50 protein-coding genes, 1 tRNA gene and 6 pseudogenes are annotated in these 57,671 nt (G+C 58.2%); 31 read left to right on the forward strand and 26 right to left on the reverse strand.

Going from position 1 to position 57,671, the window contains the following annotated elements; translation table 11 throughout:
* The first annotated feature begins 78 nt into the window (after positions 1-78).
* From FHT76_RS32595 to FHT76_RS32605, 3 genes are read left to right on the forward strand one after another with little or no spacing between them, the layout of a single operon-like run.
* Complete coding sequence (locus tag FHT76_RS32595; RefSeq protein WP_183863845.1) at positions 79-525, forward strand: hypothetical protein; 447 nt, start codon at positions 79-81, stop codon at positions 523-525.
* Positions 526-535: 10 nt separating this feature from the next.
* Complete coding sequence (locus FHT76_RS32600; protein ID WP_183863844.1) at positions 536-1,819, forward strand: hypothetical protein; 1,284 nt, start codon at positions 536-538, stop codon at positions 1,817-1,819.
* A 2-nt stretch (positions 1,820-1,821) separates the two neighbouring features.
* Entirely contained in the window at positions 1,822-3,291 is a 1,470-nt protein-coding gene (locus FHT76_RS32605; RefSeq protein WP_183863843.1) for a Dyp-type peroxidase, read from the forward strand.
* Between the two features lie 38 nt (positions 3,292-3,329).
* On the opposite strand, the gene FHT76_RS32610 is transcribed toward FHT76_RS32605, so the two are convergent.
* Genes FHT76_RS32610 through FHT76_RS32620 form a run of 3 tightly spaced genes read right to left on the reverse strand, consistent with a single transcriptional unit; the run spans position 3,330 to position 8,840 of the window.
* Positions 3,330-4,508 carry a catalase family protein gene (locus FHT76_RS32610; RefSeq protein ID WP_183757558.1) on the reverse strand — a complete coding sequence of 393 codons (1,179 nt, stop codon included), beginning with the start codon at positions 4,506-4,508 and terminating at the stop codon, positions 3,330-3,332.
* On the reverse strand, positions 4,505-6,340 hold the full coding sequence (locus FHT76_RS32615) for a GMC family oxidoreductase (RefSeq protein WP_183757559.1): 1,836 nt from the start codon (positions 6,338-6,340) through the stop codon (positions 4,505-4,507). Before FHT76_RS32615 ends, FHT76_RS32610 begins: the two co-directional genes overlap by 4 nt.
* Before the next feature lie 10 nt (positions 6,341-6,350).
* On the reverse strand, positions 6,351-8,840 hold the full coding sequence (locus FHT76_RS32620) for a hypothetical protein (protein WP_183757560.1): 2,490 nt from the start codon (positions 8,838-8,840) through the stop codon (positions 6,351-6,353).
* 263 nt (positions 8,841-9,103) lie between these two features.
* On the opposite strand from FHT76_RS32620, the gene FHT76_RS32625 reads away from it, so the two are divergent.
* The 3 genes from FHT76_RS32625 to FHT76_RS32635 all read left to right on the forward strand — a co-directional run bounded on the left by FHT76_RS32625 (position 9,104) and on the right by FHT76_RS32635 (position 10,992).
* On the forward strand, positions 9,104-9,790 hold the full coding sequence (locus tag FHT76_RS32625; protein ID WP_183757561.1) for a dihydrofolate reductase family protein: 687 nt from the start codon (positions 9,104-9,106) through the stop codon (positions 9,788-9,790).
* Positions 9,791-9,911: 121 nt separating this feature from the next.
* Positions 9,912-10,067, forward strand: coding sequence for a hypothetical protein (locus FHT76_RS32630; RefSeq protein WP_183757562.1), 156 nt, complete (start codon positions 9,912-9,914; stop codon positions 10,065-10,067).
* Positions 10,068-10,158: 91 nt separating this feature from the next.
* The gene (locus FHT76_RS32635) at positions 10,159-10,992 is read left to right on the forward strand and encodes a cyclopropane-fatty-acyl-phospholipid synthase family protein (protein ID WP_183757563.1); all 834 of its coding nucleotides are present in this window, start codon (positions 10,159-10,161) and stop codon (positions 10,990-10,992) included.
* A 283-nt stretch (positions 10,993-11,275) separates the two neighbouring features.
* Here FHT76_RS32635 and doeB read toward each other — a convergent pair whose 3' ends face one another.
* From doeB to FHT76_RS32685, 10 genes are all read right to left on the reverse strand, one after another.
* Entirely contained in the window at positions 11,276-12,274 is a 999-nt protein-coding gene (doeB, locus tag FHT76_RS32640) for a N(2)-acetyl-L-2,4-diaminobutanoate deacetylase DoeB (RefSeq protein WP_183757564.1), read from the reverse strand.
* Between the two features lie 6 nt (positions 12,275-12,280).
* Complete coding sequence (doeA, locus tag FHT76_RS32645; protein WP_183757565.1) at positions 12,281-13,462, reverse strand: ectoine hydrolase DoeA; 1,182 nt, start codon at positions 13,460-13,462, stop codon at positions 12,281-12,283.
* Between the two features lie 32 nt (positions 13,463-13,494).
* A complete protein-coding gene (gene eutC, locus FHT76_RS32650; protein WP_183757566.1) occupies positions 13,495-14,487 on the reverse strand; it encodes an ectoine utilization protein EutC in 993 nt (330 codons plus the stop codon).
* Positions 14,484-15,485, reverse strand: a complete 1,002-nt coding sequence (gene eutB, locus FHT76_RS32655) for a hydroxyectoine utilization dehydratase EutB (protein ID WP_183757567.1) — start codon at positions 15,483-15,485, stop codon at positions 14,484-14,486. Before eutB ends, eutC begins: the two co-directional genes overlap by 4 nt.
* 4 nt (positions 15,486-15,489) lie before the next feature.
* Complete coding sequence (eutA, locus tag FHT76_RS32660) at positions 15,490-16,269, reverse strand: ectoine utilization protein EutA (RefSeq protein WP_183757568.1); 780 nt, start codon at positions 16,267-16,269, stop codon at positions 15,490-15,492.
* 1 nt (position 16,270) lies between these two features.
* Positions 16,271-16,930: an ectoine/hydroxyectoine ABC transporter permease subunit EhuD gene (ehuD, locus tag FHT76_RS32665; protein WP_183757569.1), complete on the reverse strand. Its 660-nt coding sequence runs from the start codon at positions 16,928-16,930 to the stop codon at positions 16,271-16,273.
* A gap of 2 nt (positions 16,931-16,932) precedes the next feature.
* Positions 16,933-17,592: an ectoine/hydroxyectoine ABC transporter permease subunit EhuC gene (gene ehuC, locus FHT76_RS32670; RefSeq protein ID WP_183757570.1), complete on the reverse strand. Its 660-nt coding sequence runs from the start codon at positions 17,590-17,592 to the stop codon at positions 16,933-16,935.
* Between the two features lie 66 nt (positions 17,593-17,658).
* The gene (gene ehuB / locus FHT76_RS32675; protein ID WP_183757571.1) at positions 17,659-18,498 is read right to left on the reverse strand and encodes an ectoine/hydroxyectoine ABC transporter substrate-binding protein EhuB; all 840 of its coding nucleotides are present in this window, start codon (positions 18,496-18,498) and stop codon (positions 17,659-17,661) included.
* Between the two features lie 45 nt (positions 18,499-18,543).
* Positions 18,544-19,329 carry an ectoine/hydroxyectoine ABC transporter ATP-binding protein EhuA gene (ehuA, locus tag FHT76_RS32680; RefSeq protein WP_183757572.1) on the reverse strand — a complete coding sequence of 262 codons (786 nt, stop codon included), beginning with the start codon at positions 19,327-19,329 and terminating at the stop codon, positions 18,544-18,546.
* Positions 19,330-19,439: 110 nt separating this feature from the next.
* Entirely contained in the window at positions 19,440-20,825 is a 1,386-nt protein-coding gene (locus FHT76_RS32685; RefSeq protein ID WP_183757573.1) for a PLP-dependent aminotransferase family protein, read from the reverse strand.
* Between the two features lie 100 nt (positions 20,826-20,925).
* Here FHT76_RS32685 and FHT76_RS32690 point away from each other — a divergent pair, with 100 nt between their 5' ends.
* From FHT76_RS32690 to FHT76_RS32760, 14 genes and pseudogenes are all read left to right on the forward strand, one after another.
* Positions 20,926-21,423, forward strand: a complete 498-nt coding sequence (locus tag FHT76_RS32690) for an Lrp/AsnC family transcriptional regulator (protein ID WP_183757574.1) — start codon at positions 20,926-20,928, stop codon at positions 21,421-21,423.
* A 120-nt stretch (positions 21,424-21,543) separates the two neighbouring features.
* The gene (locus FHT76_RS32695) at positions 21,544-23,040 is read left to right on the forward strand and encodes an NAD-dependent succinate-semialdehyde dehydrogenase (protein ID WP_183757575.1); all 1,497 of its coding nucleotides are present in this window, start codon (positions 21,544-21,546) and stop codon (positions 23,038-23,040) included.
* Positions 23,041-23,086: 46 nt separating this feature from the next.
* The gene (locus FHT76_RS32700) at positions 23,087-24,466 is read left to right on the forward strand and encodes an aspartate aminotransferase family protein (protein ID WP_183757576.1); all 1,380 of its coding nucleotides are present in this window, start codon (positions 23,087-23,089) and stop codon (positions 24,464-24,466) included.
* Positions 24,467-24,475: 9 nt separating this feature from the next.
* Complete coding sequence (locus tag FHT76_RS32705) at positions 24,476-25,573, forward strand: alcohol dehydrogenase family protein (RefSeq protein ID WP_183757577.1); 1,098 nt, start codon at positions 24,476-24,478, stop codon at positions 25,571-25,573.
* Positions 25,574-25,580: 7 nt separating this feature from the next.
* Positions 25,581-26,164, forward strand: a pseudogene (locus FHT76_RS41495) (STAS domain-containing protein); the annotation flags it as partial.
* Between the two features lie 181 nt (positions 26,165-26,345).
* A pseudogene (locus FHT76_RS32720) lies at positions 26,346-26,569 on the forward strand (hypothetical protein).
* A 183-nt stretch (positions 26,570-26,752) separates the two neighbouring features.
* Complete coding sequence (locus FHT76_RS32725) at positions 26,753-27,259, forward strand: hypothetical protein (protein ID WP_183757578.1); 507 nt, start codon at positions 26,753-26,755, stop codon at positions 27,257-27,259.
* Positions 27,260-27,358: 99 nt separating this feature from the next.
* Entirely contained in the window at positions 27,359-28,273 is a 915-nt protein-coding gene (locus FHT76_RS32730; RefSeq protein ID WP_183757579.1) for a DnaJ C-terminal domain-containing protein, read from the forward strand.
* A gap of 2 nt (positions 28,274-28,275) precedes the next feature.
* A complete protein-coding gene (locus FHT76_RS32735) occupies positions 28,276-28,608 on the forward strand; it encodes a chaperone modulator CbpM (protein ID WP_183757580.1) in 333 nt (110 codons plus the stop codon).
* Positions 28,609-29,463: 855 nt separating this feature from the next.
* Positions 29,464-29,796, forward strand: coding sequence for a helix-turn-helix transcriptional regulator (locus FHT76_RS32740; protein WP_183757582.1), 333 nt, complete (start codon positions 29,464-29,466; stop codon positions 29,794-29,796).
* A complete protein-coding gene (locus tag FHT76_RS32745) occupies positions 29,789-30,268 on the forward strand; it encodes an SRPBCC domain-containing protein (RefSeq protein ID WP_183757583.1) in 480 nt (159 codons plus the stop codon). The genes FHT76_RS32740 and FHT76_RS32745 overlap by 8 nt, the downstream gene beginning before the upstream one ends.
* A 15-nt stretch (positions 30,269-30,283) precedes the next feature.
* The gene (locus tag FHT76_RS32750; RefSeq protein WP_183757585.1) at positions 30,284-30,697 is read left to right on the forward strand and encodes a GFA family protein; all 414 of its coding nucleotides are present in this window, start codon (positions 30,284-30,286) and stop codon (positions 30,695-30,697) included.
* A 326-nt stretch (positions 30,698-31,023) separates the two neighbouring features.
* Positions 31,024-31,099: transfer RNA gene (locus FHT76_RS32755), tRNA-Val, on the forward strand.
* Between the two features lie 294 nt (positions 31,100-31,393).
* Positions 31,394-31,621, forward strand: coding sequence for a hypothetical protein (locus FHT76_RS32760; protein WP_028828150.1), 228 nt, complete (start codon positions 31,394-31,396; stop codon positions 31,619-31,621).
* A gap of 513 nt (positions 31,622-32,134) precedes the next feature.
* Here FHT76_RS32760 and tkt read toward each other — a convergent pair.
* Entirely contained in the window at positions 32,135-34,165 is a 2,031-nt protein-coding gene (tkt, locus tag FHT76_RS32765) for a transketolase (protein WP_183757587.1), read from the reverse strand.
* A 549-nt stretch (positions 34,166-34,714) separates the two neighbouring features.
* Between tkt and FHT76_RS32770 the strand changes: the two genes are divergently transcribed.
* Positions 34,715-34,915, forward strand: coding sequence for a hypothetical protein (locus FHT76_RS32770; protein WP_183757589.1), 201 nt, complete (start codon positions 34,715-34,717; stop codon positions 34,913-34,915).
* Between the two features lie 307 nt (positions 34,916-35,222).
* Here FHT76_RS32770 and FHT76_RS32775 read toward each other — a convergent pair whose 3' ends face one another.
* Positions 35,223-36,077, reverse strand: coding sequence for an LssY C-terminal domain-containing protein (locus FHT76_RS32775; protein ID WP_183757590.1), 855 nt, complete (start codon positions 36,075-36,077; stop codon positions 35,223-35,225).
* A 399-nt stretch (positions 36,078-36,476) separates the two neighbouring features.
* Between FHT76_RS32775 and FHT76_RS32780 the strand changes: the two genes are divergently transcribed.
* Positions 36,477-36,704 (forward strand): hypothetical protein, encoded by a 228-nt coding sequence (locus tag FHT76_RS32780; RefSeq protein ID WP_183757591.1) that lies wholly within the window; start codon positions 36,477-36,479, stop codon positions 36,702-36,704.
* A 99-nt stretch (positions 36,705-36,803) separates the two neighbouring features.
* Here FHT76_RS32780 and FHT76_RS32785 read toward each other — a convergent pair whose 3' ends face one another.
* Positions 36,804-37,649 carry a hypothetical protein gene (locus FHT76_RS32785; protein WP_246720173.1) on the reverse strand — a complete coding sequence of 282 codons (846 nt, stop codon included), beginning with the start codon at positions 37,647-37,649 and terminating at the stop codon, positions 36,804-36,806.
* A 92-nt stretch (positions 37,650-37,741) separates the two neighbouring features.
* On the opposite strand from FHT76_RS32785, the gene FHT76_RS32790 reads away from it, so the two are divergent.
* Positions 37,742-38,776 (forward strand): sigma-70 family RNA polymerase sigma factor, encoded by a 1,035-nt coding sequence (locus FHT76_RS32790; RefSeq protein WP_259186242.1) that lies wholly within the window; start codon positions 37,742-37,744, stop codon positions 38,774-38,776.
* 85 nt (positions 38,777-38,861) lie between these two features.
* Positions 38,862-39,366, forward strand: a pseudogene (folE, locus tag FHT76_RS32795) (GTP cyclohydrolase I).
* 818 nt (positions 39,367-40,184) lie between these two features.
* On the opposite strand, the gene FHT76_RS32800 reads toward folE, so the two are convergent.
* The 5 genes and pseudogenes from FHT76_RS32800 to FHT76_RS32820 all read right to left on the reverse strand — a co-directional run bounded on the left by FHT76_RS32800 (position 40,185) and on the right by FHT76_RS32820 (position 45,024).
* Positions 40,185-40,424, reverse strand: a complete 240-nt coding sequence (locus tag FHT76_RS32800) for a hypothetical protein (protein WP_183757593.1) — start codon at positions 40,422-40,424, stop codon at positions 40,185-40,187.
* 424 nt (positions 40,425-40,848) lie between these two features.
* Positions 40,849-41,343, reverse strand: a pseudogene (locus FHT76_RS32805) (ATP-binding protein); the annotation flags it as partial.
* A gap of 204 nt (positions 41,344-41,547) precedes the next feature.
* Positions 41,548-41,871 (reverse strand): annotated as a pseudogene (locus FHT76_RS32810) (helix-turn-helix domain-containing protein); the annotation flags it as partial.
* 373 nt (positions 41,872-42,244) lie between these two features.
* On the reverse strand, positions 42,245-44,233 hold the full coding sequence (locus FHT76_RS32815) for a peptidoglycan-binding domain-containing protein (RefSeq protein WP_183757594.1): 1,989 nt from the start codon (positions 44,231-44,233) through the stop codon (positions 42,245-42,247).
* A 299-nt stretch (positions 44,234-44,532) separates the two neighbouring features.
* Positions 44,533-45,024 (reverse strand): hypothetical protein, encoded by a 492-nt coding sequence (locus FHT76_RS32820; RefSeq protein ID WP_183757595.1) that lies wholly within the window; start codon positions 45,022-45,024, stop codon positions 44,533-44,535.
* A 205-nt stretch (positions 45,025-45,229) separates the two neighbouring features.
* On the opposite strand from FHT76_RS32820, the gene FHT76_RS32825 reads away from it, so the two are divergent.
* Positions 45,230-46,882 carry a hypothetical protein gene (locus FHT76_RS32825; RefSeq protein ID WP_183757596.1) on the forward strand — a complete coding sequence of 551 codons (1,653 nt, stop codon included), beginning with the start codon at positions 45,230-45,232 and terminating at the stop codon, positions 46,880-46,882.
* A gap of 840 nt (positions 46,883-47,722) precedes the next feature.
* Here the strand turns inward: FHT76_RS32825 and FHT76_RS32830 are convergent.
* On the reverse strand, positions 47,723-47,938 hold the full coding sequence (locus FHT76_RS32830) for a hypothetical protein (RefSeq protein ID WP_183757597.1): 216 nt from the start codon (positions 47,936-47,938) through the stop codon (positions 47,723-47,725).
* Between the two features lie 291 nt (positions 47,939-48,229).
* Between FHT76_RS32830 and FHT76_RS32835 the strand changes: the two genes are divergently transcribed.
* The 3 genes and pseudogenes from FHT76_RS32835 to FHT76_RS32850 all read left to right on the forward strand — a co-directional run bounded on the left by FHT76_RS32835 (position 48,230) and on the right by FHT76_RS32850 (position 53,617).
* Positions 48,230-49,411, forward strand: coding sequence for an alpha/beta hydrolase (locus FHT76_RS32835; RefSeq protein ID WP_183757598.1), 1,182 nt, complete (start codon positions 48,230-48,232; stop codon positions 49,409-49,411).
* 13 nt (positions 49,412-49,424) lie between these two features.
* On the forward strand, positions 49,425-51,368 hold the full coding sequence (locus FHT76_RS32840) for a mechanosensitive ion channel family protein (protein ID WP_183757600.1): 1,944 nt from the start codon (positions 49,425-49,427) through the stop codon (positions 51,366-51,368).
* A 1,093-nt stretch (positions 51,369-52,461) separates the two neighbouring features.
* A pseudogene (locus FHT76_RS32850) lies at positions 52,462-53,617 on the forward strand (DUF3422 domain-containing protein).
* A 186-nt stretch (positions 53,618-53,803) separates the two neighbouring features.
* On the opposite strand, the gene FHT76_RS32855 reads toward FHT76_RS32850, so the two are convergent.
* The 3 genes from FHT76_RS32855 to FHT76_RS32865 are packed head-to-tail and all read right to left on the reverse strand — an operon-like array spanning position 53,804 to position 55,293.
* Complete coding sequence (locus FHT76_RS32855) at positions 53,804-54,850, reverse strand: GlxA family transcriptional regulator (RefSeq protein WP_183757602.1); 1,047 nt, start codon at positions 54,848-54,850, stop codon at positions 53,804-53,806.
* 37 nt (positions 54,851-54,887) lie between these two features.
* Positions 54,888-55,052 (reverse strand): hypothetical protein, encoded by a 165-nt coding sequence (locus tag FHT76_RS32860; RefSeq protein ID WP_183757603.1) that lies wholly within the window; start codon positions 55,050-55,052, stop codon positions 54,888-54,890.
* The gene (locus FHT76_RS32865; protein ID WP_310503294.1) at positions 55,036-55,293 is read right to left on the reverse strand and encodes a hypothetical protein; all 258 of its coding nucleotides are present in this window, start codon (positions 55,291-55,293) and stop codon (positions 55,036-55,038) included. The genes FHT76_RS32860 and FHT76_RS32865 overlap by 17 nt, the downstream gene beginning before the upstream one ends.
* Before the next feature lie 232 nt (positions 55,294-55,525).
* On the opposite strand from FHT76_RS32865, the gene FHT76_RS32870 reads away from it, so the two are divergent.
* The 3 genes from FHT76_RS32870 to FHT76_RS32880 all read left to right on the forward strand — a co-directional run bounded on the left by FHT76_RS32870 (position 55,526) and on the right by FHT76_RS32880 (position 57,082).
* Positions 55,526-56,227 carry a GntR family transcriptional regulator gene (locus tag FHT76_RS32870; protein WP_183757605.1) on the forward strand — a complete coding sequence of 234 codons (702 nt, stop codon included), beginning with the start codon at positions 55,526-55,528 and terminating at the stop codon, positions 56,225-56,227.
* Positions 56,228-56,374: 147 nt separating this feature from the next.
* Complete coding sequence (locus FHT76_RS32875; protein ID WP_246712666.1) at positions 56,375-56,758, forward strand: flavin reductase family protein; 384 nt, start codon at positions 56,375-56,377, stop codon at positions 56,756-56,758.
* Between the two features lie 81 nt (positions 56,759-56,839).
* Positions 56,840-57,082 (forward strand): hypothetical protein, encoded by a 243-nt coding sequence (locus FHT76_RS32880; protein ID WP_183757607.1) that lies wholly within the window; start codon positions 56,840-56,842, stop codon positions 57,080-57,082.
* A 262-nt stretch (positions 57,083-57,344) separates the two neighbouring features.
* On the opposite strand, the gene FHT76_RS32885 is transcribed toward FHT76_RS32880, so the two are convergent.
* Positions 57,345-57,638, reverse strand: coding sequence for a hypothetical protein (locus FHT76_RS32885; RefSeq protein ID WP_183757609.1), 294 nt, complete (start codon positions 57,636-57,638; stop codon positions 57,345-57,347).
* Positions 57,639-57,671: the final 33 nt, after the last annotated feature.

Below are 57,671 nucleotides of genomic sequence, written 5' to 3' on the forward strand. Positions count from 1 at the left end.
TAGATTTACCTCCAGTCCTTCGCGATCTTTCCAGACTTTCATTCCGGGATAACAGGGGAAACAAGGAGCTTGTCGACCATGCCATCAGTTGCAGATGCCTACACAGTTCCTCGGCTGCTCGAGATGACACAGGCCGAACTCGACACTCTCTTCAGTGAAAGCGAGCCCGGGCCAATCCCGGACGGCGAAGGAGCCGGGACGGCGATCGTTGCTGCAGGCTCATCGTTTACGCCCGAGATCGCGAGTTTCATCAACCTGTTTGCCTGGCAGGGAAAGATTTTCGATGCCAAGTCGGGCTTGTTACGCAACCGGATTCTGCCCTTCGGACTAAGTGCGATCATTGCAAAGGTCTATGTGGCGCCGAGCTGGCTTGATGAGAAGGACTGCATCGTTCTCGACTATTCGGAGACATCGCTCCTTGCGCACTGGATTCGTGACGAGATTCGCTTGATCGGACCCAACCTCTATCTGGGAAAGGTTTATTGGGGAAAGGACCGCCTAATCGATTTCGCCTTGCAGTTTTGAGGTCGCCGAGATGCCTGTCTCGTCCACCTTCATGTTCGTTTCGCAGCTTGATCCACATCGCCGGGAGGCACTTGAGCTGCTTCTGGCGACGATGACGTCCGAGCCAGGACTAGCAGATCCGAACAATTCCGAGCTTCCGTTCGCGCGGCTGCCAGGCCTTCATTTCGCTCGGATCGTCATCCTTGACGACAATACGGCTGCCGACAACGCGTCCTACGGCGTTTCGACAAACCCGGCCGCTCCAAAGATCGCCTTTCTTGGCGACATCGACGGCAAGAGGGAAGACTTCGTCAAGGACCTCGTGGGGATTGCGGGACCGGGCCTTTCGAGGATCTTCGCCCATTGCCTAGACTTTAACCCGGCTGTTCCGCTTGACGCCTGGCTTACTGCGCACAATATCGAGCCTGTCGTCAACTACAGCAACTGGCCAGGCCGTACCGTCCGCCAGGTCCACGATGAAGCTGCGCTCCGGGCCGCCCTGATAAGCTACCTGCCGCAGGAACGCCCGCTGGCGGCATCTCCTTTGGATCTTCACCGGCGTCTGCGGGACAGGGTGATGAACGAGGGGCCGAAGCCGCCCGCCCCGCAGTCAATATCGCTCGAGGAACGATTACGCGACGCACTCGACCTCGTCACTAACATTGTCCTGCTTGTGCTGCTTTCGCCCCTCCTGCTGATCGTTGCGCCTTTCTTTCTGCTCATTTTGCGGCGTCGGGAAACAACGGATGCGAGCGTGCTGGCGCGACCATCCGACGAGCATCTGAAATCGCTCGTTGTCCGCGAGGACTTCGAGGTGACCAACCAGTTCAGTGCCTACGGTACGGTCAAGCCAGGCCGGTTTCGGTTGTGGACCCTGATCTTCGTGTTCTGGGTGCTTGGTGTCACGACACGCCATCTCTACACCAGGGGAAGGCTCGCGCGTGTCGGCTCCATCCACTTCGCGCGCTGGGTCTTTCTCGATGACCACAAGCACCTGTTTTTTGGCAGCAACTATGACGGCAGCCTGGAGGCCTACATGGACGACTTCGTCAACAAGGCTGCTTTTGGACTGAATCTCGTCTTCAGCAATGGGATTGGTTACCCGAGGACGCGCTACCTCATCCTCGATGGAGCCAAGGACGAGCAGGCGTTCAAGTATTACATTCGACGTCATCAGCTGCCGACCGCGATCTGGTACAAGGCATACCCCGGCCTGACGACCGCTGATATCGCCCGCAACGCCCGCGTCAGGCAGGGTCTTGACACCACAAGGATGAGCGACGCGCTCGCCCGGCAATGGCTGGCGGAGCTTTGACTATGGGACCCCGTTCGCCAGTCACCACCGGAAAGGTCGAACTCGAAGATGTTCAGGGGATCGTCCGGTCGGGATACGGCACGCTCCCCGAGGCGGTGTTCCTAATCCTGACGATTGCCGACCCGGCATCCGCCAAGGCATGGCTTGCCAGCGCGCCGGTTACGAATGCCGCGTTCCAAAAACAAATTCCAAGCGCGCTGCATGTCGCGTTGACGTCCGGTGGCCTTCGCCGCATCGGTCTTTCGGAAGAAGCGCTTGCATCGTTTCCAGCCGAGTTCAAATCGGGAATGAGTGGTGATGAAAGCCGGACCCGCAGGCTCGGCGATCTTGGGCCAAGCGCACCGCAAAGCTGGACCTGGGGCGGTCCGGAGAACGCCCCCGTCGACGTCGTGGCGATGCTTTACGCAGAAGCCGGCGCACTTGTCGATTGGCGTCGACTGGTCGAAACGCCGTCCTTTTTTGCAGGCTTTCACCTGGTGCGGGAGCTGCGGACCGGCCTCATGGATGGGCGCGAACCTTTCGGCTTTGCCGACGGATTGAGCCAGCCTTCCATCGACTGGATCCGTGATACGCGATCGCAGGAGAATGACGAGTATCATTATCGCGACCGGATCGCCGCGGGTGAAATGGTGCTGGGATACACCAACGAATACGGGCTGGTGACCGACCGGCCGTTCGTGCCGGAGCAAGCCGATCCACATGGCGTGCTCCGGGCGTTTGTCGGTGACGACAGGCGTGACCTGGGCGCAAACGGGTCCTACCTGGTGATCCGGCAGCTGGAACAGGACGTCACAGGTTTCTGGCAATTCCTGGAAAGCGTTGGCGGTTCGCGCCAGGCGGCCGAGCAGCTTGCCGAAAAAATGGTCGGGCGAGCAAGATCCGGTACGCCCCTTGCCGCCGTTGAAAGCAAGGCCTCGACCGTCCATGAACCATCCAACGACTTCGATTTCGATGGTGATCCGGATGGGATCACCTGTCCCCTCGGCGCACACATTCGTCGCGCCAATCCGCGCAACGCCGACATCCCCGGCGGTACGCAAAGTCGGCTGTCCGGCCTGCTTCGTCAGCTGGGGCTTCCCAGGCCGCTTCCACGAACAGACGTGATAGCATCAGCACGCTTCCACCGCATTCTCAGGCGGGGGCGCAAATATGACCCGTCGCAGGAGACCGGCGACATGTCGGGCGGCCTCTACTTCGTCTGCCTCAACGCCAATATTGCGCGGCAGTTCGAATTCATCCAGAATGCATGGCTGGAGAGTTCGAAGTTCGGTGGGCTTTCCAGCGAGTCCGATCCGATTGTCGGCAGCCGTGTGCCTCTGCTGGATGGATCGCGCACCGACAGTTTCACCTGCCAAACCAACGGCGCGCCGAACCGGATAGAGAGCCTCCCGAGTTTTGTCACCGTGCGCGGCGGAGCCTATTTCTTCCTGCCCGGACTGAGGGCGCTCCAATATCTGGCTGCATTGCCCTGAGAATACCTATTTGCATCGGTTGCCCGAGGTAGACACACTCAAATGAATGTCTCGGAGCCGGTCGGTTCGACATGCGGCACAGCATTCATCGTCTGACGCAGGGTCGACAGTTCCTGGTAGATGCGCTTGCGCGCACGATTCTGGTTTCCGAGCGGCCTGTGCTCGGCCAGCGCATGCCAGGGGTTGAACGAAAGTCGATCGGCAAAAGCAAGCTGGGCGGGACTGTCGAAAACCTGGCGCTCAAGGACAAGCGCTGCCGCCGGTATTGGCGGCGAAAGGCTTTGCGACCAGATGATCGAGGCGTCCTCGATCGGCATCGACGACGGATCCGTCTGCACCTGGATGCGGAATTCAAAACTGGCCGGCCCCTCATTCAGCGTCGCAGCCATGGCCTCGCGAAGGTAATTGTCAGGCGGTCGCCCAGGCAGGTTCGGAACGCGCGTCCGGCTGGTACGGACAGGGTGGATCGAGTAGCGCATTGCCTGACCGGCGCCCAGAAGATACGGAACACAGCTCCAGTATTCAGTCTCGAGAGGGCTCGTCTGCGTTCTCGCCCAAAGTCCCTGCATGACTGCGTCGAGAAGATGTGGATCGCCTGGATTGACAAAATAAAACAGCGGCAGACCGCGATTGATCCACGTCTGCAGCTTGGCATTTTCAACCACGTTCGGGGTGGTGAAGGTTGGCGTGCTGATGCCGGTAAAGTCCTGGGTGAATTGTTCGTCGTCAAGACATTTCGCTCCATCGACCCCCATCAGCTTGATGCCGAAGCTCAGCACACCGACATCGTCAATATCAGGAGGCAGGCCCGGACCGGGCCCGGCAAAACGGACCCAGGCCGGAAACTCCCGCGGCGCGCTGAAAACCCCCTGGCGCATCGCATCAGGCAGATCAGGCCGGACGATGAAGCGACCGCGAACGACACCGTGGGTCTTGGTGTTGCCTGCGCGCTGGTAACCGCCCGGGCGATAGTGCGTGGACATATATGCCGACATTTCCTTTATGATCTTCTCGACGCATTCGTCCTCCCCGGCAAGGGTCTTTTCCATCGCCGGCATTGACGGTGCGCGCCCGCGCGTAGCCCTCAACCAGGCCTGGGCCAGTCCTGCGATGGGTGGACGCAGCAGCCTGTCCACGGGTGGGCGAATGAAAGGATCAATTCTCCGTTCGAGGTTGAGAAGCCGTACCAGGCCATCGTGCAATTGCTTCCACGTCAATGCCTTGCCTCCATCCGGTGACTTGCATCCTCCCGGATCATTTCGGCTGCCTTCTCGCCCACCATGCACACGGCGCTCGCAATGAAGAAGCCAGGAATACGCGGAAATACCGATGCATCGGCCACATAAAGGCCCTTCGTGCCGTGCACGCCAAGTCGTCGATCGACAACACCGCCCTGTTCCCTCGTTCCAATCGGACATGTGCAGGACGCGTGGTGACCCCAGGCATTGGCGCGCACATGCTGGATGAGCTGCTCATCGCTCTGCAATTCCTCTCCTGGCGTCTCCTCGGCCACGACCAGCCCGAATGCCTTCAGCAGGCGTGAAAGCCTGCGGGCAAAGCGAATGCCGGCAACGACCGCCGTCAAGTCAGAGGCAGCGTTGCCGCTGCCCTCCTCGAAATAGCGGAAGTCTACAAGGGGCGTATCGCGGGGATCAGAGGATCGCAGTGTCACCAGACCGGCGCGGTTCTCCGTGTGAGCTTTCAGGACGGCCCAGGTCAGGACATTGTGCCTGCGCGCGACGAGTTCGGAATAGCCGGGAAAATAGCCTCGGAAATCGCCAAGAAGTGCCATCGCAAAGAGGTCCGGAAGCTTCCTGTCCGGAGTGGAGCGGCGCACGACCGCCATCGCGGCACCATTGGAGGTATACATGCCGCTACGCTTTTTGAGCCATTCGCCATACAAGGGATCGCCGCGCTTGAAGCGCGCTCGCTCGAGGGCCTTCCACGGCCACCGTATCCGATTGACGACGCCGATCTCGTAGCGATCCTGCAGGTTCCGTCCGACGCCTTGAAGGTCGACGCGCACGGGAATGCCGTGCTCCCTCAGATGCTCGGCCGGACCGACGCCAGACAGCATGAGCAGCTGCGGCGTGTTGAACGCTCCGCCGGCAAGGATCACGCCAAGACGGGCATGCGCCTCGTGATGGTCACCCGCATCAGTGCACGGCACCGGACCCGCGCGGTAGAGTCCACGTCCCTTGAGGAATGAAACGCCTGTAGCCCGATTGTCGACATCGAACAGAACCTGTGACACGAGGGCATTCGTTTCAATGCGCAAGCGGGATGGATGATCACTTGCCACCTTGAGCAAGCGCTCGCGTGTTCCGACCCGCCTGTGGCCGGCGGTCGAAAGCGGCGTATAGAAAAGCCCCTCAGTTCCGCGCCTCACCATGGATCGGTCGTTAGCATCCGCTCGCCCGCCCAACAGGGCGCGCAATGCTGCCAGGGGTCGCTTGCTGATGGCGATCGCGGCCACCGCCGACGTGAACAAAGTCACCCTGAGGAGGCCGTCCATCACAGCCTGCAAGGGCAGTGCCCGCTCCGTCTGCAGCCAACCGTCCCAGCCGTGACCGGTCTTTGCAATTCCGATTTGCGACAGGGCCCGCCAGATTGGCCGGTGACGGCAATTCTCGATCATCCCGAAGTAGCGCTGCATGGCGTTTGCCGACCAGGTCTCGTCCCCGGTCAAGGCTGCAATCCCGTCCCAGTCCGCGTCGTGCGGCTGAATGAAGATCATCGCGTTGTGAGCCGTACATCCGCCAATCGCGCTCGCGCGGGGATAGAGCACGTCTTCTGCATCCGAAGAGTGTCTGACCCGAAAATTCCAGGCGATCGCCGGGTTCTCAGAGGCGAACGGATGGAATGCGGGAACATCGTATTCATCCGCAAGCCTGTCGCCTCCGGCAGAGCGTGGATCCTCTCCAGCCTCAAGAACGAGAACGCGGCATCCGGCCTCCGCAAGGCGCGCGGCAACCGTTCCGCCGCCGGCACCCGCTCCGACGACAATATAGTCGAACTCCTCGCCACCCATGCTGCTCGCGGCTTCCATCTCAAACCCATCAAAAGGTCTTCAGGAATTCGATGAGGGCGCGCTTGTCGTCGTCGCTGAGCGGTGGCTCGCTACCAAACGCCTTCTCGTCATCACTGAGCCCGTCGACGTCGTTGAAGGCCGCTGTTCCGAAATAGTGGCCCCTGTTGACCTCGAAATCGGTACACTTGTCGAGCGCCAGCATCGCAGGCCCATGTTCGGCGAAATGACGACGCAGTTCCTCGTCACTGGCGTTGTCAGGCACCGAGGCAAGCGAGGCTTTGAGCCCGTGCAACAATCCGACAAGGCGCGCGGTATGGTCGACGGCCTGGACTGGATCGTGCGTCTCTGCCAACGGCCGAATATTGGCGATAAGATTGACAGGCACGCCCTGGGGAATGGGTCCGATGGTGATGTCTCCGCCTTGCGTCACCAGCCATGGCAGCCAACGATGGAGAGTGCCTTGGAGCGGTCGCAGGATCTCCGGCACAAAACCCTGCGGCAAAGTTATGAGACTGCGTGCGGTCGTACGGTCGATCCTGTAGACCCCGTCCTTTCCAAGCACAGTGTCCTTCACCCGTCTTTCAGGCCATAGCATCTGCTCGATCGAAGCCTGGAAAACCTTCATGCGGGCATCGACCGAAGGACTTTCATCGAATGGTCCGACGGTATTGTTGAGGAGATACGGACCGGTCGACCACAGGCTGACCAGCGAAGGAACACGGGTATAACCGCGTCCTCCGTCGGGCATTGCAAAGGGTCGGCGCTGACCTTGAAACGGATCTCGTACGGTGATTGTCCCGACCGATGGCAAGTGCTTGTAGGACTGTGACGAAAAGTTGTCCCATATATTGCCGGCAATCGCGTTTGTCGCCAGCGGGCTGCAGGCGTTGGTCCTTAGCAGCGTCACCGGGATGCGCAGTTCGTTCGACAGGAAATTGTCGTCGAGGAAGTCAGGCTGAAGCACAATCTGGGTCATCTGCTGCTTGTAATCCGCAGTCTTCGTCCAACCCCAATAGGACTTAAAGCAGTCGATGTAGCCTGGACCATTGCATTGAGCCAGATTGAGACCCGCGGGCAATGGCGGCATCTTGCTCGAATGGCAGCGGGCACACGTGGTCGCGAAAACCGACCTCCCGCGCATGAGGACAGCTTGGTCATTGCTGAGGTAGGCAGCGCCCCCGGGGGCATCCTTCAGAAGATCCGGCCGAGTTGCCTTCAGGAAGAAGAGCGCAGTGGCAGGTGTCATCATCTCCGTGGCCTGCCAGTAGCTCGACTGCTTCTGGGCATCTGCGATCTTGATTGGCGAAATAGGCTTGCCGCCGACCACTGCATTGAAGTGCAGAAGCCATTCCTCACTGAAGAGGCCGATGTTGAGATAAACGCGATTGAGTGCTCCAAGCGCTCCCACTGCGTCCGATCCATCCTTCAGCACACGCGGGGTGAACACTGTGTCGGGCGCGACAAAGGACTGTATCAAGGGTCCCTCATGCAGGTAGTCCTTGAACTGCTTGTTATCCTGTTCGCCCCCGGCAATCGTTTCCTTCCCGAGTTGCTGTGCCAGCGCCAGGCGGTTTGATACGTTGTAGATCGCATTCATGGTGCGTGGATTGTTGATATAGTCTGTGGACACTAGGGACGTATCCATCGCCCCGGGGCGGTAGGTATGGACCAGCTGGAACATGAAGTTCGACTTGTCGGCCGAGTAGATGAACAGCCTGTCGACCCACATGTACTGGGCACCAACCGTCGAGCTCAGGTCCGCCCATTGCGGATGTTCTGGATCTGCCGGAGGGTGAACCGGGCTTGGCCCGATATGGCAGAAGCCGCAGGACATGCCGACCCGATACGGACGCACGAGGTTCTTGTCGTTATAGTAGGTGGGGTCGTTGTAATAACGATTTCCGTCCCATCGCTCCGCTGCGGCCTTGTCGAATTCGGGATTGGGAAACAGTCGCAGGCCAACGATGCCGGACGGCTCTCCATAGAACGAACCAAGTGGGACGGTGTTTCCGCGCGCGCCGATCGCAACACCCGGATACTTCTCGGCGTTGGCGAACGGATCGGGCGGACAATCGGATCGGCGCACATCGAGCCGCAGCCCGTATTTCGGATCTGGCGCCGTGGCCTTGTCGAAACATGGTTCGTTCAGGAGGCCAAGAACCTTCCATCGCGTGTCGCGATCAGAGCTGACGATCTTGAGGAGATCGAAGCTTCCGAAGGTGGCCTTGGTCATGCCATCCCAGAAGCGGTCGTTGCCACCGGACCAGACGATCCAGGCATTACGCCCTTTGATCTCGTCTCCTGTCAGGGCAACGCCACGGTCCATGTCATGAAAATAATCCTCATCCGCAGCTGGGAACGAAGCCGCATTGCGACCGGCAGCCTTCGCCTCGTCGGCAACATTGCCGGAGCGAAACGGCGGATACCACCAGTCATGGATGACCGGATAGAAAATGAGCGCGACCGACAGGAGAACGATGACACCCACGCCAACAAGGATGCGAAAAAGCCACTTCACGTCACGCCCCCCGGTATCAGGCGCGTGGTGTAGGGTCTACCCCCTTAATGCGCCCGCGCTTTCATCTGCTTCATTCCGGTCCGCATTCGCATCGACTTCTCTCCAATGTAACGAAGTTCGCCATGAAGTAGAAGAAAATTTATCGCGACACTTGAAGAACCCCCCATGCCAGCGTGCGCCACCGCCCCAGGTCCCTCAGGCGACTGCCCTCGTCCCGCTCGTTCGACTGGCACTCGCTCCTGGCTTTCGCTCGTGCTTTGGGCATGTTGACCTCGCCGGACGGGAGCCTTCATCCAAGCCGCTGGACGAAGAGCCCCGATGGAAGCAAGGCTGATTGGTCGTCTCTCTATGAGAAGGTTCAGAAGGAACTCGGCGGAAACGCCTGGATGGTTGGGCGCGTAACGATGGCCGAAATCTCGAAAGCGACGGCTCATCCCCCAGCCGTCCCAGCAAGCGCCAGGCGGCCCACACATTTTGCCAGGCCGGATGCAGAAAGCTTCGCAATCGCGCTCGACCCTTCCGGAAAATTGCATTTTGCCGCCGGCGAACTCTACGGCGACCATGTCGTCGTGCTGCTCGGCTCCGACGTATCGGATAGTCACCTGGCGGAACTGGCCGCTTACGGTGTTTCCTATGTCGTTTCCGATGGACCTGATATTGATGTGGGCGAAATGCTCGATGTGCTCGGTGAAGAACTTGGTGTTGACCGCATCGTTCTTGAAGGCGGGGCGCGGATCAACGGTTCGCTGATGACGTCGGGTCTTGTCGATGAACTGAGCTTGATCGTCGCCCCGGCACTGGAATCAAGGCGGGGAAGCGACAGGGTCATCGAGTTTGGCGAGGAAGGTCTGGCGGGTAAGGTCGAGCTGTCGCTGATTGAATGCACTCCCCTCGGGAACGGTGCGCTTCATCTTCGCTATGCGGTTCTGAAGCAGAGCGGCGCAACCTAGTCGATCAGCGAGCCATTGGGTCAATTCAGGCAAGCGCCCCTGTTGCCTTGATAGAGGAAGCCTGACAATTGTCGGGCTCCCGTCGGTCCGGCATGATAGAGACAGCGAGATCCCCTCAACATTGGCAAGCCAGTTCCCGCATCGCGTCGCGCGCCACGTGAAAGCTGCCAGCAGCGTCAGCGATATCGTGAAGGCCTCCGTACCGGAAGAACTGGAATCCTACGGCGTGCGTGCAGCAACCGGTAGGGGACTGACCGCGACACGCGAACCGCGCTGAGGGACGCGACAATCGACCGGATTGACCTCACCCAGTCTGCCGGCTGTATATTAGCTGCATTGAATGTTGTCATGACGCATTCGGGGCTGCCATGAGCGAACAGGACGCCAGTCAGACAAGCGATGGAAGCGGATTCTATGGTCCGCAATATTCCCGTACAGACGGCCACCTTGCAGCGGAAATACGCCGGGAGGTCTTCGGCGACGACATCGGCCAGGAGAGTTGGCGGTCCAGCGCCGAGCAACACGAAATTGGCAATTTCCTGGCCCTTAATGGTGAAAGCCGTGTGCTCGATGTTGCATGTGGTGCCGGCGGTCCATCCTTGGCGCTTGTCGAGCATTTGACCTGCAGCCTGGTCGGACTCGACCTCGAAGCCGAAGGCGTCGCGCACGGCAACGCGCTTGCCCAGCAGCGTGGCCTCGCCGACCGGGTTACCTTTGCGGTATGTGATTGCAGCGCCAAGCTGCCGTTCGAAGACAGCAGCTTTGACGCTATTCTCTGCATCGACGCGCTCTGTCATCTGCCGAACCGTTTTGAGGCGATCTCCGATTGGGCCCGCCTGCTTTGCGCCGCCGGACGCCTTGTCTTTACCGACCCGTTCGTGGTTACCGGTGCGCTTTCCAAGGGTGATGTCGACGGGCGTTCGGCATTGGGGGCAAACCTTTTCTTCGTTCCGCCGGGGCTGAACGAGGAGGCGATAGCCGCAGCCGGATTAAACCTCCTCAACAGGCTCGATCGCGCCGATGCAGTCGCAGTGATCGGCTCCCGCTGGCATGACGCTCGACATCGCCGGGCCGATGTTCTCCGCCGCGAAGAAGGCGACGCGTTTTTCGAGCGACGCCAGTTGATGCTGGCGACAGCTGCAAGGCTCGCCAAGGACAAGCGCCTGTCGCGCTTCCTTTACGTCGCCGAAAAGCCGCTATGACGTTCCGGAAGGAACGCAAATTCCGGCGAATGACGACAGCAACAAAATGCACGCCGGCCGCCACCGATGCGCTAAAGCTTCATATTTGCGCCGGAGGCACCGCGCCAGCATATGGCTTGCAGTGCCAGGCAATGGCCTTCATGCGGTCGGCGATGCATGGCGCGTCTGCCGCCAGCATGTCATCATGGGCGCACTGGTCGTGTACCATTGCCAGATTGTCATCAGGCGTTCGCGGCCATTGCGACCGTGCCCGGTCAAGCCTCGCACGAGATCAGGCTCCGGCCTACTGCGCGATAACCGCCGCGCAGTCTCCCTGCTTGATCAAGCCTGGAAAATGGCGAGCGGCGAGAATGCCATCCATCTTTGCCACCAGCCCAACCGGCGGCTCGCCTGTCCTTCCGACAGGATGAATCTTGACGACGACGTCGCCTTTCCTGACGCGCTCACCGAGGTCAACGGAGAACTCGGCAAGGCCCGCGCTCTCGCTGAAAATGAAACAGTCGCTATCCGGCATATCGAGCCATTGTGTCGGTTTATGATCAATTTCGCCGCTCACGACGCCCGCCCGTTTGAGCACGTTCATGACGCCGCGCTTGGCGATCGCTGCGCTCAGCGCCGTTGCCGTACCGCCACCCCCGAGCTCGGTCGTAACGAAGATCTTGCCCATCTCCTCGGCCGCAGTGTCGTACATGCCGACCGCGTCGATCTCCAGCATCTTCATCGAGTATGGAGCGCCGAAAGCTTCCACGAATTCGAAGCCCTTCCTCTCCTGATCCTTGTCCTGAAGGATGTGGGCAGCGCAGAACGGCAGAAAGTCAAGCGTCTTCCCGCCGGAGTGAAAGTCAAGAACGATGTCGGCAAGCGGCAAGAGCGTGCGCTGGAAGTAATCGGCAATCTTTTGCGTAACCGTGCCGTCCGGTCTGCCCGGAAAGCTGCGGTTCATGTTGCCCTTGTCGATTGGAGATGTCCTCGTTTCGGCGGCAAACGCCGGATAGTTCATCGCCGGAACGATTATGACGCGACCGCTGACGACCTCAGCCTGCAAAGTCCTTGCGAGATCGAAGAGCGCAATCGGCCCTTCGTATTCATCACCGTGATTGCCGCCCGTCAGAAGAACCGTCGGCCCTTCCCCGTTCTTTATGACGGAAATCGGAATCATGACCGACCCCCATGCCGAGTCATCGCGACTGTAGGGCAGCCTGAGGAAGCCGTGCTGGATGCCCGCGGCATTGAAATCGACCGTCGCGCTGATCGACGACGGACGCAAATTCGTCTCACTCATCGCCGATCAATCCTTGACCATCAACTTGCGCGGAACATTGGCGAGGCACTCCACACCACTATCGGTGATCAGGATGCTTTCCGTCGTCTCGAAACCCATGTCCTCGAGCCACAGGCCGGTCATGAAATGGAACGTCATGCCGGGCTTCAGCTCGGTGCGGTCGCCGGGACGAAGGCTCATCGTGCGCTCGCCCCAATCCGGCGGATAGGACAGACCGATCGGGTAACCAGTGCGGTTATCCTTGACAATGCCGTACTTCTTCAGAACCGCGAAGAAAGCGTTGGCAATGTCCTCGCAGGTGTTACCAGGCCTGGCGACCGAAAGACCGGCTTCCATTCCCTCAAGCGTTGCCTTCTCGGCGTCGATGAAGGCCTGCGTTGGCTTGCCGAGGAAGACCGTGCGAGAGAGCGGCAGGTGGTAGCGATTGTAGCAGCCGGCAATCTCGAAGAAGGTGCCCTCGCCACTCTTCATGGGCCGGTCGTCCCAGGTGAGATGCGGGGCCGAGGCTTCGACGCCTGAGGGCAGCAGCGGCACGATCGCCGGATAGTCCCCGCCAATACCATCGACACCACGCGTGCCGGCATCGTAGATCTCGGCGACCAGATCGCACTTGCGCATCCCGACCTCGATCTTGTCGAAGATGCGCGCATGCATGGCTTCGACAATGCGGGCGGCATTGCGCATGTACTTGATCTCGGTCGGGCTCTTGACCGCTCGCTGCCAGTTGACGAGTGCCGTGGCATCCACAAAGCGGGCGTTTGGGAGATGCTTTTGCAATGAGGCAAATGCAGCTGCCGAGAACCAGTAGTTATCCATCTCGACGCCGATCGAAAGCTTTGCGAAGCCACGATCAGCGAGGATGCCCGAGAGGTAATCCATCGGATGTCGCTCGGTCGATTGCACGTAGTGGTCAGGATAACCGATGATGTTCTCATGGCTGAGATAGGCGGTCAGCTTGGCGCCGTTGGCATCTTGTCCGCGGCCGAACCAGATTGGCTCGCCTGACGGCGGAACAATCACGGCCTGATGGACGTAAAAGGACCACCCGTCGTAACCCGTCAGCCAGGCCATGTTCGAGGGGTCGCTGACAATCAGCAGCTCGACGCCCTTTGCTTCCATTGCCTTGCGGGTCTTTTCCAGCCGAAGGCTGTATTCGTCGCGCGAAAATTTAAGATTCGGTTCACTCATGCTCGTCCCTCCTTGTCCGGTGCAGCACCGGATCAGCTTTCGAATGTCATGCCGGCCCGGGCGGCTGCAGCCCGCGAAAAGGCGAGCGTGGCGATGGCGGTATCCTGGATCCCGGTCCCGGTCAGGTCTGCAATGGTGATGCCTGAAGCGTCGGTCCGACCGGCCACCCGACCGGCAATAATCTGTCCGAGCTCCGGGAATTCGGCATACTCGCCGACCAGACCGATCGAGATTGCGTGATGCAACTCTCCAAGCCGACGGGTCTGCTTCAGGCTGTCGGCAACATAGGGTGACGCCATCGCAATCGCCGCAGGTTCGACTTCGTTCTTATGTTCGGCATCCGACCCCATGGCCGTCAGATGCTGGCCCCGCTCTAGCCATTCAGACTGGATGATCGGCCGTTGCGCAGGAGTGGTCGTCACGATAATGTCGGCGCCGCGAACCGCGGTCCTCGCATCGACGATCGCCTCGACCCCAATTCCGAGCTTTGCCGAACACTCGGCCGCAACCGCCTGTGCCTTTTCGTGATCGCGCGCCCAGATGCGCGCATTGGTGATGGGGCGGACGAGCGTCAGCGCCTCGAGCTGCAGTTTTGCCTGCATGCCGGCACCAAAGATGGCCGCGACCGTTGAATCCTCGCGCGACAGATGTCGCGCCGCCACTGCGCCCGCAGCAGCCGTTCTCACATCCGTCAGATACCCATTATCGAGCAGCAGAGCTTGTACGAGCCCCGTCCGGCTCGAAAGCAACACCATCATTCCGTTCGTGCTCGCCAGGCCGATCTTTGGATTGTCAAAAAATCCCGGGCTGATCTTGATCGCGAAGCCGTCGACACCAGGGACATAAGCCGTCTTCACATCGACCTCGCCCCGATGCTCGGGAATATCGAGCCTCAGGATCGGTGGCATCGACACGGCCTTCGTGGCAAGCGCCCTGAACGCGTCCTCGACGCAACCGACGGCCTCCAGGTCCAGACTGATGATCTTTCTGAGATCAGCTTCGCTAAGAATCACCATCGAGCTCATGCGGCGCACCTCCCCGAAAGAGCCGTTGCACCGTTGATCACGCGGCGATGCAGGTCCATGTCAACGTTCCTGCCAGAGAGAATGACGACGATCGGCCCGGATGGAGTGATCTTGCCCGCCAGGAGAGCGGCGATCCCGACAGCGCCGGCGCCCTCCACTATCTCGCGCTCAGCATCGTAGGCGTGAAGCATGCCCTTTGCGATTTCGCTCTCGGACAGCAGAACGACATCGTCGAGCAGATCGCGGCACATGGCAAAGGTCAGCCGGTTCGTAAGGCCTATGCCGCCGCCAAGCGAGTCCGCAAAGCTCTCTTCCTCGATAACCTCGACGGGCCTGCCGGCATCGATGCTTGCCTTCATGGCAGCGCCGTGCTCCATCGAAATTCCGACAAGACGGATCGCCGAATTGATGGTCTTCAACGCAGCAGCCACTCCCGATGCAAGGCCGCCACCCGACAGCGGCACGAGAACGGTGTCCACATCCGGGCAGTCCTTGAAAATTTCCAGGCCGAGCGAGGCTTGACCGGCGATCACGCGCTCGTCGTCGAACGGAGGGATCCCGACGAGCCCCTCTTCGGCGACCAGTCGGTCGACCTCACATTGGGCGTCGTCCTGCGAGTTACCGACGATGCATATCGTCGCGCCGAGGCGGCGGATCTCCGTGATCTTGTTTTCCGGTACGAGCCGCGACATGCATATGGTCGTGGCAGTTCCTGCTGCTCTGGCGGCATGGGCAAGGGCTCGCCCGTGATTTCCCGTCGACGCGGCAACGATCCCACGCGCTCGTTCCTCTGCGGTCAGCGACAGGACGGCGTTGGTTGCCCCCCTGAGCTTGAAGCTACCGGTCGTCTGGTGGTGCTCGAGCTTCAACTTCACAGGGCAGCCGGTGATCTTGCTCAAGGCATTCGATGAGACGAGCGGCGTGTTGCGCACGTGCGGAGCGATACGTTCCGATGCGCGCATGATATCCTGAAAACTGACCGTGGACGCAGCGGGCATGGCATCAGTTTCCCGGAACCGGAAGCGTCATCAGACTGGCGAAGCCTCGATCGGCCCTCTTGTCGCCGCACAGACTGAGGCACGCCCATGCCGTTGCAAGATTACTGCTGACTACCGGCTTTCCGACTTTCTTCTCAATGCTGCCGGCGACCCCGGCGGCGCGAAGGGCCGTGCAGGAAATGAACAGGGCATCAGACCCCGGCGCCATCGCTTCAACAGCGAACGCTTCAATCTCGTCCGGTGCAATGCGTGCCATTTCCCTGTCGTCGGAGAAACCGAGGCACGTAAACCTGTCGATCTCGAAGCCGAGGCCTGTGAAATACTCCGCCATGGGAACGGCTGTCTCGGCGACGTAGGGCGTCAGGATCGAGATCCTTCGAGCACCGAATGCCTTCAACGCACGCACCGAGGCTGCCGTCGGCGTCACGACCGGAACGTCGGGCTTTGCGGCATTGATCGCCTTTTCGATCTCGCCGTCACCGATCACCACGGACGCGGACGTACAGGAATACATGATGGCGTCGAGCGGCTCTCCAGGCAGGATAAGGCCAGCACCTGCCGTCAGGGCCGGCTGCATCTTCAGGAGATTTTCTGGCGTCGTCGGATTGGCATAGTGGATACGGCTCACGTAAATGCCAATGCGATCACTGGCGACCATGCGCTGGAAGTCGACTTCCGTGGTATGGTCGGTTGCCAGGATGATGAGCCCGATCCGCTTTGCAAGCGGCCGATCGTCGAGACGCGGACGGCGGGTTGCCATGGTGATGTCGTTGTTCGTCGTCATATCAGTCGTCCATCCGGGCATAGCGTTCCTCGAGCCAGCGCAAGCCGATCACGGAAATGAGGCTGATCACGAGGAAGAAGACGCCGACGAGTGTCATCGGTTCGATATAGCGGTAGTTGCTATTGGCAATACTCTTTGCTTGGTTCATCAACTCGAGGACGGTAATGGCCGACAGCAACGGCGTTTCCTTGAACATTGCTATGAAATAGTTGGCGAGCGCCGGGATCATCGGAGGGATCGCCTGCGGCAGGATCACATGGATCCAGGTCTGGCGTTCGGTGAGATTGGCCGCCTTGGCAGCTTCCCACTGTCCCCGCGGCACATTCTCGATACCGGCGCGATAAACTTCCGCAGTATAGGTGGCATAGTGCAGCCCAATGCCGATCACGCCGGCAACCAGCGGCGCAAGGCGGATCCCTATGTCCGGAAGAACATAGAAGATGAAATAGAGCTGCACGAGCAGCGGTGTGCCCCGAATGAATTCCGAGAAGAAGCCCACACCGCGCGACAGAGCCGTGATCTTGGACCGGCGAGCAAGCGCGATTGCAAGGCCGAGGACCCCCGCCACGATTGCGCCGAGCACCGTCGCAAGAATTGTGATCCTGAAGCCTTCGAGGAGGGTCGGCATGATCTGCCAGACAAAGTCCCAATCCCATTCCATTGCTAGGCCCTCACGCCATCAAGACCGCGCGTCATGCGGTGTTCGAGCCACCGCATGACTGCTGAGATCGCGAGCGCCATGAGGAAGTAGAGAACCAGAATGGTTGCAAACGGGATCAGCGTGCTGCCGGTCTGGGCCCGTACGACCTGCGCCTGGAAGGTCATGTCGGTCAGCGAAATCAGCGAAACGACAGCAGTTCCCTTGAGAAGCTCGATGGCATTGTTACAAAATGTCGGTAGCATCAATGGCAGTGCCTGCGGCAGGATGATGTAGCGCATGCGCTGGAAACGGGAGAGGTTGAGCGCGATGCAGGCCTCTGTCTGCTCGCGTCCGATTGCCTTGACTGCACCGCGAACGACTTCGGCACCATATGCCCCGACATTGAGCCCAAGCGCCAGGACGCCCGCCTGCAGTGGCGTCAGTGTGACGCCGGCAAAGGGCAGGACGAAGTACACCCAGAAAAGCTGCACGAAGATCGACGTTCCACGGAAAAATTCGATGTAGGCCGTGGCTAGCGCCCGTACGGCAAAAAACCGTGACAGTCGCGCCAGTCCCGCGATGAACGCCACGACCAGGGCCAGCGCTGATCCCATGAAGGTGAGTTCGACCGTCACCACAGCGCCTTGAAGTATCAATGAGAGGTAGCCGGACCATACCGACATCAAGTCGCATTCCTTGTTGCTGTCCTTCGAAACCGGCTCCGCAATGCGGAGCCGGTGCGACCGAACTTACTTTGCTGCGCAGAGCTTATCGCGGGTCGTCGACATTGCGGCCGCAGCCGAGAAGCCATAGGGTTCGATGATCTTGGCGAACTCGCCGGATTCCTTCAGCTTCTTGAGCTCGACATCGTAGGCATCGCGTAAGGCGACATCCTGCTTGCGGAACGCGGCTCCGTCACAATAGACGGGAGCGCCGACAACAGGGGCAACCGTTTCGAGGTTCGCGTCATTGGCCTTGGCGATCAGATCATGGATCGACAATACCGGCAGCGAGTAGGCATCGATTCGACCGTCCTGCAACATCTTGATGCCGCTCTGGCCGTCCGGCACGACGATGACGCGATCGCGCGGAACACCTGCTTCGAGCGCCAGCTTTTCTTCGGTGCCACCACCTGGCGCGCCGATCTTCGCATCCGGATTGCTGGCAATGTCCTTGAAGCTCGAAAGCTTAAGCGGATTGCCTTTCTTCACCGCGAACGCCTCCGCGTCGCATAGCATCGGTTCGGAATAGGCAACTGCGGCACAGCGCTCGGGTTTCATGAAGAGACCCGCGGTGATGACATCGTGGCGGCCAGCCTGCAGGCCCGGGATCATCGCGCCATATTCCGAGATGGAGGCGACGACGTCCTTGACACCGAGACGCTCGAAGATAACCCGCGCGACATCGGGTGCAGCACCCGAAACCTTGCCGTCTGCGCCGACCGCCGTGAATGGCGGCTCGTTGGCGATGGCGATGCGGGCAAAGCCCTGTTCCTTGAGCGCCTCAAGGTCGGCCGCGTGGGCCGGTATTATGGCTGCACCAAACGCCGTGGAGAGCGCAACGGCACCTAGGATAATTGTTTTTCTCATGTTCCCTGCTCCTGGTTTCTTGAATTGTCGACCTTCGCATGGCGGTCAGATGCGGTGTCCGGCCGCTATGATCTTTCGCAGGAAGCTTTGCGTGCGCTCCTGCGTGGGATTTCGGAAGATGTCGTTGGGCTTACCCTCCTCGACGATCCTGCCTCGGTCGAAGAACAGGACCCGATCGGCAAAGTCGTGCGCAAAGCCCATCTCGTGGGTGACGAGCAGCATCGTCATGTCGGTTTCCGACGCAAGGCGCCTCATGACGTTCAAAACCTCCTCCACAAGCTCGGGGTCGAGTGCCGAGGTGATTTCGTCGAACAGCATGATCTTCGGAGAGAGGGCGAGCGCACGCGCAATCGCAACGCGTTGCTTCTGGCCGCCAGACAATTGGGCAGGAACGCTTCTGGCCTTGTCAGCCATTCCGACCATCTCGAGGAGTTCCATGGCGCGACGCTCCGCGTCTGTCCGCTTGATCCCCTTGGTAAGCATTGGAGCGAGCGTCACGTTGTCGAGGACGCATTTGTGGGGAAACAGGTTGAAGTGCTGAAAGACCATGCCGATACGTTCACGCATCTTGTGTAGGTGGCGTTCGTCGGCCGCCACCAGATCCTTGCCGCGCGGCATGTGATAAAGCTGTTCGCCGTCAACCTCGATATGACCGCCGCTGATCGATTCCAGTGTCATCAGGATACGCAGGATGGTTGTTTTTCCCGATCCTGAAGGACCGATCAGGGCCAATTTCTCCCCCGGCATGACCTCCATCGATAATCCGTCGAGCACGGTCAGCGGACCGTATCTCTTGACGATGTTGTCGATGCGAATGATCGGGGTCGGCATTCATGTCTCTCCCTGTTGAGACAGCAATGCGCTAACGATGGAGATGGTTCCAAATCATGTCAATTCGCAAAATAATATCATGACAATTGCCCATTCGGAGGGCAAATAACTCAAATTGCGAGCAGCAGGGCCTCAGGACTTCCTTGTGCAAGGGACGCGACGATGCCAAGCCCCGTTCGCAGTTCGCTTTCGTTGGTCGACCCGAGGGAAATGCGCACGGCCGGCGTCCATCCCTGTTCGGCTGTGCGGAATGAAGTGCCGGGTGCAATCGCAACGCCGTGGAGGCGCGCCTGGGAAACGAAGGTTTCCTCCACGTGGCCGCCGATAAGTGGCAGCCAGACGTGAAGGCTCTGCGGATGGTCGCGATAGGACAGGCCCGACAGCATCTCCGAAGCGATTCTGTGCCGGCTCTTAAGTGCCTGACGCTGCCAGTTGACCAGGTCGAGTGCGGTTCCGTCGCTGACCCAGCGCGTTGCGATCTCGGCAATCGCCGGCGTCGCCATCCAGTTCGAGACGAGATGACGATTCGCAACGGCAGCCACGTAACGATCCGGAGCTGCGAGGTATCCGATCCGCAGTCCCGGCACTGTTATCTTTGTGAAGCTCGTGACATAGAGCGTCCGCTCCGGTGCAAAGGCCGCAATGGGGGGCGCTCGATCTTCCACCATCGGACCGAGAATGTCATTTTCTATGATGGCAATGTCATGCCGGGCAGCGACTTCTGCGAGCTTCCGGCGGCGCGTTTCGCTCATCAGCGCCGCCATCGGATTGATCACCGAAGGCTGCAGAAACACGGCACGGATCGGCCCCTTGCGGCATGCCTCGTCAAGAGCATCGGGAATCATGCCCTCTTCATCGATCGCAAGACCTTCGAGATGAAGGCCGAGATAGCTTGAGAGTGGCACCAGTGTGTGGTGACTGATCGCTTCGGTTGCGATCGTCGATCCCGGAGGCGCGACGCTCATCAGGGCAACGGTCATGCCTGACGTGGCGCCGTTCGTCAGGCTGATGTTCAGGGGCGATACCTCAAGCCCGCATCGGGCAAGCCATTCGGCGGCGACGACACGGTGGCGCGGAAAGATCATGTTCGGACGGAACGAAAGGGCCGAGCTCGATGGCAGGTTTTCGGACAGCCAGCCGAAGGCCTGGCGCATCTTTTCGAGATGGATCTGTTCGCAAACCGGCTTAAGGATCGAGAGATCGATCACCTCTCCGAGGCGTTCCGGCAGATAGGGAGGCTCTGGCTCGCGTGGTCGCGTCTGCACGAAGCTCCCCCGACCGATCTCTCCGGAAAGCAGTCCGCGCCGGATCAGTTCGTCATAGGCACGGCTGACGGTTTGAACCGAGAGCTTCAGGTCGTCGGCCATCTTCCGATGAGGGGGAAGCCGCGCGCCGTCGACCAGTTTGCCGTCCGTAATGGCGCTGGCAATCTGCTCTGCAAGCGAAAGATAAGCCGGCCTTCGAAGCTGGGACGGGTCGGGGCGCCAGTTTGTCATGATTTAGACAGTGATAAAAATCAGTTCAATTGACAATGGCAAAATGCACACCCATTGTCTTTTCCTCACCTTTGGAATGATTTAAGCGGCATGGGACAACATGAAACTGGACGCCGTCGACCTGCGTATTCTCGATGCAATCCAGCGTGATGGGCGCATCACCAAGCTTGCACTCGCTGAAAAGGCAGGACTTTCGCCGACACCTTGCTGGATGCGGTTGCGCAAGCTCGAGAAGGCGGGGATCGTCACCGGCTACCACGCACGCATCGCGCTTCGCCGGATTGCACCCGTGGCAAGCGTCATGGTGGAGGTAACGCTTAGCAATCACCGCCAAAGCGATTTCGAGCGTTTCGAACGCGTTATCGCCGGTATCCCGGAAATCGTTGGCTGCTGGTCGGTCGGCGGCGGGATCGACTATTTCCTGAAGATTGTGGCGCCCGATATCGACGCCTACCAGCGCCTGATCGACGGTCTCCTGGACCGGGAAGTCGGGATCGAACGCTATTTCACCTATATCGTCACCAAAACCGTCAAGGACGAGTCGGTTTTGCCCATTGTAACCCTCGTTCATCCAGGAGACTCCAGAGACGGGACATAGACAGATCATGCCGTCAGCGGCCTGGTCATAGACAGTCTCTCTCTTTGAACACCCGTCAAAGGACAAAATCTCGCTTCTTCTCGTGAAAGACTCCGGGCATCGGCAACGAGGAGACAGGTCATGACCGCGGTGTTTGCCCGCCCAGAATTCCACACTGCGCTTTCCCGGATCAAGGACAAGCATCTGCTGCGCGATCTCGCCTATGTTGGTGGCCGATGGTCTGCTGGCATCGATGGTCGGAGCTTCGATGTGACGGATCCGGCTACCGGGATGACAGTTGCATGGGTGGCGAGCCTTGGCGCCGAGGAGACCTCACTCGCCATAGATGCCGCCACGCGGGCCATGCCGGCCTGGCGTGCCTTGCTGCCCCAGGAACGCGGACGCATTCTGCGGACCTGGTATGAGCTGATGCTCGCAGCGAAAGATGACCTCGCACTCATCATGACCCTGGAGCAGGGCAAGCCTCTTTCCGAATCCCTTGGCGAAATCGACTACGCCGGATCCTTCATCGAATGGTACGCTGAGGAGGGAAAGCGGCTGAATGTGGAATCGGTGACCAGCCACCTGCCCGGTGCCGAGATGATCGTGCGAAGGGAAGCGCTCGGCGTCGTGGGCATTGTGACACCCTGGAATTTTCCATCAGCAATGGTCACCCGAAAGGCGGCCGCAGCGCTTGCCGCCGGATGCACCGTCGTCGCGCACCCCTCCTCCGAAACGCCCCTCTCCGCCCTCTCCCTTGCGGAGCTTGGCGAGCGCGCGGGCATTCCGAAGGGCGTTTTCAATGTCATCACCGGCGAGGCAGCCACCATTGTCGGCCGCATGTGCGCCGACGACCGGGTGCGCGCAATCAGCTTCACCGGATCGACCGAAATCGGCCGGCTGATTGCCGCAAAATGCGCGCCGACGATGAAAAGGCTGGTCATGGAACTTGGCGGTCACGCACCTCTTATAATCTTCGAGGACGCCGAGATCGAGCAGGCCGCGAAGATCGCCGTGGATGCGAAATTTGCAACATCAGGCCAGGATTGCCTCGCGGCCAACCGTGTCTTCGTCCACCGTTCCATCGCCTCCCGTTTCGAGGCGGCCTTTGCGCGACGCATCAGCGAGCTGAAAGTCGGCGACGGTCTGTCCGCCGGCGCAGAAATTGGTCCTCTCATGCATGAGCGAGCCATTGCGAAGGTCGAGCAACACGTGGCGGACGCCCTGAAGCGTGGCGCCAAGCTCGTGACTGGCGGCAAGCGGCACACGACCGGCAGGCTGTTCTTCGAACCGACGCTCCTGACCAATGTGTCGGACGATGCTCTGATAATGCGTGAAGAGACCTTCGGACCCGTCGCCGGTATCACCGTGTTCGATACCGAGGAAGAGGTGGTCGCTCGGGCCAACCATACCGAGTACGGCCTCGTCGCTTACGTTGTCACCGCCAATGGCGCCAGACAGATGCGCCTCGGCCGCGCGCTCGAATACGGCATGGTCGCGATCAATCGCGTAAAGATCACGGGCGGGCCGATCCCGTTCGGCGGCTGGAAACAGTCCGGCCTTGGCCGCGAAGGATCGCGCCACGGCGTCGAGGCCTTCACCGAACTCAAATATCTCTGCATCGACACCGCCGCCTGATGGCGCCGGTAAAAAATCTCTGACGACCGACATCGAGGACACTGCCATGCTGAACAGAAACAACGAGCTCAACGCCTGGGATCGCGACCACTTCTTCCATCCCTCCACGCATATGGGCATGCATGCCCGCGGCGAAACACCGACGCGCGTGATCACATCGGGCGAAGGCGCCTATATTACCGACGCCAACGGGCGCACGAGCCTGGACGCCTTTGCCGGTCTCTATTGCGTCAACGTCGGCTATGGGCGCCAGAAAATCGCCGACGCCATTGCCAGCCAGGCAAGCGATCTTGCCTATTATCACGCCTATGTCGGCCACGGGACCGAAGCCTCGATCACGCTGTCGAAGATGATCATCGATCGCGCTCCCAAGAACATGAGTCGCGTCTATTTCGGCTTGTCCGGCTCGGATGCCAACGAAACCAACATCAAGCTGATCTGGTACTACAACAACATCCTCGGCCGGCCGGAGAAGAAGAAGATCATTTCACGCTGGCGCGGTTATCACGGCTCCGGCGTCATGACAGGCTCGCTGACGGGTTTGGAGCTGTTTCACAAGTCCTTTGACCTGCCGCGTGCACCGATCCTTCACACCGAAGCACCCTATTATTTTCGCCGTCCGGATCGCTCGATGGACGAGCAGCAGTTTTCGCAATACTGCGCAGACAAGCTCGAAGAGATGATCCTGGCGGAAGGACCCGACACCATAGCCGCCTTTATCGGGGAACCAATCCTGGGCACGGGCGGCATCGTGCCGCCGCCGTCGGGATACTGGCAGAAGATCCAGCAGGTGCTCGACAAATACGACATCCTTCTTGTCGCCGACGAGGTGGTCACAGGTTTTGGTCGTCTTGGCACTATGTTCGGGTCGGACCACTACGATATGAGGCCCGACCTCATCACCATCGCGAAGGGCTTGACGTCGGCCTACGCTCCACTGTCGGGCACAATCGTGTCCGACAAGATGTGGCACGTGTTGGTGCAGGGGTCGGATCAGATGGGCGCGATCGGGCATGGATGGACCTATTCAGCGCATCCGATCTGTGCTGCGGCCGGGATCGCCAATCTCGAGCTCATCGACGAGATGGACCTCGTGAAGAACGCCGGTGCAACGGGTGCCTACTTCCGCGAGGAGCTTGCAAAGGCTGTCGGCTCGCACAGACACGTCGGCGAGGTTCGTGGCGACGGGCTGATGGCGGCGGTGGAATTCGTGGAAGACAGGGACGAGCGAAGGTTCTTCGACGCTTCCCGCAAGATCGGACCGCAAATCGCAGCAGCACTTCTAGCACGCGGGGTGATTGGCCGCGCCATGCCGCAGGGAGACATTCTTGGCTTCGCGCCACCGCTCTGCCTGACCCGCGAGGAAGCAGACATCGTCGTCAGGGCTGCGGCTGAAGCAATCGAAACCACGTTCAAAACGCTCTGAGGACCTCCGATGACAATCCTGCCTAAAACCATGGCGGCGGTTCAGCTTGTGGGTCATGGCGACCTGGACAAGCTCGTCTATCGCACCGATGTGGCCGTTCCGCAGCCCTCTGCCGGGGAAGTTCTGATCAAGGTATCGGCCTGCGGAATGAACAATACCGACGTCTGGGTCCGCCAGGGAGCCTACGGGACCGAAGACGATCCCGCGGCTGTCTCCACCTGGCGGCGACAAGGCAACACGTTGAGTTTCCCGCGCATCCAGGGCACCGACACGGTTGGCCACATCGTTGCCACAGGTAAAGGTGTCGCTGCAGCACGCATCGGCGAACGGGTAATGGTCGATTTCTCGATCTATAACCGGGAAGACGACAGCCTTGCCGATATCGACTACATCGGACATGGCAGAGATGGCGGCTATGCCGAGTACATGGTGCTGCCTGCCGAAAACGCCCATCTGATTGCGACGGATCTCAGCGACATCGAGCTTGCCACATTCTGCTGTGCCTATCTGACAGGCGAACGCATGCTGGAGCGGGCGCGGCTGGCGGCTGGAGAGCGGGTCCTCGTGACAGGTGCATCCGGTGGTGTTGGCTCAGCCATCATCCAGCTTGCGCGCGCCCGCGGTGCAATCCCGATTGCATTGACCGCAGCGGGCAAGGAACAGGCCCTGCTCGATGTCGGCGCCGAGGCAGTCGTCACGCGCGGCGGTGACCTGGTTGCCGACGTTCAGAGTGCAGCAGGAGGCAAGCCTATCGATGTTGTCGCGGACCTGGTTGGCGGCTCAATCTTCAATGACCTCCTCAAGCTTCTGAAGCCCGAGGGACGATACAGCACCGCGGGTGCCATTGCAGGGCCCGTCGTTCAACTCGACCTGCGCACCATGTATCTCAAGCAACTCGAACTGCATGGCTCGAGCCAGGGAAGTCGCGCCGATTTCCGGCGGCTGGTAGGCTATATCGAGGACAAGAAGATCCGGCCTATTGTCGCCGGCACCTATCCACTGTCGGAATTCCATCGGGCTCAGCGCGACTTCATGGCGAAGAACTTTGTGGGCAAATTGGTCGTTGTCCCTGACCGGAACGACACGAAGACCGTAGGGCCGTCATGATCCACTCGTTCAGCGGGGCGGGCATCTGCGCCGCGCGACATTGTTTGCGGGAGCCTTGCTGCTCGTCTTGATGGTCCTGCTCAAACCATGGGTTTCCCAGGTTGCTGTTGCGGCGCTCGTGGCCATCATGGTGATGGTCTCTATCGACACGTTTGACTGGTCTTCATTGAGGACGTTACTGGTTCACCCGAAACTTTCGAGCGTCGTCATGGTCGCGACCGTGCTCGTTACCGTGCTCCGTTCGAATCTGCCTCTGGGCGTGACGGTCGGCGTCCTCCTCAGCGGTGTGTTCTTCACGCTTAGGGGCCCGACTACTTGATGTCGAAGTCTAGAGGAATGTGGCCGGTGTCGTTTGACCACCGGGTCTCGGGCCAAGTATTCTTCGCCTCGGCAGCCATATTCGTGGACGCTTTCGATATTGAGGAGGCAGAAGGCATGGCCGTTCTGATTGACGTCTCACACGCTCACTTCTGGGACGTTACCGCTGTCGCTGCTCTCGACAAGGTCGTCGACCGGGTCAAGTCTCATTCGATTGCCGCCAAAGTCCTGGGCATGAATGAAGGAAGTGCAACGCTGATCAACGACCTCAATGGTTCGAGCGGTCCTGCAGGAAGCATAAGTCGTCAACCAGATCCGGGCGACGGGCGGAAAACTCGATCGCCTGGCGGCACCAGATCGACCGGCTTTCTCCCGCGCGCCTCGATCGGACCAAGGTCCGTTCTGCCGATGAGCATCCGTAGCTGACTGTTCAAATTTCAATGGTGCTGGGTGAATGGGTACGACGTACTGGCCGAAGATCCCTTGTTCGGGGACGACATGAATGTGCTGACCTCAATCTTGCGGCGGTGGTGTGGCAAACATCAGCGCGACTTCAGCGGCGAGGAAAGCCGGGCGAAGGCCCGCGAACTCGTGGAATGGTTTGGGTTTGGGGTGAAAGATCCTGTTGAGATTGCCGAACTGATCGAAGGCAGGCATTGGCAGCTCGAACGAATTTGACCCAGAAGCCTATCTCGGGCAATTCGTCGGCAAGCACGCGCTGATCTCCCGCATTTTCCCATGAGACGACCGCCGGCCCTTGCCGGGCCAGCATCGACGGACCTCCATACTCCCGGATCTGGTCGAACCCGGAACTTTGAGGCATCGTGGCGCATTCTTTGTTATCCCGAGGGAGAGAACGCCATGAAGTGCTGCCTCTACGCCATCGTCGCTTTGATTTATTACGGGATCACTGCAGCGGCATTCGCCGACGAAACACCCTTCCTCCAATCTCTAGCTGGAGATTGGATTGGTGGAGGGATGATGAAGCGATCTACGTCATCGTCGCCCATCAACCTGGACTGCAATTTCAAGACTCAGGCTAGTGGAGTTGCGCTTTCGATGAAAGGGACATGCCGGGGCATGATCGTCGTCACGCGCGCGGTCTCAGCAAACATCAAGGCCAATGGTACGCAATACGCCGGGACTTACATCGGGCCGTCCGGCGGCGTATCAGGTTTACAAGGCAGGCGAAACGGTGACGCGATCAACCTCGCCGTGCACTGGTCCCGCATAATCAACGGCGATCGAAGCGCAACCATGACCATCCAACGCGTTGACGACAACGCCATAAGAATCCGAACCGTCGATAAGGACCCGGCGTCCGGCCAGCAGGTGGTTACAAGCGAAATCAACCTTCGGCGCAACTGATGCAACTACAAGAATGTAACCACTCGTCGGAGCAGCAAAGCCAACCTATATATTGACGCAAAGCCCGACGATTTCCGCCGGCATAAACCGGAGATATAGATGAGCCGTGATCCATACGAGCTTCTCGGCGTAAAGAAGGACGCCTCGCAGAAAGAGATTCAGAGTGCATTTCGCAAGCTCGCAAAGAAGCTTCATCCCGATCTCAACCCGGGCGACAGGAAGTCGGAGGAACGGTTCAAGGAAATCTCGACCGCCTACGAGTTGCTCAGCGACGAAGAAAAGCGCGGTCGCTTTGACCGCGGTGAAATTGACATAACAGGTACCGAGCAGGCACCGCGCAACTACTACCGGGATTACGCCTCCCAGCCAGGTACGGGAAATCCCTACCAGAACAGCGCGGGTTTTGCCGATTTCGGCGACCACGACGATATCTTCTCCAGTTTCTTCTCCAACCGTGCCCGGTCCGGCGAATTCCGTGCGCATGGCCAGGACCGCAACTACTCGATGGAGGTCGATTTCCTCGACGCGATCAACGGAACGAAGACCCAGATCAGGCTCCCTGACGGGCCTGCGCTTGATCTTCGGATTCCCCCAGGCACGCGCGACGGTCAGACCCTTCGATTAAAGGGCAAGGGGGAGCCCGGGATCGGTGGCGGCCCCTCCGGCGACGCCTATGTGGAAATCAGGGTGCGGCCGCATCCATTCTACGTTCGAGATGGAGACGACATCCGTTTCGAACTGCCGATTTCGCTTCGGGAATCCGTGCTCGGTGGCAAGGTCCGGGCGCCTACTCCAACCGGGGCGGTCAACCTCACCTTGCCTCCGCATTCGAACACGGGGAAAGTTTTGCGCCTTAAAGGAAAGGGCGTTCCGAAAAAAGGCGGAGGTGCCGGTGACATCTATATCTCATTGAAGATCATGCTGCCGGATTCACCCGACCAGCAACTGACCGATTTCATGAAAAGCTGGACGGCGGGTGAAGCGCAGGATCCGAGAAAAGGCATGGGAGAATAGCCATGGATGATCTTGAATTCCGACGTTTCCTGAAGATCGACCTGACGGTACTTGAGGTCTGGGTCGAACAGGGATGGCTGCTGCCGCAGACCCGGGATGGTGCACGCAACTTTCGTGACACGGATGTCGCTCGTGGGCGCCTTATCCTCGACCTTACGCGGGATATGGGTGTCAACGAGGCGGGCGTCGACCTGATCATGGATCTCATCGACCAAATTCACGGACTGCGCGGGACACTGCGAGATGTGCTGGCTGTCATGGACGAACAAGACGAGGACGTAAAGCGGAGATTGCGCGGAAAGCTGGATGAGCTTTCCGGCACTGTCGGCCTTTGACAAGGCCCTCAAAACCCACCTGTCCAACCGAATAAAGGTGTTTATTCACATCTTTGCGCTGGTTATCTCATTTGCCTGATTAATACATCGCCCTCACCACAGGTTGGTTGTTGGCGGCAGTTCCTTTCCGTGAAAAGCACGTCGCTAGGCTGCAAAGAGACACAAGGTTGGCCGGGACACCCTGCCAAGAGCCATCGCCGTGCTCCTGGGGTGCCAGACCCACTCTTCTGATCGCAATCGACGCTTTTCCCTCAACGACTGCACCCTCGCGGCGGCAGTCGGTTCACGGACAACAGCAAATGACAGCACAGCAGAGCAAGCAGTAGGGTGAGCAGAACGGTGCGCGTTTCTTTCCCCACGGGCCGCGCCGCACGCACCGATTCAAGCCCGCAGCCCTAACGTTGGAGGCTTTTGTTGCCAGAAAGAGTTATCTCTGGAGGCGGTTCCTTCGCTCCATTAGAAGCTCATGCTCGACCAGTTGCTTACCTGCTGGGCTGAGACTAACGCCATCAACCACGTCCTCAGTGACATTCACTTCTTTGAATCTGCGGATCTGGTCGTTCGGGATGTCAGCGGTTTCGTGCCGATAGAGATGCAAGAGCCAGCTCCATTCTTCGTACGTGAAGTCCCTCCGAGCGATCATGCCAGTGTCCTCCGACCAGTGTTGACGAGACAGGAGCCGAAGCTCCCGACAAGCAAGCACTGTGCGCCGTCTTGGTCCCTCGCGTCAAATGGCATGCTAAGACCTGACCTGCGTCGATTGTCGTCCGTCCGTTTCCGTAGACGTTATCCTTCGCGGAAAAAACAAACTCAATAGCGTTGACTAATCAATTAGTATGAACTAATTGCTATGGAATGTCTGAACCTGAAAACATCACCGTTGTTCTGCGCGCCCTCGCCGACCCGACCAGGCGCGCCGTGTTCGAACGGATCGCCAACTCAGACGAGATCACCGTCGTCGAGTTGACCCGGGGAAGTAACGTTACACAAGGCGCCATCTCACAGCATCTCAAGTCCCTGAAGCAGGCCGGCCTCGTCAGTGAGCGACCGGAGGGACGTAACGTCTACTACCGTGCCCAGCGAGGTGGCCTTGAGCCACTGGCCGACTGGATGGACCATTACCGCGTTTTCTGGCGTGAACGTTTCACCGGCCTCAGAGATCTCCTAAAGGAAATTGACCATGAATGAAAAGCTGAGACCGCGAGCTCAAGCCATTGTTCTCGATGAGGTTTTCCCGCACGCCCCGGAGGTTATCTGGAAAGCTCTGACAACCGGGGACTTGATCGCCCGATGGCTAATGCCGCCAAAAGGCTTCGATCCTGTTATCGGCAACCGTTTCACGTTCCAAACGAACCCGTCCGGTGAATGGGACGGTGTCATCCGTTGCGAGGTTCTGGAAGTCCTGCCAAATGAACGGTTCTCCTTCGCCTGGAAGGGTGGCCACGAGAGTAATGAAGGCTATGGATCGACATTGGAGACGGTTGTCACTTTCAGTCTTTCCAAGGCTGGGGACGGCACTCGCCTCCACCTTGTTCATTCAGGTTTCATGCTTCCCAAGAACGACACAGCCTATCGCAACATGAGCGACGGCTGGAGGAAGGTGGTCACAAGGCTCGACACTGTGGTCGCCGAAGAGACGTCTTCGCAAACACTGCATTAGAACGAGGAAATCGGTATGAGCAAATCCTACACCGGTGGCTGCGCCTGTGGCGCGATCCGCTATGACGTCGCCGGCGAGCCGGCGATCATGGTTGACTGCCAGTGCCGTCAATGCCAGCGGGACAGCGGAACGGGCCACCAATCTCACCTGACATTCGTCGCCGCAGAGGTGAAACTCGAGGGAAATGCGTCGCACTGGCAGACAGTGGGTGACGGCGGCACCGTAAAAAGGCGTGGCTTCTGCCCGACGTGCGGTTCGCCTGTCTACCTTGCATTTCCTGACATGCCGGAAGTGTTCATCGTCACGCCGGCGAGCCTGGACGATCCAAGTCGCTTCAATCCACAATTTGTGTCTTGGACCAAAGCTGGACAAGCATGGGACTATCTCAATCCGGCCCTACCGAAATTCGACAGGATGCCGACGACATGACGTAAGCGGCCTTTTGCAAGGTATGACCGGACAACATCGGGGCATCCATCGGTTTTCCTCTCGTTAGGCTGCGACCGGTGAAGGTAATCCGTGATTGGTTCACATGGAGGTTGTCGATCACCTTTCTTGGGGCGCCGGGTGATTTCTCGCCCAGATCCGCACAAAGTGGTTTCCCAAGACGGTGCGGAGAAGAGCCGTTTAGTCGTGCTTCCTGTTAGCATCTCAGAAAAAATCGAAAATTCTTCACAAGCACCCTTCCGTTCCGTCCCCGATCCGCATAGATCACGGTCACAGACGTGGCGGACCGAACCGGACCGATCTCGCGAGGGCGATTAGCTCAGTTGGTAGAGCGCCTCGTTTACACCGAGGATGTCGGGAGTTCGAGTCTCTCATCGCCCACCATTCTTCTCGCAACCCTTTGCTTACAAACGGTTTTGCCATTAACCGCGCCATGCATTTCGTGCACCCGCGACGCTTAATGTGTCATGATCAGCTTTTTAATGCCCTTGGGGACGCGACCTTACACCGAACACACCTTTGACTGAGCGGCCGAACCCATCTGTCGAGCAATGTCTCAGGCTCCGCTCGAAGGATCCCAAATACGCGGGGTAACCAGATCAAGGGAATTTGGAGGAGTTGGCCATTGAAGATCGCCAATCCGGCCCTACTTCACTGTGTCGCGAAGGGAGGCGGCAAATGCAAGACACCGATCTTCTTATTCTCTCGAGGGCCGTGCAACAGTGGTACCGGTATTACGACGTAGATCCGGACGAGCAGGCCTCGACCTTTCTCAACCACGCAGCAATCAAGTTTTTCGATCAAGGCTATCGCTCGGTTGAGGGCATCGCCACGATGTTGATCGATAACTACGTCGGCGAATGGCCGATGAAAAGTAACGCGCCGGGCACGAATACGCTTCAGTAGCCCGTTCTCGAGCGGAAAATCCTATCGCTTCGGTCTCGGCCTCGCGCCGAACTGTGTCCCGGGGTCAGTCTGACCCCGGGACCATTCGCGGTGACATATATTGGACGACGAAGGCAGTTCGACATGGGCGACGCGCCGGCCAATGGCGCGGCGAAGGCTTCGATGGCAACGAACGCGTGCTTTCCGCGACCGCCGAACCCGTTGTGACTGATCTGGCGGTATGCCGCTCGCAACAGTCGCGATCTCGAGAAATCGACGCCGCGGGTTCGGTCGTGCCGCCACGAAGCGCCTGTCCTACAGGGGTCGACCGTTTTCGCCACTATTTTGGCGTTCACGAGACGACCGGCACGCGGTTCTGTTTCCGAACGGCTGGAACATTCCCGGTGACCTGAAGTTCGATGATCGCAGCATTAGCCCTCAACGCTGCGATGGCTGTTGCCCAATGGACAGCCGTGATGGCCCGGCCCTGTCCGACACAGTACCGGGCTTTCTCTTCCGAGCGAAGACATGCCATCAACGTGCATTGGCAGTCATGGCCTCCCTCGCAGCCCGCACAACGGCATCGGTTGTGATGCCGAACTTTTTGTAGACGTCGCCAATCTTGCCTGATGCACCAAAGCTGTGCATGCCGACGAACCTGCCTTGAAGTCCTAAATAGCGGTCCCAGCTGTCCTGAACGGCCGCCTCCACTGCGACACGCGCAGTGCCCTCCCTCAACACGTCGCGTTTGTATTCCTGCGACTGGGCCTCGAACAGTAGCCTGCATGGCATCGAAACGACCGCGGCCCGGACCCCCTCCGTTTGGAGTCTCTCCCGGGCCTCCACGGCAATATGCAATTCCGAACCCGTCGCCATAATGGTGAGCTGCCTATCCCCGCCCTCCGCCTCAATCAGGACATAACCACCCCTCGCCGAAAGGTTTGCCTGTCCGGGGATCCGACGTAACAACGGCATCGGCTGGCGAGACAATGCAATTAGAGCAGCCTGTTTGGGAGCAGCGAGGATGGCTTCCCAGCACTCTGCTGTTTCGATCGGATCGCCGGGGCGAAAGACAGCAAGGCCTGGAATGGCACGCAGCGCTGTCAAATGCTCCACTGGCTGGTGGGTTGGGCCATCCTCACCCAGCCCGATAGAGTCGTGGGTCATGACGAAGATGGATCTTACCTGCATCATCGCTGCAAGCCGAATGGCTGGCCGTGCATAGTCGGAAAATGTAAGGAATGTCCCACCATAAGGTATGAGGCCGCCATGGAGTGCGATGCCATTCATTGCCGCAGCCATTCCATGTTCGCGAACGCCATAATGAATATATGACCCATCGAACTTGCCCGGTGTGATTTCGATTTGTGATTTTGCCTTGGTATTGTTCGACGGGGTGAGATCAGCCGAGCCCCCAAGCAGCTCCGGCATCGCCAACGCCAAGTGGTTCAGGACGACGCCACTGGCTTGCCTTGTCGCCAGATCCTTCTCGCTGGCGAGCAGCTCAACCTTCGCTGCCTCGATCGCCTTCTTCCAGTCAGTCGGCAACTGCCCTTTCATCCGTCGTTCGAAATCGCCCCCAAGGTCGTCCTTTGCGGTTTGGACGCGGACAGCCCAGGCCATGCGTTCGTTGCGTCCGCGCGCGCCAATGTGGCGCCAGCTATCGAGCAGTTCTGAAGGGATCTCGAACGGTGGCGCCGTCCACTCGAGCAGCTTTCGAGCTCCCGCGATTTCCTCTTCCCCGGGAGCGTCACTATGAGCCTTCTGGGTTCCTGCCTTGGTCGGAAAGCCAAAACCGATGATTGTCTTGCAAGCTATCATCGAGGGGCGGTCGGTGGCCTTCTGCGCTTCAATGATGGCCGCCCTTATCGCGTCGGTGTCATGGCCATCAATTTCCTGAACATGCCAGTTGGCTGCGCGGAACCGGGCGGGCTGATCGTCGGATTCCGCAAGGCTCGTTGCACCGTCTATCGAGATGGAATTGTTGTCCCAGAACGCGATCAGCTTTCCGAGCTTCAAGTGACCGGCAAGCGTTATGGCCTCCTGGCTGATACCCTCCATGAGGCATCCGTCGCCGTTGAAGACATACGTGTAATGGCTCGACAAATTATCTCCGAACCTTGCATTCATGATGCGCTCAGCAAGAGCAAGACCCACCGCGTTGGCGAGACCCTGCCCGAGCGGGCCGGTCGTGGTCTCGATGCCGGTCGCGTGGCGGTACTCCGGGTGTCCGGCGGTTCTGCTGTCGATCTGGCGGAAGTTCTTGATCTCTTCGATTGTCATGTCCTTATAGCCGGTCAGATACAACAGGCTGTAAAGCAACATCGATCCATGGCCGTTCGAGATCACAAAGCGGTCGCGATCGAACCAATATGGATCGTCGGCGTCAAACTTCAGGAATTCGGAAAACAGAACGACGGCAATGTCGGCCATGCCCATTGGCATCCCGGGATGCCCACTATTGGCTTTCTGAACCGCATCCATGGACAAGAAGCGAATGCAGTTGGCTAGCTTTCGTAGATGCTCGTCCTTCGCGGCTGAAACTGGTACCTGGGAGTTTGTCATCTGTATCTCCGAAAAAATCGCTGAACGGCAAGGCCGTCAGCTGTGCTGGCAGGCACGAAAGCCCTTTCCAAATGAAGCTCCTGCTTCACCGGCCTGATAGCGCGCGAAAGGTCCCATCTTTTCTCGGTCTTCAAGCCATCGACGGGGCGCCGTTGGTTCCCATCGCACCTGCCAATAGGCCCGACAAAAGGTGACGGGCGTCACCGCTGCGCCGGTCTGCCTCGGGGAAGGGTTGCCTTTCTGAAACATCTCGAATCAGTCGGAAGGTAGCGCTGGCCCTCGAAAAGCAAGCCATAAACTCTACGAGGCATCGACGGTCCGACGACCTACGGACATTTCTCCTTTTAAATAAGCGTTTCCCAATATCCTGCTGTTAATCCATCCATTTTCCTGCGTGGTGCGGATTCTGCACTATTGCCGATCTGCAACGGTCGGGTTCTATATGTCAGCAAATAAGCATTTTCTCATATTCTCACGATTGCCAGTCCGATGTCGGATTTCATAGGCTCCGGCCTCGAAACGAGGGGCCTATGAAATGGATATTTGTCTATGACTGGTCTTAAATCGACGATTACAGAGCTAATTGATCGCATCCTCGGAGATTGGTGTGCCGAACACGGGCACAAGAGAGGAAGCATTGAGGCAAGCCGAAGGGCGAAAAGCCTGACGCAGTGGATCGAATTCGGCGTGACCGATGAAACCGAGCTTTCAGACCTCATTCGCGACGATATCGTGATCAGCGTTAGTTAGGTGCGGTCAGTCGACCGGACAGGGCGTCTTCAAGCGCCCGCCCAATGGTGCGGGTCACACATGCATCATTCTTGTTCGAGCATCGCTTCTTTTCACCCCAATCCTGCGGCGTGCCTGTCGCAACCTACGATACAAACGACCTGTCAGATTCAGCACCGAACCAATTTTGCATGTCGCCCGACAGGAGCAGGTTTCAGAACTCACGCCGCTAACGTTCTGAATTTATACTTACTGCCGTAAGCGTAAGTATTCTCCGCTCGATCCACGGTCGTCCTTATCGCGCGGCCCGTTCGGACCGACATTCCCTTCATCCGGCAATCGGAACGCTCGTGGTTGCGCCACTGGTTGTCAGGTTGGCAAATGCGATCTCACCGTCCGTAATGTAGTGGTTGACCTTTCCGGTCACCAAGCGCGAGCCTGACTGGTGCAATGCGACCTCCCCGATAACGCACCTTTCCTTCAACTCGTTGACGATGTAGTCGCGCTCGGCATTCGTATCGGAATCGGTTGCGTGCGTGATCTGGAAGGTTAGCCGGGTCAGAGAAAGCCCGGTGTCCCTCGTACCCGCCCCAACCCACAGGACTCGTTCGTCTGGCGATGGCCTGTCCGTGTTCAACCAAAAGCTCGGTTCGCCCATGTCGTCCTCGGAGTGAGTGAGACTGAGCGCCCAGAAACGGATGTGATGGCGCTTGCGCGGGCTACCGCCTATCGGCTCCTGAAATCCGATGTCCTGCCGCCTTCCAAACAGATAGAAAGTACTGAACGGAGCCGTCGGATAGGCAGAGTTCAACAGAAACGCTCGCGTCATTCGCAGGGAGCTTGCCATCCCCAAGCTGTCCGCCTCGTACCAACCCGCTGCTGCAAAGGCGTCCTTTAGTTGTTGGATGGTACCGATGAGGACGAAATTGATAGGGTCGCCGGGAAGCCCGTCAGCCGTTATCGTGTATCGCGGGATCAATCCACGATGAAGCACCTTCAGACCCACGCGGACGACGTTCGGCAAAATGACATAGGCTGCCAAACCATAGGTGAGGCAAACCGCGAAAAGCCAAGGGAGCCTGTGATCGGCGGTGTCGAAAACAACAAAGACGATCAGCCAAATGCTGAGCGCGCCCAAGCAGAAAACGAGAAATCTCTGGAAAAGGCGCGTCAGCAATCTCACAACACTCTCCCTCATCGAGCGTCAGATGAACTCGCCGTTCGTTCTCGCTATTTTTACACCGAAAAGCTCCAATTGGTAGCGCCGTCGCGCTTTCCGTTGATTTAACTTTTGCCGTGCCAACAGCGTGCCTGGCGCCACGCGTCGGCGACCTTTGCCAGAAGCTCCGGTTATACCCACGGCCTCCAAGGCGACGACATCTCCCTCTGCGACAGCTCGGTCTTGTCCTTTGCTGGCTTCGAACTGCAGTGCCCCTGTCGGATCAGGTGGTCACGCGTCCAAAGCGCGTTTCCACTCTCGATCCGGCGGCTCGAAAACGTCCGGTATCGTACGCATCGTCTGAGGTATATTCATTTTTAGGATTTCTGCTATCTTCCACGCCTGTTGTGGGAAGGAGACGTCATGTTTGTATCGAGTTTGGTGCCGGGCGCGTTTTATTGGGCAAGATCCACCGGAAACGCCGAGGGCAAACCGACTGTCGTGCAGGTCTCCACAGTGTTCGGCGAAGATCCGGAGTATTGGACTTTCGCGGTGGTCGGCTCCGAACAGCACCACATGATCGGCGATTTCGAGATAATTTCCCTCGTGGAACCTCCAAGCATGCATCAACTGCGCCAGGCGGCCGAGTAGTGACTCGCGGGCACACCACCCGTCGGTGGCAATTTCAAGGTGGAATCCAACCATCGGGCATGCCCGTCTGGGGCGCTCCGACTTGGCAACGAGAAGAACCTATGGTTTCATCCTATAAAGGGTGAACACAACTCGCCCACCGGCAGGTACCGACTTCAAAGGCTCCCCGGCCGCACTGCCCTTCAGGGAATAAATGCCCAGTTTCGAGTTGATGGCGACATATCCGTCGTATCGCCTGATGGTGTCTCCAGGGGCGAGACGAAATTCCGCTACTGATCCCAATTTGCCGTCGTTTGACAACATGATCCAGACCGTCGCCCCGTTCTCGTCACCAGCCAGTTGCCGGTGCCCGCCATCAGGCCCTGTGCACAAAAGGCCATAGCCGTTCGCGACCCAATCCTCGTCGCGGTCCCCGTCAAGATCCGCCCCTGTCACGAACCTGTTCGAAAGATCAACTTCAGAACCGTCGTTTCGGGCATTGCACGTGTCCTGCAGCCGGGCAAGAGTTTCGAGCATCCGCGCGGGGAACAGTCCTTCCCATTTTCGAACGTATTCCTGAGAGTTGATCCTTCTCGGCTTCCCCCCCTTCACCACCCTCGGCGCCGTCGAGGTCGGCCGGTTCTCATTGGTCTTTGTCAGGAAAGCCTGAAGCCTCGAGCGCAGTTCAACCTCGTCGCCCTCGGTGGGCTGCCTGAAAAAGAGGAGAAGCGAACGGGAAACAGCTTCAGGAAGGTAGATGGGACTGACCCTTTCGGGCTTTCTTTGGATCGCCACACAGCTGTCGCCGTCCTCGAGAAGATAGAGGACCTGAACTTCCAGTCGGTTTTCAGCATTTGTCTTGGTCCCGAACGCGGCCCATCCCCTACCGTCCCGGATCGTTTGCTCAACCAGGCCCCTCGCCACTTCCGGAACCCCGGCGAAAACTCCCTGCGTGTCGTCAGCCATCTGTCCGGCGAATACCGACCCATCAGAAGACATATGGAGTTGCGACGTAACCAGGTTCTCGAATGCCTCCGATCCCATTTGGAGACATTTTGGTGACGGTCGTTCCATCGAATGGGCGTCACCCGCCGCCACGAAGCAAATCGCAGCCACGCAGCACTGGTAGCGCGCTAGAGTCACGCGATCTCCCCTTCGCCTACAAACGGCTCTATCACCGCCAGACATCCTTGCAGAAGGTTTCACCGAACCAGATAGTTGCAATAAGATTATTGCAGAGATGGCCCATTGCAAAACCATGCATCGCATTCACCGAGCGATTGTCAAGTAGCGCTCATTTTGAAGGTACCTTCCCGCGCCGTTTGACGGCGCTCAAATTGGGCGCTGCAGCCGTTCCAACCGAAAAACATATAGCAGACGTTTCGCGTCGAATTGGTTTGGTGTCTTTCACCGGAACTTTTTCGCAGGACATCAAATGCGTATGGAGGAGCCGATGCCGGAACACAAGGAAGGACATAACCGCGCCTGAACTGACCCAATCCGTTCCGGAGCTTCTTGCATTGGCTCGCGCAGGACAGCCGGTTGCATTTCGCCTGATCATGCGTCGGTGTAACCGTCGGCTCTATCGTATTGCCCGCGGTATCGTCCGTGGCGATACGCTGGCGGAAGATGTGGTTCAGGAAGCCTATCTGCAGGCGTTTCGTCATCAAGACGACTTCAATGGAAGGAGTGCCTTCTCAACCTGGCTCACACGCATCCTCATGAACGAAGCGCTTGGACGTTTGCGCAAAGCAAGCCGGACACCCGAAGTCCATCTTGGCGCCAGCGTCTTGCCAGGGCACGTCCTCGACTTTCCAAGCGGTGCTGCTCTCGACAATCCGGAAATTACGATGGCCCAGAAGCAGATTTTGAAACTGGTGGAAGCTGCAACCGATGGCTTCCGGAGGAATTTCGCATGGTCTTCATTGCCTGTGTCATCGAGAAAATTTGTCGAGGAGACTGGAGAATTTCTCTCATTAAAACCCGAGACGGTTCGTGGTCGCCTCCATCGTGCACGCGCTTTGGCCAGGGGGAAGCTGGATCGGATAATCGGTCCGATTGCCGTCGACGCATTTCCCTTTGCCGGTTGGTAATGGGAACAGCTTGCCGAACGGGTCATGGAGCGGCTCTTCCCCCGTTAACTGCCCCCTTCCCTTCACCAGCTATGGATCGAAGAATTTGAACCAGATCTTCCGCAACCTCGACGCCACTCCCGTCGATCAGGCTGAAACATTGCCTGTGACACGCGAACAGGCTGAACAAGCCGTTCGCGTGTTCTTGCGGTGGGGAGGCGATAATCCCGACAGGGAGGGCCTTCGCGACACACCTGCTCGTGCGGCGCGAGCCTATAAGGAGATCTTCTCGGGATACCATATCGATCCCGCCACGGAGCTCGCGCGGACGTTCCGCGAGGTCAGCGGGTATCCCGAGATGGTCTTGATCAAGGCGATCCCGTTTCACTCTCATTGCGAGCACCATCTTGTTCCGATCATTGGCCAGGCATTCCATCATGGGCAGTCTCGCTCCGAAAGGAGCGGCCGTCCTTGTCGAAGCGGAGCATCTCTGCATGGCGATGAGAGGAATTCAGAAGCAAAGTGCGTTGGCGATCACCAATGCGTTCGAAGGCGATTTCAAGCTCGATGCGGGCAAGCACGCGCAATTCATGATGGTGGTACGGGCATAGTGCCAAAGCCGCGGTTGCTTCAGGTGCTTACCAGGGTGGGAAGACCAGGTGTTCCAGCACAACTGCCGACGGCAGTCTGGAACCGTGATCTTGCCGGACGAGATTTCAGGTGCGCGAGCAAGGTCGGATCATCATGAGTAGCCCGACCACCTCGAATTGCGGAATGAAAGAGACTCAAGACATCGAGCTTCAATCGGCAGCAATTGCCATTAGCCGGGCAACCGGGCTCTTTTGTACGGTATCGCACGGGACCTTAGTCCGGCTATCCCGGCATATGGCACAGGAGTTATCTTGAGAATGCCCAAGCGTTAACGGACAGTGGAGGCCCCGGGGGGAGATAGCGCCAATCAAGCCCCTCGGGACCTTCTACCTATCCATCAACCCTCGGCCAGACAGACAATCGACGCCCTCGGCGTTGGCTGGCTCTTCGATAACCCGTCTATCCGGCTATTCATGGCTTCCAATGCAACGCTATGAGATTCATGAAATTGAGAATGGCATGTGGGCCGTCGTCGATCACGATACCGGCAAACCGCTCGTGGACAGGAATGGCTTGAGCGAGAGAACCAGGCTGGAGGCTCAGGCGTTGGCTGATTTCCGTAACGGAAGGTGGCATCCGCCTCGGGAACGGGTTACATCGCCGCTTCACTGGATACGCGCAGCCTGGATGCTGCTCAGCGAATTAAGCCGGGGCGGCGGCAGGTCAGGCGGCTAGTGGTTCGCGCTTGACCACTTGGGCGAAACCGTAAGAAGCGATGTTGTGCTAAGCGCACGCGCGCGGAAACACTCAGCTCAGACCCGACGATTATTCATTATCACTATGGAAATTCCTGAACGGCAAGTGGATGCGCTTTCAGCAGCGCCTGTTTGGCCATTTCATCCAACTCTTCCTCCCGTTTGTTCAGAGCTTCCTTTTGATCCTTCCGTTCGCTATGAACCTGGTCGACTATTGGGGGCGGTTGCTCGACAGGCTGGCTGCTCACCATTTGTGCCAGTGAACAAGTGAATGCAATGGTGCAAAGCATCGTCTTCAGAGCAAGCTTCTTGCAGTCCGACATGCGCTCCCTCCATCGCCGTCGTTTTGTTAGTGCTATCACAGTATCAAATTTAAGTCGTCGCTAAAAAGGCTTCCCCTGTTTTTGAAGCATTCGTTGCCAACGCCGAAGCCAATCGCCAGGTTGAATGGAAGCGCATTAGGCCGCGAGGCGGGTGTTGACAAACGCCACCATAAGTCAATGGCTTGGCCACTCGGGGCTGAACGTAACGATGCGCTACGCGCGGGCGATATCGATATGATGCGCCAAGCGCTCGAACAAATCTTTCCCGACGTGATGTCATCGGCAGATCATCGCTTATGATGGCGGGATATTGGGCTGGCTGCGCCGCTTATAGACGCTCAGTTATGTGGAGTGGTATCACGGGAAGATTGCGAGTTGCAGGCTCTTGCGGTGCTGGCTTCACATCTCTTCGCAGTGCACATTAATCAAGGATCAGCAGATTGAGGCGAACCAGCGTCTCAGCGATCTGGCCTGCCTTCCCTTTGGCCTTCTCCTGCTCGAGGACGTTGGCCAATTCGATGGTCGAGAAGAAGCGGATCTTTCGGCGATGATGCTCGATCGCCTGAACGCCGAGGGCGGCGGCACGCGTTTTGCCTGTGCCCGGCCCGCCGATGAGGACAATGTTCTGTGCTCCCTCCACGAATTCGCATGGGGCAGTTGGCGCACCGTCGCCTCGTTGATCTCGCTAGCTCGAAGTCGTATCCGGAGATGTCCTTGTAGGCCGGGAAGCGGCCGCCTTCATGTATTAGGCAATCGAACGGGCCTCACACTCAGCCATCTCGGCTTTCAGCAACTGAAACAGGATCGGCACGGCCGCATCGAACGCTGGGGCTCCTTGCTCGATCAGGTCCGTGGCCGTTTGGGCCATGCCGCTACGCAGCATGATGACGACGGCGGCGCTGGCCGGATCATGACGCATGGCGACCTCCTACGATCCGGACCCGCAGACCGTCATAGCGTTCGACGTTGGCCCTGGGTTCACGCAGCAAGGTCAGCGCCTGTGGCGTGTCGATATCTCGGACCGTCGGTGGTCTTGCCGTGTCTCATCTTGGTTGTCGCGCTGCAGAACACCATAAAGTCCTCTCGCAGACGGGCGGGCCAAACGTTTTTAAACTCCATCCGCGCCTCGCAGCCAGGCACCAAGTGCACTCCGACTAGTGCTCACCTGCCGCTCCGCACACAGACGCTCGACCATTTCATCGAGCGGTCACGTCCTTGCGATAATCGATCATCTCGACGATGAAATCCTCTCGTGTGCATCCAAGCTTGAGGACCTTCGCCAACCCTGCGGCCGTGATGTCGGTTCACTACCGCTGGCTCTTGCGATCCAGCGGATTGCCGTCGAAATCCTAATCCCAAACCGGGCGGCAGGCTGGCGTGCCGACATGCCTGCCGCAGACGCCTTCAATACGCGTAACCGAAGATCATCGCTCAGTGCTCGTGCTATCATCCACCTTTTCGTTGTCGATGTTGAATAAGCTTCGCCGCGCCACGTCACCTCACACAATCGATTCATCGATCACAGGACCTGCTGTAGTCGACTTCCCGACCCTCGGATCGCAATCCTCTGTCATCTGCCAGGGACCCTTGCCAGGCGCAGGAGCCTCCCCGATTGTCCCGCTCATAAAGCGAACAACGTCTGAATGAGGGCTGCCGGAGAGTCTCGGCCGTCATCGATTGTGTTCCAGTGGCACCGTCTCAATCGAGGTGGGTGGGTTTCAGGATGGCACTATGTTTCGGCGCTGACGCCCGACCGGTGTTCACCTTTCACAAAAGCCGCATTGCAGTAGATCCTCCTGCCAATGACGGAGCGTATCGTGCTATCCCAACACTTCGTCGCCAGGCATGACGGCTGTAACGAACCGATAGGAGTGATTCGCAAGGTAACGAGGATCGGCCTTTATCATCTGCACGAATTTCCGGTGGCCATCCTTTGTACGCCCAACCAAGCAACCTGCGCTCGTCCGACCAAGGTCGTCTTTCGGAGCGTCGTAGCCCCAGTGCTGGTTGATGGCGAACAGTCCGGTATCCAGCTGATCTCCCGTTCGCTTGAAATCCTTGTTCAGGTCGCGACACACGGTAACCGGCTCAACCTGAACTAGGGCCTCGTGCGCAGAAGCCGAATTGGGACGATGCGTACCGACCACCCACGCCTTATATTGGTTGAAGGCAATCCGAGCGGCACCCATAGGGTTCATTGGGTTCACCGTCCAAAATTTGCCAGGCTCCGTGGTCCCGTCCCATATCGCATTCTGGAGGTTTAGCCGTCCGTCCTCTCCTACCGAGAAAACGATACGGATATCGTTGAATTTGTTGGGGGCGTCGTCGTTCAACGTACCGTCCGGGTTTACGCCTTCCAGATACACAATGTTCTTGCAGTCGGGATGCCGACATATGAAATATTTCTTGCCCCGCATATAGCCGATAACCTTGTCGAACCAGGTCCCGCTCGTAGCAATCTCGGGAAGCATATTTGATGGAGAGACCAGGCGATCCGCCACCGCTCGCGTGAACCCGTCCCTCAGTGACACATTGTTGCTTTGGCAGAACTCGGACAAAGCCCACGTTGATACCGGGCCGAAACTTCCGTCTGCGGGAGGATCGAGGTAGCCTAGCTCAGATAGCCGCCATTGGACCGCCTTTGCCAACGGGGTATAACGGCTCATCTCAGAAAGATCGATGGGCGTGCCATCGAATTGGGCGAGCGCCTTCGAGGCGTCACTTCCTATTAGAGGCGCCGCCGCAACGTCAGCTGGCTTCCTGTAGCGCTCCGGTTGGATGTGCTCCTGGATGTAACTGTTGAGCCAGTTCCGGTAAGCTTGAGTTGCGTTTCCCCCGGCCGCGTCGATAAACCGCTGCGCCTTGGCCGCCCCTACTTGCGTCGCTAGGTCGCTAAATGTGTACCCCGTGCTTCCGCGCAAAAATGAACAAGCACCTCCCAACCCTTCGTGGTGAGCAAGATATATGAACTGAGCTTTCTCGTCGTCACCTGTTTCCTCGTCGACAAGTCCGTTTGCAATTAGTGACTTCAGGTTCGCAGCGCCGTACTCCGCTGCAGCGACTATCGACATCTCGGGATCAAACCGTAGTCTCAGGAGATTGTCTTCATCGCCCGGGGAGACTGCGTTTCCGTTTGTGATAAGACCTTTGGCTCTCGCGCGTTCGTTCAAATAGGTCCCGTTCTTTTTGGCCTCGCCAAGCCATGTCGCGGCAAGGAATTGGGTCAACCCGGCTGCCGAGCTTGTCGACGCTTTGCTATTTCGGTCCCATTCACCATTTGACAGTTTGGCAGCCTCAGCGTTGATCACTGCCGCGAGGGCAGCTGCATCAATTTCGGTGCGTTCTTCTGCAAGAAGCAAGTGTGGCCGGTAAACGTCGTTCACTCCCAAGACAAGTTCCCCAACGGCTTCTGGCTTGGCTGGCGCTTCGATCTTGGGCCCCGTTGGCGCGACCACGGTACTGGTGTCCACCCAGCCCGATTGCACCGTTCCGTCGTCGACCAGAACGTCCACTTTTTGCCACGGTGTTAAGGTCAGCTTTACCCTTGAGATGGACCCATTGACAGTTTTCGATTGGCCCTCCGGCTCATCGAAAAGTACAATTGGTATCCCTTCCGACTTTTTCAGAATGTCGGAGTGAACCCATCCGAGAACCTGCCTTCCGTCACGAAGAAGAGCGATCTTCATCCACGGTCCTATTTCCCGGAGGCCTGAGACTTTCTCACCTTCGAGGAGCGAAGCGACATTAATCGACGCATCATCAGGATCTGGTCGCAAATTTGTTGCTTGGGAAAGTGTATAGTCAACCATAACCATCCCCCCGGGCGCCCATAAGGGGACCCAAGTCGTGTCTATTCACACTCGATATGGTACTTTTTACAACTTACTCGCACCGGTTATTATTGTCATCCAGAATTAGTTTCGATTACTTCATTATGTGCTTGCACAACCATGCGAAAAAGTAGGTTCTCGGCAGATCCGTTAATCGACAAGCTTATGATGATTTGCGCTAGTCGCTTAACCCCACTGTAAAGGCGGAATTGATACCAGGATCCGCGGCCTGGCATTCGTCGGATTAGGCCACGGACGAAACCAGCATTGCGTTGGCTTCACAATGTCAGTGTCAACTGCTGCATGGTACCTGCGGTCCAGGGCTCCAGCGAAGACATGGTCAGTCCTAGCAGTCGAACTCCTTTACGTGTCGGAAATGCGCTTTCCAGGAGCGCGGCAATAGTTTCTTCGATCGCCGCTGGCGATTGGAAGCCCTGTGCTATGCTCTTGGAGCGCGTGATCTGGTTGAAATCTGAATACTTCACCTTCAGTGTCAGGGTCTTTCCCGAGATGCTGTTCGCCTCGCAATAGCGCCAGACCTTGGCGATCAATGGCTTCACGCCTTCCAGTGCAAGCTCGTAGGAGTGGCTGGTCGCGTTATTCTTTTGGTTTTGAACGTGATAGTTGAAGACTTGCCAGGGAAAAATTCCGGGTGAGTAAGGACCTGAATTATGACCTGCCCTTTGCGAATGACGGATTGGGCTCTTGACGCAATTCGCGGCTGCAACCGAGCTCACGATTGAGCAAAGATAGGTCGTGATTGAGTTCATCGCACCAATCGGGCTCGGTCGAGAGCTGGCTCAGGAAACTTGGACAGCATGGATAAGTGGAATTTCTGACTGACTTCGGCTTAGATGCGGGAACAGGAGATACCATGACGAGACGACCGCGCCGCAACATAGCCCGGCCTTCAAGGTGGCGCTTGCGCCATCAGGGGTGAATAGACGCTGGTGGAATTATCTCTAGTAGTTCGACGTGCACGCCAATCAAATCAAGCAGTGGAAGGAGGAGCTCCTTGAGGGGCGACAGGCATTTTCGGCGATTCCCTTGCGAGAGCGAAATGTCTGCTGTCTTGCAGAATTCGGCGGGCGTAAGACTGAGATTGATAGCGAGGATGAAACTAGGGGCGGTCCAAAGATGCGTTGGCCATATCATTCGCCTACCAAAGGTTTTCCGCTAAGTAAGCCAAACGTTGAAATCGAAAAAAACGAAGATAAATGCTTAATTGGTGCCGATTTTCACAGGGTGAAGGCAATGCACCGCTCGCTGCTGTACCTAATTCTCATAAGTAAAATCCCTTTTGTCACCCTCCTGCCGGGACAAGTTGTCGCGGAGGATTCGTCTTCGAGCGTTTCCGATAAAATACTTTCGAATGAAACGCCGGTAGAAGAAATATCGGGCTTTCCCGACTACATCGAATTGCCAGAACTATGGGCGACACGTATGCGGGAATTGTTTGCGCTGACAAAAAGTGAAGGCCGGGAGTTTTCTTCCTGTATGGGTTTCGACGCGGCCAATGGCGTGTGGACAGCTGGTCCTGCGCTGGCGGGCTCCAAAACAACAAGCTCGTTCATTCAGGATTCCGTCAATTGTACCGGCAAACAAATCGCTGATGTCCATACTCACCCTGTTTCCAGCGCGCTACCATCGGAGATGGATTTTCGGCACGCACTTGGCTACGAGAGCTTAGTCTCAAGCTTTTCGGTATATCTGAACGAAACTTGTGGACTCATTAAATCCACGTCGGCAATTGGTATCCCCCCTGTTCAGGGCGTGATCGAGTATGGGATTGGCGAAGCCGCTTGGTCTATGGCGAATCCGCCCAAACGGGACGTTTCGGCTTCGGTAATTGCTGCCGCAGCTTCCAAAGTCGAGATGGCACTATATTGCGGGGATATAGGTGGTCGACTTAACCGGGTTGAGGCGATGCCGGGTCTCAAATTCGCGGACCCGTTATTTGTCATCCTGGCAAAGGGGGTTGTGCTATCGATGGGATACCATCTCAACCTTGAACAAACGCTCGACTACTCAACTGAGTTGGACGAAGGATTTAGGAAAAGCCTTTTCGATGCTAAATGGCTAAGTGCTTCCCAAGCCGAGGTAGCTTTACGAGCTTCTCCGAAAGTGATGTATGGGAATTTGCTGACAGCGGCCATGTACAGCGACGTGAAAATTGGGATTGGCGCGGGTACGACCATTCCAGATATTCGAGATGACACACCGAAAACCTCATACTTGTCGTCGTGCTATGTCGGCAAGCGTGGAAAGGAGTGCAGAGTTGTCGAGCTGTTTGGGACAGCACTAAAGTCCAAGTTACTTCGCAACTTGGCCTTTTACGATCCCGACACGGGCAATCACTTAACAGTGCTGAAGTCAGGTAGCGGCTGGATTCTTCGAAAGACAAGGGTGGGGGAGTTCACCTACCTGGGTGAGTGTAAATTTGTCGGTCGAGACTGCGAAATTGACGGCAAAGGTGTAATGGCTACAGACGAAGGCGTGCAGTTTGAGGGTGTTTTTGAAAATGGGCACGCGACTGGGATTGGTACAGCAACATACAGAGCGAGCGGCGAAGTTTGGAAAGTCAAAGCCAGCGAGAGCGGGTACTCGAAGCTGGAGCGCATTCACTGACCTGACGGACGACAGGCCTGCCACACGGGCATCACTTGGCGGTATTCTCGTTGACACGTCGTAGGGGGATCCATCTACAGGAGCGCGATGCCCCTCTCTCGGTCAAGCGGACAGAGAAACTAAAAGATGCAGAACGAAGCTGCTTTCGCGAAACTCGAGTAATGCCCGAGACCGCCGGGGTGAGGGTGATTTGCCGGACATCGACGTCGGAAGCATTTCCTTTACCCCTGTTGTCACATCGCTGAGCTGGTGTTTTCTCCCTATGCTTTGACTTGTGCTGGTCGATGTCGAGGGGACCTAATAATGACAAGTGCAAAGACAGGCGAGATGGTCGTTCCGACTCCATCTGGAAGTGCTGAACCAGTTGGACCGCATTCCCGAGGGCGCCTGGCGATTCCTCACCCATCGTGACAGACACGCTTGCGGGCCGTTCGCAGTATCTCAAGGCCTACACCATCGCTGAGGTCGTCTTTGGACGGACCAATTTCGATGCCCAGAACGGTTAGGCTGTCCGAATGGAGGCGGGCCGAATTCGCCGCGAACGCGAGCGATTTCACCTCATGGCGGGGCCTGGCGAACCTGTTGTCATCACGATCCCGAGGGCGGGAACGTCCCAACGTTCAAACTGGCTCGCGCCGGCTTGACGATGCGATCGAAGGCGCGCCGACGCTCTCCTCGCCCTCAAGTCTTGTCGGATCCTGCGCCGAACGAAGCGGCCGTTGTGGCCGAGCGCAAAGAAGGCGCGGTTCAAGCGCTGGGACGTCGCTGGGACGTCAACAGTGGCAGCGATGATGGCAACTGGCATTTTTGTTGAAGTCAGGCAGCCGGCAAAAGATACAGTCATCGATGGGACTGCCAATGATCGTTGTCGACCGCTTCCAGGATGTTGCCGGAACCTCCACGATCTCGGACGGCGTCACCGGGGAAGTGATTTCGAAGCTGGTAAAGTTCAAGGAAATCCTTGTCGTCGATGGAGGCGCCGCCCACGAGGAATCGGTTGCTGTCCGGAACGCCCGTTTTGCGCTTCAGGGAAGCGTTCGGCGAGACGGCGATCACGTTCCATCCCTGCGCTCATGCCATCGATCAAGCGCGAAGTTTCGATGCGTCTGGCACGTCCGGAAGACAGGGAGCGGATCCTCGCGGGACTGCGCGCTGCCGGCGCCGAATTGTCGGGGGGCTGGCCGACCATGACCAATTAGCCACCGCATGGGGTGACAGGCGTGGCAATTCCGCACATGGTGGCTGCCACGTCGACAGATACTACATGATGTTACACGCCTAGACATGCGCTAGCTGGTAGCCTCCAGCTGAAACGCCCCTCATCCGGGCGACAGCTGGAACACGTGCATGCCAAAGCGTCTCATTCCTCTCCTTCTCCTCCTCTCCGTGACGGGCTGTGGACATCCAGACGGCGTCATGACGCCGATTCCTCTCCCCGCCTCCTCGTCCCCGATCTCCAAGGTGGCAATGCTGGTCGCGACTACACGCGAGTCACCCGGCGATCCTGCCACGCTGTTTAACGGCTCGCTCCCGCCAAAGCGTGAGCCTGGTACGGTGCAGGGGCCTAGGCGCCTGCCACCGGACCCGGCAACGGATTTTGCCGTAACCGAAGTCCAGCAGATAGACACGATTGCGAAGGAACGAGCATGGTTGGCGCAGCATGTGGACGGGGGCCATGCGCTGGTGTTTATTCACGGCTTCGACAATACCTACGAGGATTCCGTCTTCCGGCCGGTCCAGATCGTGCACGACAGCAAGATGCAGGCGACACCCGTCCTGTTCACCTGGCCCACGCGTGGTGAGATCACGGCCTATCAGCATTACAAGGAAAGCACGAACTATTCGCGCACCGGGCTGGAGCAGGCGCACCGCACGCTCGCCGCTGACCCAAATGTCAAGGATATCACCATCATGGCCCCTTCGATGGGAACATGGCTCGCTATGAAGTCCCTGCGTCGGATGGGCATACGAGGCGGCCAGGTGAATACGAAGATCGACAAGGTGATCCTTGCCTCGCCGGATATTGATATCCAGGTGATTGCCAAACAGTTCATGGAAATGGGGGAGCCGCGTCCGAAGTTCACGATCTTCGTCTCGCAGGATGACAAAGCGCTTGCCGTCTCGAGTTTCATCACCGGCCACGTGTCTCGTCTCGGCGCGATAAATCCGGCAGAAGAGCCCTACCGGTTCGAGCTGGAAAAGGCCGACATAACCGCAATTGATCGAACAAAGGTAAAGACCGAGGACGGGCTCAATCACGCCAAGTTTGCCGAAAGCAGCCCGGAAATCGTCCAGCTCATCGGCCAACGCCTGATGACTGGCCAGACACTGACCGGTTCAAACGTCACCCTCGGACAGGGCATCACAGCCGTCGTTGGCGGGACCGTCTCGAGCGTTGGCACGGTCGCGGCCACCGCTGTCGCGGCTCCGGCGATGATCATCGAGCAACCGCTTGCAAAACGAAGAAAGCCAGTGCCTGCCGACGAGACGCTTGGGGGTGACCTGAAGCCGCAGACGCTTACGCAATAGGAAGGGTATCAGCATGAAATGGTTATTGTCTCTCATCGCCGGCCTTTCCATCGCGTTCAACGCAATGGCGCAATCGCCCGCCCCCGCCCCCGCCCCCGTCGCGGAACAGAAGATCGACGAGCTTGTGCGCCTGCTTCAGGATCCTGAGGTTCAGACCTGGCTGAAAAGCCGCAAAGGCGTCGGCACGGAAGGTGCAAGACCGACTTCCCCGCCACACACCTCCAGCCTGGCCCGCTGGGAGACAGCGGCGCGGACACGCGTTCATGAAATTGTCACGGCGATACCAGCCATTCCGTCAGAAATCGCTGCAGCGGCTCTCCGGACACGGCATGATGCAGCGAGCCGGGGCTATGCACCGGTGTTTTTCATTTTCGCCGGATTAATCCTTCTCGGGCTTCTCGCAGAGGGTCTTTACCGCAGATTTGTCGGGTCCCGCGACACGCTCGCCGGACGGCTGGCGCCAATCGGCATCTTCACCGGCGCTATGGCCATCGTGTTCTTCGCGGTGGAATGGCCACCGCTGGCCCGCATCACCCTGCTTGCCTATCTCTCGGCGTTCATCCTATTTCGCCTGGCGATCGCCTGTCTGTCAGCAGCCGATATCACACGCTCACTGCGCACAAGGTTGGCGGTCCTCATCGGGATCATCTGCCTGTCGGTTGCAACGGCGGCGGTCGGTGAGCCGCTTGGCGTCCCGCTCACCGTCACCGACGCGATCAGCTACTGCTTCTCCTCCATCATATTGCTCCTTGCGATCGAGGCGGTGTGGGCCACCTCGCAGCGGCCCCGCGCATGGAAAGCGGCCTTTGCAGCCTTCATCGTTACACTATGGCTTGTCTGGAGCCTCGACATGCGTGGTCTCTTCTGGATCGGGATCTACGCGCTCATTCTTCCAGGTGTCCTTAATACAGTCGGGCGTATCGCGGGCACCTTCGTAGCCGACCCGGCCAGTCTTCGCGGCATCCTGCTCGTACGAGGCGCAAGGGCAGCTGTCATCGCGCTCGCCGTCGCATGGCTGGCGCTGGTGTGGGAATTCAATCCCGATACGCTGGGTCAGCGTGATCCGGTCATCGTTGCCCTGTTCTACGGTGGCCTTAAAAGCGTCCTGATCCTCGTCTGCGCCGATCTTGTCTGGCAACTGGCCAAAGGCTGGATCGACCGGACACTACGCGTAGCAACGGATACGACCTTGCTTGTGCCGGCCGATGCGGCCCGCCGGGCCCGGTTTCGGACGCTGCTTCCGATCTTTCGCAATGCCCTGGCCGTCATTGTTGCCGTCATGGCGGCCCTGATTGTTCTGGCCGAGCTCGGCGTGCAGATCGGGCCACTAATCGCGGGAGCCGGCATCTTCGGTGTCGCGATCGGCTTTGGTTCGCAAACCCTTGTCAAGGATATCATCAGCGGCGTGTTCTACATGCTCGACGACGCCTTCCGGGTTGGCGAATACATCCAGGCCAAGGATTACAAGGGAACCGTCGAAGGCTTCAGCCTGCGCTCCGTCCGGCTGCGCCATCATCGCGGGCCAGTATTCACAGTGCCCTTCGGTGAACTCGGCGCTGTCGAGAACATGAGCCGCGATTGGGTCATCGACAAGTTCAGGATTACCGTCGGCTTCAACACCGATATCGAGAATGCGCGAAAGTTGACTAAGAAAGTCGGAGCCGAATTGAAGGACGATCCGGAACTCGGAAAACTCTTCATCGAGCCCCTGAAAATGAAGGGCGTCGAGGACTTTGCCGACTATGGCATCGTCCTTAGCTTCGCTATGACGACCGTTCCCGGCATGCAAACCTATATCCGCCGCAAGGCCTACGCCAAGATTCGGGAGGTCTTCCTGTCAAACGGGATCTCGTTCGCCCAGCCGACAGTGCAGGTCGGAGGCGACGACAAGGGCGGCGGCGCGGCGGCCGCCCAGGCAATCCGGGCCCAGCAGGCTGGCGATGCTCCAGTCGAGTGAGGAGCGCTGTGGAATGATCGCTGGCAACGATCGGCCAGAAAGCAGTCTGGCTACAGGTTGTGCGCCTTTCGCGTGACACGTCGACACATCGTCTGGATTGTCGTCCGGCTTGGCACAGTGACGCTAAGGGGTCGCGCCAGTGGTCGCTAGCGCGACCACTGCATCCGATCCTACACGTTTTCAGGACCTGCGATGAGTGCGGCAATCGAGATCGCCGGCTCTCGGTCCGCGTAGTCGTTAATATAGCCTTCTAGCAATAGCACCGGACCGAGCAATCTTTTCGGAATTATCAAGATCTGGATGGCAGACATTGCCGTGTCAATGGAAGCGACAGTCGAAGCAAAAGCCGAAATCGCGCCCTATGTTCGTGATCATTGAAGCTTTCAGGATCCAACATGAAGCCCTCCTTTAGGTGCCGCTGAGGAGGAGGAAACATCGAAGAGCCATCAAGTCCAGTCTGATGACCGCACATGCAGTGACCGTTCTCCGCTCCATCTGTGGGACACGCCTCGACGACAAAATCGGCGAACCTCAAGCCGAACCGACGATCATGCGATGTCTCCGTCATAAAGGCTGCGTGACCAACCGGCTTCTGACAGGCAATATCCGCCCTTCAGCACCTTGCAGGAGCTCGAAGCCTGGGGGCAACCTCCATCAGAAATCCTAATGGAGGATACCGTATTGGATGATCCCCTTCCCGATCTGATCGCATCTCTTCGTCTCGCCCGAGACCTGGCTGAAAACGAGATCGGGAGTGAGGTTCTTTGTTTTTTTGATCACGCAATCAATGAAGTGAGGTGGAGGTTGCGCGAAGGACCTCTGCCGCGGTTCAAAAGCAGGCCAGCGGCGCGATCGCGTATCAGGATTTTTCGTCGTCGCATGGCAGACACAGTAAGGTCAATTCATCCCCGCTGCACGACAACACTTTCCAACAGCCCTGGTTTTCCGTAGTCTACCTTTTTCTTTCACGCGAAAGCCACCATCGATGTCGGGGAGCCGAACGAGAGTGATTTCAAAGTCCCAGAAGGAGTTGGGCCTTGGTTCATCCAGCAAGGAAGATACCGACGAATCCTTAAGAAGCGACCGCGCACCCATCGACTTCAATGCAGAACTTCACGCGCGGCCTTCTCTATACTTTGCTGGCCCAGCGATCGTCGAGCATGTTGCCTTCATGCCTGCAGATGGGATAATCAAAGACTTTCACGACAGCGTCCAGGCAGATCTCTGTCCGGCTCGAGCATCACACCGAATTCGTCACGGTGACGCGTGCGGAAGCTTGCTGCCGAGGCGAAGACCTGGCCCGAATCTGATCTTGCAGAGACAGATTTCGCGGCCCTCGCCGGGCTAGCGTCTCCTCGCCTCGTTTGCCATGTCAGTATTCTCGTCATGCCGGAGGCTCCGGCCGATCTCGGGCCTATTCTTCGGACCTTTGACTTCGGAGACACCGCCGCCTCTTTGATCGGCGGCGGCTCTGCCCAGATTTGCTCCGATTTTAGAATTCGACCGGCTCATTTGAGCAGGATCCCTCTTTTCAACAAGGATCTCAATGCGCACCGGCTAGGGCGGATGTTACGGCGGATCTTTGAGATCGAGACCTACCGTGCCATGGCGCTACTCGGCCCTCCTGAAGCGCGGCGGCTCGCTCCCGTACTTGGTGGCTACGATACCAAGCTTGTGGAGCTCACGAAGCGCAACCTGATGACTCCGGCGGCCGACCACAAGCGGGTCCTTGAGGACATCACGATACTGTCCTCGCACATTATTTCGGCCACGGCAGAGACTCGCAACCGGTTCGGAGCAACCGGAGCATACGCCAAGATTGTAGAGGAACGGATCGCGCTGCTCCGGGAGACACATGTCCCGGGCTTTCAGTGCTTCGGCACGTTCGTCGAAAGGCGGCTCAAAAGCCTGCGGTCAGAACATGCGAGGCAACTGCCCTTCGGCTGGAACAGCTCTCACGCGCCACGATGCACCTGCTCGACCTGCTGCAGACACGCATCCAGGTCGAGATCGAGTATCAAAACGCCACTCAAATCCAGGCCATGGCGGATCACGCTGCCACGCAGGTCAAAATCCAGCGCACTGTGGAAGGGTTCTCGATCATAGCGATCAGCTACTATCTGAAGTTCGTGTTCGAGACCGCTGACCACGCAGGCTATCATTTCAGTCCGGTCATCATGCTGGTTTCGATCCCGATCGTCATGGCTGCCGTCGCCGTTACGATACTTCGCGTCAAGCATGCCCTGTAGGCAGAGGCGTAGGGCCGCGGCTACAATCGGAAACCTCGCAGCGATAAGGACGGCAATGGGGTTCGTCAATTGACAGACGAACCCCACAACCTATGTCTCGGCTTTCTCATCCTCGGACCAATTCAAACTAAAATTGTCTGGTAAAACTTGGTTGCGACACACCAGCAAGAGCCTGGCGCTACCCGATCACGTGCGGTTGATTTCAGCTGTCGTCCGTCGAAGCGCAGCAGCACCTATATTTTCTGCGCGAACAGTCTCCAGCCTGAGGTTTTTTCGAACTGTCGCGGGGGGATTTCCAAAGCATTCCCGGAACTTCCGAATGAAATGCGAAGAATTCTCAAATCCCGACATGACCGCTATCTCAGCCAATGGCAGGGTTGTTGTCTTCACCAGTCGCATCGCCGCGTCTAGCCGAACCCTTAGATAAGCCGAAGCGGGCGAGACTCCGAGTTTGGTTCTGAACGACCTTTCTAGTTGCCTGCGCGACAGCCCCGTCTGACTGGCGATATCCTCGATTTCCAGGAGGTCCTCCAGATGTTGCTCCATGATCAGCAACGCCATCTCGACGCGCTTGTCATCGGCTCTTTGGCCGAGCGGGTTGCGGGTTTGCATTTCTCTTGCGTCCCGGCGTCTGGCGATCTGGAGGATTTCCAGCGCATTCCGCTCGGCGAATTCCCCGACATGGCGGTTCAACAAAAATGCCGCGAGGTCTGCAGCGCTGCTGCCGCCTGCACAAGTAATGATATTGTCATCCTCCACGAAAAGTTCGTGCGATGTTACGGGAGTATCGGGGAATAATTCGCGAAACTCGTTATGATGCAGCCAGCTGACACAGGCCGTCCTTCCTTTCAGCAAGCCAGCATCGGCCAAGATAAAGCTGCCGGTGCAGAGCCCGATTACAGGAACTCCATCTTCGACAGCCCCACGTAAGTACCGAATGGTATCAACGTCCAACGCTTCCGCGTCGGTAAGTCGGCCCCCCACGACCACGATGTAGGTGAATTCCGTTGCGGGCCTCAACAGCGCCGTCGGCACCACCTGCACGCCAGAACTGGACGTTGCGAACCGCCGGTCGGAACTCATTACCAGCCAATCGCACGCCACCCGCCCGGACTTGTCCTTTTCGTCGCTCCCCAGTCGGAGAGTGTCGACAAACAACGAAAACGCGCTCAGCGTAAAGTTCCTTGCCAACAGAAATCCAATTTTCAATTTAGCCGATTTGCTGCCGTCCATACCACTCGACCGTCCTCATCTTGCGAGAGGCCAAATCTTATACCAGCAGGTGCAGTGTCACCATATATCCTGCGTTATTGGGCAGCAGGTTCATTGGCATTTGCTCATCAAGCGGTCCTGAAAGCCAGCTGCAGATCTTCAGTTGCATGCTCTTGCCTTCGGCCGCGCGGCGACTATCGGCGGGATTAGCAGCGGCGACCACGCAACAACCATTTCCCGCCCGCTCGCCGGATGCGGTTGCGGCACAATGTGGCCTCTCGGGGTCCGGCGAGCACAGCTGTGAAATCAGGCAGGTTTCGGCGTGAGAGCCGGTCCAGGCCAAGCGAAGCACGGATCCTTTGGATGGTCGTAGCATCGGCGTTGTCACCTGCTATGACGACGGTTGGATCGTCTGGGCTCAATCGCAAGAGCAGAAACACCACGATCGAGGCCACAGCTATCACCGGATGAAACCATCAAGCCTCTTCAGGATAAAACTTGCGCACCCAGCCATGAATACATTTATTGTATACGCTTTAGCTAGGTTCATGCATACGAGCAGCCGGGGTCGCGTAATGCGAGCGACGCAGGCAAAAGCGAGCGCCAGGAATGATGTTTGTGGATCAGGTACGCACTGGACAGAGGCCCATTTCGTATGCAATCCATCGCCTCAACCGATTTAAATGGAGACTTTCAATGACCAAGAAGGCAGGCTCGGCAGGCGGCCGCGCGCACGCGGTTCATCGTGCCCTGAAGCGAGCCATCCTTGATCAGGCGCTGACGCCGGGATCGAAACTGCCCGAGGACTCCATCGGGGAACGACTGGGCGTCAGCCGCACGCTGGTCCGCGAGGCGCTGGTGAGACTGAGCAGTGAAGGTCTGGTGGAACTCCGCCCCAACAAAGGCGCCGTTGTTGCTCGACCAACGCTTGAGGAGGGAAGAAATCTGTTCCTGACGCGCATGGCGCTCGAACGTCTGGTCGTCGAAACACTGTCGGGAAAACTGGCCGAGCCCCAGATCGCAAGATTGTCCGATCACATCGCGACAGAAGAAGCCACCACCAAGGATCATGCCGCATCCATTCGACTTGCGGGAGAGTTCCATACGCTGCTCGCGCAGATGACTGAGAACGAGAGCCTCATTCGCTATATCAACGAACTTGTTGCCAGAAGCTCGCTCATCCTTACGCTTTACGGCCGACCGCACTCGTCGGAATGCGCGGTCTCAGAGCATCGCGAATTGCTGGAGACACTGATGGCGGGCAAGACTGGGCGCGCCATTGAACTGATGGCGCACCATCTGGAGTCGATTACAACCCGTGCACTTCTGCCGAGCGAAGACCGGGTGAATATCCAGGATGTCCTGTTGACCTATGCAATGGCGGAAGGTCTGGGCTAACCTGCACATCGCGAGATGACAGGAGCCGGGCGACGTTTCCGATTGTGAACAAGATCCACGTCCAGCCGGTCGAAGTTCATAAGGCCTACCGTCTAGTTAACCATGGGCCAACCGTTCTCGTGTCCGCCCGGCATGACGGCGTCGACAATGTCATGGCGGTCATGGTGCTGGGGTCTCGACATTGATCCGCCCAAGCTGATGGTCGTGGCAGACAGCATTGCCAGGATACGCTCGCTGATGGAAGCAAGCGGGCGCTTCGTCGTCCAGGTGCCAACCGTGGCGCAACTTGACCTGACCCAACAGGTCGGAACGCGAAGCCTTCACCGGGATTCTCAGAAACTCCTGGCATCCGGCGTGTCACTCTTTGACATTCCAGAGCAGGACCTTCCGTTTGTTGAAGGCTGCTCGGCGTGGCTTGCTTGCCGGGTAATCGGGGAGCCCCACATCCAGTCCCCCTACGATCTCTTCATTGCGGAGGTGACCGCAGCTGGGCCGACGAACGGGTATTCAGGGACGGGCATGGCACTTTGAAACCGCCGGGCCCGAGTGGCGCAGCCTGCACCATGTCGCAAGTGGCCATTACTACGCGATCGGCGAGGCGCTGACGGCGCGGTGAAGGTATTCGGTATCGATTTAACCAGCAAGCCAAGTCGCCGGAAGCCGATCACCCGCGCCATCTGCGAGCTTAAAGGCGATGTGTCGACATTCATCGCGCTCGAGACCTTTGCCACCTTCGCATCCTTCGAGGATTTCCTTTCAACCGGAGGCCCGTGGATCGCCGGCCTCGATTTTCCTTTCGGCCAGGCGCAACGATTTGTCGAGACGATCGGATGGGCAGCCCGCCATGATCTGTGAAGTACCGGTTTCCCGCATGACCTGGGCTGAGGCCTGCGACTTTGTGGAGCTGATGAATTCCCTTGACGGATCGACAGGATGGCAGCTCGCTGCGCGAAGCCATTGGCCGGGGAGTGACACCCGTCAAGGCGGAGCGTCAAAGGCAAGCTGACGGTCGCGGGGACAGCCATTCGGCAGGATTGGTGGGAGAAGCCAACGGCAATCATCGGCAGCCCGTTCGCAACCGCATCCAGCGTCGTCCCGATCTCCCAACCTCGGCTTACTAGTGAAGCGTCGGCGACATCGAACGCCGGGACATGACCTGTCGCATCACGCTGATGAGCCTTGCGGCAGATCGGATGATTTCAAGAGCGACATCGTGGTCGCCATGCGCAATATCGTTGACCATTGCTTTGACAGACGCAGCGACGTCTTCGAGGATGGCACTCAGATCGCTTTCCTCGCCCGGGAGCTGTTGCCCGAATGCTGATAGCGTCTCGGCAAAGCCGAGCAGAATCGAGCTGGTCTGCTCTGCGGTAAGGGTTGGGGATTGGCTGAGGGACAGATGCTTTGACATATCGGTTCACTTGCGTGTGTTCATAGATGTCGC

Source organism: Rhizobium sp. BK176, from assembly GCF_024808055.1.

Excerpts from the sequence above, each read along its gene's own strand:
- FHT76_RS32840 (WP_183757600.1), top strand. The coding sequence starts at position 49,425 with ATGAAATGGTTATTGTCTCTCATCGCCGGCCTTTCCATCGCGTTCAAC.
- FHT76_RS32785 (WP_246720173.1), bottom strand. The coding sequence starts at position 37,649 with ATGGCTGACGACACGCAGGGAGTTTTCGCCGGGGTTCCGGAAGTGGCG.
- FHT76_RS32750 (WP_183757585.1), top strand. The coding sequence starts at position 30,284 with ATGAGCAAATCCTACACCGGTGGCTGCGCCTGTGGCGCGATCCGCTAT.
- eutC (WP_183757566.1), bottom strand. The coding sequence starts at position 14,487 with ATGAGCTCGATGGTGATTCTTAGCGAAGCTGATCTCAGAAAGATCATC.
- tkt (WP_183757587.1), bottom strand. The coding sequence starts at position 34,165 with ATGACAAACTCCCAGGTACCAGTTTCAGCCGCGAAGGACGAGCATCTA.
- FHT76_RS32835 (WP_183757598.1), top strand. The coding sequence starts at position 48,230 with ATGCCAAAGCGTCTCATTCCTCTCCTTCTCCTCCTCTCCGTGACGGGC.
- FHT76_RS32625 (WP_183757561.1), top strand. The coding sequence starts at position 9,104 with ATGTTGACCTCGCCGGACGGGAGCCTTCATCCAAGCCGCTGGACGAAG.
- FHT76_RS32595 (WP_183863845.1), top strand. The coding sequence starts at position 79 with ATGCCATCAGTTGCAGATGCCTACACAGTTCCTCGGCTGCTCGAGATG.
- FHT76_RS32705 (WP_183757577.1), top strand. The coding sequence starts at position 24,476 with ATGACAATCCTGCCTAAAACCATGGCGGCGGTTCAGCTTGTGGGTCAT.
- FHT76_RS32870 (WP_183757605.1), top strand. The coding sequence starts at position 55,526 with ATGACCAAGAAGGCAGGCTCGGCAGGCGGCCGCGCGCACGCGGTTCAT.
- FHT76_RS32635 (WP_183757563.1), top strand. The coding sequence starts at position 10,159 with ATGAGCGAACAGGACGCCAGTCAGACAAGCGATGGAAGCGGATTCTAT.
- FHT76_RS32730 (WP_183757579.1), top strand. The coding sequence starts at position 27,359 with ATGAGCCGTGATCCATACGAGCTTCTCGGCGTAAAGAAGGACGCCTCG.
- doeB (WP_183757564.1), bottom strand. The coding sequence starts at position 12,274 with ATGAGTGAGACGAATTTGCGTCCGTCGTCGATCAGCGCGACGGTCGAT.
- ehuB (WP_183757571.1), bottom strand. The coding sequence starts at position 18,498 with ATGAGAAAAACAATTATCCTAGGTGCCGTTGCGCTCTCCACGGCGTTT.
- FHT76_RS32700 (WP_183757576.1), top strand. The coding sequence starts at position 23,087 with ATGCTGAACAGAAACAACGAGCTCAACGCCTGGGATCGCGACCACTTC.
- FHT76_RS32780 (WP_183757591.1), top strand. The coding sequence starts at position 36,477 with ATGTTTGTATCGAGTTTGGTGCCGGGCGCGTTTTATTGGGCAAGATCC.
- FHT76_RS32745 (WP_183757583.1), top strand. The coding sequence starts at position 29,789 with ATGAATGAAAAGCTGAGACCGCGAGCTCAAGCCATTGTTCTCGATGAG.
- FHT76_RS32855 (WP_183757602.1), bottom strand. The coding sequence starts at position 54,850 with ATGGACGGCAGCAAATCGGCTAAATTGAAAATTGGATTTCTGTTGGCA.
- FHT76_RS32885 (WP_183757609.1), bottom strand. The coding sequence starts at position 57,638 with ATGTCAAAGCATCTGTCCCTCAGCCAATCCCCAACCCTTACCGCAGAG.
- FHT76_RS32615 (WP_183757559.1), bottom strand. The coding sequence starts at position 6,340 with ATGGAAGCCGCGAGCAGCATGGGTGGCGAGGAGTTCGACTATATTGTC.
- FHT76_RS32820 (WP_183757595.1), bottom strand. The coding sequence starts at position 45,024 with ATGAACTCAATCACGACCTATCTTTGCTCAATCGTGAGCTCGGTTGCA.
- FHT76_RS32800 (WP_183757593.1), bottom strand. The coding sequence starts at position 40,424 with ATGTCGGACTGCAAGAAGCTTGCTCTGAAGACGATGCTTTGCACCATT.
- eutA (WP_183757568.1), bottom strand. The coding sequence starts at position 16,269 with ATGACGACGAACAACGACATCACCATGGCAACCCGCCGTCCGCGTCTC.
- FHT76_RS32770 (WP_183757589.1), top strand. The coding sequence starts at position 34,715 with ATGACTGGTCTTAAATCGACGATTACAGAGCTAATTGATCGCATCCTC.
- FHT76_RS32725 (WP_183757578.1), top strand. The coding sequence starts at position 26,753 with ATGAAGTGCTGCCTCTACGCCATCGTCGCTTTGATTTATTACGGGATC.
- FHT76_RS32695 (WP_183757575.1), top strand. The coding sequence starts at position 21,544 with ATGACCGCGGTGTTTGCCCGCCCAGAATTCCACACTGCGCTTTCCCGG.
- ehuC (WP_183757570.1), bottom strand. The coding sequence starts at position 17,592 with ATGTCGGTATGGTCCGGCTACCTCTCATTGATACTTCAAGGCGCTGTG.
- FHT76_RS32600 (WP_183863844.1), top strand. The coding sequence starts at position 536 with ATGCCTGTCTCGTCCACCTTCATGTTCGTTTCGCAGCTTGATCCACAT.
- FHT76_RS32875 (WP_246712666.1), top strand. The coding sequence starts at position 56,375 with ATGTCATGGCGGTCATGGTGCTGGGGTCTCGACATTGATCCGCCCAAG.
- doeA (WP_183757565.1), bottom strand. The coding sequence starts at position 13,462 with ATGAGTGAACCGAATCTTAAATTTTCGCGCGACGAATACAGCCTTCGG.
- FHT76_RS32740 (WP_183757582.1), top strand. The coding sequence starts at position 29,464 with ATGTCTGAACCTGAAAACATCACCGTTGTTCTGCGCGCCCTCGCCGAC.
- FHT76_RS32605 (WP_183863843.1), top strand. The coding sequence starts at position 1,822 with ATGGGACCCCGTTCGCCAGTCACCACCGGAAAGGTCGAACTCGAAGAT.
- eutB (WP_183757567.1), bottom strand. The coding sequence starts at position 15,485 with ATGCCCGCTGCGTCCACGGTCAGTTTTCAGGATATCATGCGCGCATCG.
- ehuA (WP_183757572.1), bottom strand. The coding sequence starts at position 19,329 with ATGCCGACCCCGATCATTCGCATCGACAACATCGTCAAGAGATACGGT.
- FHT76_RS32815 (WP_183757594.1), bottom strand. The coding sequence starts at position 44,233 with ATGGTTGACTATACACTTTCCCAAGCAACAAATTTGCGACCAGATCCT.
- ehuD (WP_183757569.1), bottom strand. The coding sequence starts at position 16,930 with ATGGAATGGGATTGGGACTTTGTCTGGCAGATCATGCCGACCCTCCTC.
- FHT76_RS32760 (WP_028828150.1), top strand. The coding sequence starts at position 31,394 with ATGCAAGACACCGATCTTCTTATTCTCTCGAGGGCCGTGCAACAGTGG.
- FHT76_RS32685 (WP_183757573.1), bottom strand. The coding sequence starts at position 20,825 with ATGACAAACTGGCGCCCCGACCCGTCCCAGCTTCGAAGGCCGGCTTAT.
- FHT76_RS32690 (WP_183757574.1), top strand. The coding sequence starts at position 20,926 with ATGAAACTGGACGCCGTCGACCTGCGTATTCTCGATGCAATCCAGCGT.
- FHT76_RS32735 (WP_183757580.1), top strand. The coding sequence starts at position 28,276 with ATGGATGATCTTGAATTCCGACGTTTCCTGAAGATCGACCTGACGGTA.